The organism is Bizionia hallyeonensis, from assembly GCF_042657385.1.
Lineage (GTDB): Bacteria > Bacteroidota > Bacteroidia > Flavobacteriales > Flavobacteriaceae > Algorimicrobium > Algorimicrobium hallyeonense.
The window spans coordinates 1-57166 of the sequence record NZ_JBHSLA010000007.1 but is presented as its reverse complement, the minus strand read 5'-3'; the positions used below and the strand labels follow the sequence as shown (position 1 = coordinate 57166).

The following is a 57166-nucleotide window of genomic DNA, read 5'->3' as shown; positions in this document are numbered from 1 at the left end:
AGACCTGTTTCATTATCAATCGCTAGTATTACATTCTCTTTCAGATATTGGTAAGTTTCATCTTTAGCCCAGCTTAAACGGATACCCATGTTATCATCAGTATAATTAGTTACATCAAACTTTATGATGTTATTACCATTTATTAAACCTTGACCATTTCTAGTGTTGGTTAATTTAAATGTATACTCTTCAGTTCCCTCTACATCTAAATCTAGAACAGAGTTAATCTGGAATGTATAGGATGATGCATACGCAGGTACTTGAACTAAATAACCTTGGCTACCAAAACCGTCATCTGCTGTTGTAGCTGAATTTGGATCAGTTGGATCATTACCAACCGTATAATCTGAATTATCTCCTCCAGAAATCATTTCTAATTTAAAATCTAAAGTTTCTTTGAAAGGTTTGTCAACTGTTAAAGTAACAGTTACACTTTCTCCTTCTGTAATTGCACTTTCAGATACATTATCAATAGTTACTAGCGATTTTGGCGTAAACGTGTATTCCGTGTCATCATCATTACACGACGTAAAGCTAGCTAAAACTAAAGCTGAAAGCATTAAGTGTTTTATATATTTCATTTTGTTCTAATTTATTTGTTAGTTAATGCTTATTGTGGAGTCAAAATTACTGTCCAACCTGAATAAACTGCTTCAATTCCAAATTGCTCAAATATTAATCGACCATTACCGTCTACATAGCCAGGAACACCTTGAATAATTTCGTTAGAGTATGGCCAGTCTGTAAATACTAATTGACCAGCACATGCATAAAAGAAAGATGTATAACCTGAAGTAGGCCATCCAAACATAGAACTTAATTGGTAATCACCACCACCTAAACTCGTAATAGTAAATGTACCAGATGTATTACCGCTAGCGGTATAAGTTCCTGATAAATCCGTTCTACACAATTGTAACTTAACAATAGTTGTTGTTAGTTGTTCACCAATTACAACGTCACCACTAGTAGTGATTGTTTTTAAGTTTAATACATAGAATGAAATTCGACTAGCATCTAACGCATTGTTATATACTTTTGTGTCAATTAAATCGAATGTAGAATTAGCAGGAATGGTTGATTCTAACGTCGTATCTACTAAATCAAAATGAACACCTTCTTGCGCTTCTACGGCGAAGTCATAGATAGTAGCTGTACCAGCTTCTAGTTCTAATCTTTGGTCTTTAGTTAAGTTAAAAGTACTAGCATATTCGCTTGCACTTAAATTTAAATCTTGAATATCACCAATTTCATAAGTAACTGTGATTTCACTATCAGACGCTAACCCATTGTTTCCACCTAATAAGTGTACAGGTACACCAAAATCAAACACCTCATCAGCTACTTGTACAAAATTCCCTAATGTAACATCGCTTTTAAACCCAATGATTCTTGATGCATCTTCATTTTGTGTTGTGTTCTCTACTTCATCGTCTACTAAACACGAGAAGCAAATTACAGAAGCAAAAACCGCTGTAAAATAAATTTTTAAATTTTTCATAATTTCTATTTTTTTTTAATTATTGTGCCCAAAATGGTCCAGTTGCGAATACATCAGCACTTGTTTGGTCTGGTACATTTGCAGAGTTTGAAATATACTCATCAGATGGGTACATCAAACGCATTGGTCTGGTTGAAGATTGAGCGGTTAAAGCTAAAGGAATATCATCTGGGAAACCAGTTCTTGTGAACTCGATATAAGATTCAATAGCATTTATACCATTAGTAGCAATCCATTTTTGTCTCATGATAGCTTCAAACTTATCACTATCAGTTCCTACCCAACCTACTCCTGGTTGGCTTGGTGTGTAACCTGATCTGTCAGCTCCTAACAATTGGAAAGATGCATCAATTGCAGCTTCAAAACTAGCTTGAGGGTCACCTGGAATTAATCCGAATAATTGTGCTTCAGATTGCATTAATAAACTTTCAGCAGCAGTCATTACGTATCCGTCTTGTGCTGAATCAATAATTAATCCTGGTCCTAAAGGCGATAGTCCAGCTGGTGAGTTATCACTATCAGCACCTTGCTCATGACCAACAACTCCACCACTTCCATCATCAGCTTCATCATATAAAAAGTTTACACGATCATCTGCACTGTTAATTAAAAAAGTAACAGCATATTGAGACGCTCTAATAAAGTTATAATTCTGCGTTGGAGTAGTTTCGTTATTAGAGTAACCGTTAGCGCCATAAAATGGATTTTGCTGAGCAGTACTCTCTGAAGAGTATCCAGGGTTGATTGTTGCATCATTGTTTAAGAACGGAGCAGTTTGTAATTCTGGTAACTTGCTAGCTATAAAAGCGGCAGATTCAGAATCACCATTCATAGTAGCATCCGTTCTTTGACGTAATAATAAACGTAATTTTAAGGAGTTACCAAAAGCAACCCAGCTAGACATAGATCCGTTAAAGATAACATCTTCACTACCTACAGGAATCGTATTTAAACCTGCATTTGCAATTAAATCAATAGCCTCATCAACTTGGTTGTATAATTCCTCATAAACTGCACGATCATTATCATAGGCAGGTGTTAAGTTTTCTATTCCTTTGTGTGCTTCAGAATAAGGTACATCACCATATAAATCAACTACATATTGCATATAGAAAGACTTCATGATTTTTGAAATTGCCTTATGATGGTCATAATCATCACTTTGATAGTCTATTATAGCTTGGAAATTGTAAGTACCTCTGTATAATCCTGTAAAGATCGTGTTATAGAAGTTGTTATCTATTGCAAGCGTGAATTCTTCAGAGAAACCACCTGTAAACGAGTTTACGTTAGCTCCCCAGTTGTTCATCATGACATTTCCTAAACGATTCATCGTAATAGCTTGTGTTCTATAAGTGTTACTCATAGCACCTGCTAAAATTAAATCTGGTGTCACATCTTCGGCAGACGGTGAATTTGGATTTTTGTTTACATCCAAATAATCGCTGCACGATACAGTAATCGCGAAGATTACTAATAATAAAAATTTATATTTCGTTCTCATGTTTATTTATTAAAAAGTTAAATTAAGAGTCATACCATATGTTCTGGTAATAGGATATTGACCAGTTACACTTAAACCTTGATCGTTACCAGAACTTCTTCCGATTTCTGGATCCGCATAACCTCTGTTTTCAGCAGGTAATACAGTGAAAGGGTTTCTTGCATTAACACCTAGTCTTAAACTTGATAATCCTACGTTTTTCAACATTTCTTTGGAAAATGCATAACTTAATGATAATTCTCTTACTTTGAATGCTGTTGCATCTAATACAAAGTTTTCACTTACACTTCTGTATTCATTAGAAAAGTAATCTAAGTAGTTAGCATATGTAGTACCACCTGTAATTACATTTGTGTTTGCTTCGTATACTGGGTTAGCTGCAGTACCTGTGTTAATTGCAGAGTTAGGGAAAATAAATCCTCTACGTCCACCATCAGCAGATTCTACTAAGTGACCTGACCAAGATAACCAATCTTTAGTACCAGCCCAAAATTGGTGACCAGTTCTATAATCCATTACAGCAGCAAGTCTGATTCCTTTATAGTTTACAGCAGTATTTAAACCTACTACGTAATCTGGGTTGGACTTACCTAAAACTTGGAAACTACCAGTTTTTAATGGGTTACCTGTAGAAGGATCAATTAATACACGTCCTTGAGGATCTCTTTGGTAAGCTGTACCTTTAATTAAAGGGAACTCTTCTCCAGCTGTTGCAAAAATACCTATATCGGCAAATGAGGCTAAAGCTACTTCGTCAGAGTTGTCAGAAATCTTATCAATAACTGTTTCATCTGTTGCAAAGTTAACATCTAAATCCCAACGGAAATCTTTAGTTCTAATAGGTGTTAATCCTAAATCAATTTCAAAACCTTTTGTAGTAGAAGCTGCTACGTTAACAGTAGTATTAGCTAAACCAGAAGCAGCAGATGTTGTAATACCTGTTACTAAATCCGTGTTTTTAGTTTCATAGATAGAAAAGTCTAAACGAACTCTATCACCTTTAAAGAAAGCTAAATTAAGGTTTAACTCATAAGATTCTATAAACTCATTTACTAATAATGGGTCAGCAATTGTTTGATCTAATACGAAAGAGTTTAATCCTCCAAACGGATAACCAGTTGCTTGGTTTAAAGTAGAATTAATTTGGTAAGGTCCAACGCGGTCGTTACCTACTTTAGCCCAGTTTCCAGAAATTTTAGCATAATTTAATATACCACCTTTCTTTAATCCAGGGAAAGCATTAGTTGCTACAAAAGATAAACCAACAGAAGGGTAGAAGAACGAGTTACGATCGTCTGCTAATCTTGAAGTCCAGTCATTACGTCCAGTTACCGATAAATATAAGAAATCCTTATAACCTAAATCTACACTTCCTAGTAAAGAGAAACGACGGTCTCTCTGAATAGTGTTAAATGTATTTGGTCTTCCTGTAATGTTATCAATGTTGTAATATCCTGGAATTGTTAGGTTACTACCATTTACTTGTGTAGCAGAAAACATATTATCTTGAATATTATTACCTACTAAAGCTGTTAATGAAATATCATCAGTTAACATATAGTCAAAGTTTACAAAAATATCATTATAGATATTTGTTTCTTCACTATTACTTTGTCCAAATTGTGAAACTGTAGAATGATCTCCACCACCAATACCAATAGTATCAATGTATTCATTTGTATAATTTCTTGTATAACTCTTGAAGTTACGAACACTACTGTTCATTACAACGTTGATGTTATCATTTACATCATACTTAATGTTTGCAACACCATTCATTCTAGTAGTATTACTTGAATTTCTAATGTTATCTCTCATCCAATATGGATTTCTGTAGTAAGATGTCCAGTGTCCTTCGTTACCAGAGTTCTCAAATAACTCAACAGGAACGTTAGACGCTGTTTGTAATAATTCCGTAAATAAGTTTGGCGTTGTAGTTTTAACAGAAGACGTATTATACGTTACGTTACCACCAACATTCCATTTACCTAATTGTTTGTTACCTTTAAATAAAACGGTTGTTCTGTTTAATTCATCACCTTCAACAACGAATTCAGTTTGTTGGTTGTTTACGGATAGTAAAACATTCCCTGTTTTATCACCTGCAGAAAGTGTAACACCATTTTGTAAAATAGTACCAGTTTTAAAGAATTCTTTAATATTGTCACTATCACCAGAGTAAGGCGCCATAATGTAAGAACCATCAGCTTGAGGTAAACCTACTGGCTGCATAGTACCATCAAATTCTGGACCCCAACCTCCGTTTTCGTAAGATGTATGAACACCATTCCAACCTTGACCGTATTTAGTCTGACGTTCTGGAACAAATGCTACATCCTCAAAGGAGATAGAAGAATTTACAGAAACTTCAATTTTTTCGCTAGAAGATCCGCTTTTTGTAGTAACTATGATAACACCGTTAGAACCTTGAGAACCATATAATGCACTACCACCAGCACCTTTAATTACGTTGGTAGAAGCAATGATTTCAGGAGCTAAATTAGCAAGTGTGTTTGCACTAGAAATAACACCATCAATAACAATCAACGCTTGGTTGTTACCTGTTAATGAACGGTTACCCCTTAATACAATTCTAGTTGTTTGATCAACACCGTTATTCGTTGTGTTAATTTTTAAACCAGACACCTTACCAGTTAAACTCTGTACTGCGTTTGGATTAGCAGCTTGTGTTAATTCTTCTGCATCAACCACTTTCGTAGCTGCAGTTAACTCACCTGCTGTTCTCTCAACACCTAAAGCGGTAATAATTACCTCTTCAAGAGCTTCACTATCAACCTCCATTGCAAAGCTAATGTTATTAGCCGAGCCAACAGTCATTTCTTTTGTTGTGTAGCCAATAAAGGAATACGATAGCACGTCTCCTGAGCTCGCATTGATGGAATAATTACCATCAAAATCTGATTGAGTTCCAGTTGTAGTACCTTTTACAATAATATTAACTCCGGGAAGAGGTAATCCGTTTTCATCGGAAATCGTTCCTGAAATTGTTTTTTCTTGCGCAAACGTAAGTTGCACAACAAACGCTAGAAATAGCGTTAAAATTCCACTAAACTTTGTTTTCATTTTGTATTTTATTTGAATTAGTCTAGGCCAAAAATCATAATAAAAAGTTAATTAAACAATAAATAAGGGTTAAAATTTCAAAATATTTTCAAAAACTACGCTTTTTAACACCTATTATTCCTAAAAAAGTGCGGATAAACTTAAATGTATTTTGGAATTGGATAGTTTGAAACTTTGGTTTTCGCTTTTACCGTTAGCATAATTGAAGCGTAAAAGTCCGGCTTTGGTGTTTAAACCGAAACCAAAACCGAAACTATATAGTTTTTCTTTTTGATCTATTATTTTATTTTCAAAATAGGCTAAATCTATTATAGAGTGTATATATAAATCACTGCTTAATGAATACCGATACTCGGTAGCTAGTATGCCGTACAATGTGGCGCTTAAGCTGTTTTCTTCAAAACCTCTAATGGAATTTATACCGCCAAACCTGCTTAATTCATTCTCTAAATAACTGTCTGAAAACAAACCAAAACTAGTTGTCCTTAAATAAACATTGTTTTTTGAGTTTAAATTGAAGATTTTAAAGGCGTCCACGCGGTATTGATATTGCTGATCTTTTTGTTGTGAAATGGTCCGATTACCAATGCCGGTTTCCAAGTAGATTTGTGCATTTCTTTTAAATATTGAAAGGTCGGGAATCCGATTTATAAATGTGTAGCCAATTGTGTAGAAAGTTGTTTCGTAATCTTTAATAAATGGATTTAAATTGGTACTGCTTAAAAGGTTGTTTGATTTGGTGGATTTAATGCCAACGGAAAATTGATTTTTGGAATTTAATTGGTAATTAATTCGTGCGCTTTGGTCGGCCGTTGTAAACGAAGAGTCTTTTTTGAAAATAGTAAGCTCTAATTCTGTGCCAATAGGCGAATTAAATAAATAGGGTAGTTTTACATTTACGTTAAACGATTTTTGTTCACTCTCATCGCTTCTATATGCTAATGATAAACTTTCTCCAAAATTCAAATTATTGGTGAGTTCAAGATTTAGGTAGCCTGTTAATTCTAGTTTGCTCGTCTCTTCATTGGTTCCAAATCCTAGAAAACCATCAAAGGTGTTGCTTTTTGTTTTTTCAATGTAGACATATAATATGGTAGAGTCTTTACTGAATAAAATTTCAGGCTCTCTTAATTGATTGGCAAATGGTAATTCCTGAAGTAAGTTTGTTTGTTTTTTTATTTCCGATAAGTTTAAAGGTTTGCCTGTTCGTAATTTTAAAAAATATTTTAAGTATGACTTCGGAAACTTGTCATATCCCTTAACAACTATTTTATTAACAAAGCGCATTTCATTATCTCCAGACAGAACTAAATCTGCTTTTAATCTGTTAACCCCTGATTTTTTTATGTTATCCAGTTTAAGCGTATTAAAAGGTAGGCCTTGGTCTGATATTTTTTTATTGATAAATTGAAGTGTTTGTTCAATTTCTTTAAAACGGATTGTAAAATACAATTTACTACTATGAACACGTAACTGTTTTAATGTGCCTGGCGGAAGGTTCTTGGAATTAAAATAGACATCTATATTTTTGTAAGGTTGGCCTAATGAAACGGAAGTTTCAAACATAGAATCATTTTTTTTGGTAATACCATGCCATTTGGAATCAATATATCCCAATTTGCTTAATTGATATTTAAGCGTATCTATTTCGCGGTTTAATGAATTGTAATCCGCGTGTTTTTTTTGATAGCCTATGGAGTCTATGACAGAGGTGTTTTCTGTTAATTCGTTTTGAATTTTTAGATACAAATTTTGTCCCATTAAATCAGAAGTTGATCCAAAGAGTGTAATAAGGAATAAAAAAAGAAATCTATGCACGCTTTTTATGAAAGTCTTTAAAATGTAAAACTAACGCAAAAAGATTCGTTTTGATATAATTTGGTGTGTGATTTTTAATTAGAATTGAAAATTAATGAATTAACGTTTGAAAAATTAAATTTTATTTCTACCTTTGCAGCCCTCAAATGAGAGGTTAAACATAAATTATATAGAAATATATGCCAACAATTTCACAATTAGTACGTAAAGGAAGAACCAAAATAACCAAGAAGAGTAAATCGGTTGCTTTAGATTCGTGTCCACAAAGACGTGGAGTATGTACGCGTGTTTACACTACTACACCTAAGAAACCAAATTCTGCAATGCGTAAAGTTGCAAGGGTAAGGTTAACAAATGGTAAAGAAGTAAATGCCTACATCCCAGGAGAAGGACACAACCTACAAGAACACTCGATAGTATTGGTTAGAGGTGGAAGGGTAAAAGATTTACCAGGAGTTAGATATCACATTGTACGTGGTGCCTTAGACACAGCAGGTGTTGCAGGTAGAACGCAACGTAGATCTAAGTATGGTGCAAAACGCCCTAAAAAGTAATTAAAAAACTTTAAGAAGAAGACATGAGAAAAAGAGCAGCAAAAAAGAGACCGCTTTTACCAGATCCACGTTTTAACGATCAGTTAGTAACTAGATTCGTAAACATGATGATGTGGGATGGTAAGAAGTCAGTAGCTTTTAAAGTGTTTTACGATGCAATTGATATCGTAGAAGAAAAGAAAACAGATGATGAGAAAACTGCACTAGAAATGTGGAAAGATGCTTTATCTAATGTGATGCCTCACGTAGAAGTACGTAGTCGTCGTGTTGGTGGTGCTACATTCCAAATTCCTATGCAAATCCGTCCAGACCGTAAAGTTTCTACTGCAATGAAATGGCTAATTAGCTATTCGCGTAAGAGAAATGAAAAATCAATGGCGCAGCGTTTAGCTTCAGAAATTTTAGCAGCAGCTAAAGAAGAAGGAGCAGCGGTTAAAAAGCGTGTTGATACACATAAAATGGCCGAAGCAAATAAAGCATTCTCACACTTTAGATTTTAAGAAATGGCAAGAGATTTAAGATTAACAAGAAATATAGGAATTGCTGCTCATATTGATGCTGGTAAAACAACAACAACAGAGCGTATTCTTTTTTATACGGGAGTATCACACAAAATTGGAGAAGTACACGATGGTGCTTCTACAATGGACTGGATGGAGCAAGAAGCGGAAAGAGGTATTACAATTACGTCTGCAGCTACAACTTGCGAATGGGTATTTCCTAAAGAGAATGGAGAGCCTACAGCTGAAGCTCAAGGTTACCATTTTAATATTATTGACACTCCTGGTCACGTAGATTTTACTGTTGAAGTAAATCGTTCATTACGTGTATTAGATGGTTTAGTATTCTTATTTAGTGCGGTTGATGGTGTTGAGCCTCAATCTGAAACTAACTGGAGACTTGCAGATAACTATAAAGTGCCTCGTATTGGTTTCGTTAATAAAATGGACCGTCAGGGATCTAACTTTTTAGGTGTTTGTCAGCAAGTAAAAGACATGTTAAAATCTAACGCAGTGCCAATCGTTTTAAACATTGGTGAAGAAGGAGATTTTAAAGGTATTGTAGATTTAGTTAAGAATAGAGCCATTGTTTGGCACGATGACAATTTTGGATCTACATTTGATGTTGTTCCAATTCCTGAAGATATGAAAGACGAAGTACGTAAATATCGTGCTTTGTTAATCGAGGAGGTTGCAAGTTATGATGAGAACTTATTAGAGAAATTCATGGAGGATGAAGACTCTATTACAGAGGACGAAGTGCACGCTGCACTGAGAGCTGCTGTAATGGATATGGCTATCATTCCTATGGTTTGTGGTTCTTCGTTTAAAAATAAAGGGGTTCAGTTTTTATTAGATGCTGTATGTCGTTATTTACCATCTCCAATGGATAGAGAAAGTGTTATAGGTACAAACCCTGAAACAGACAAAGAAGAAAGACGTAAGCCTAGTGTTAAAGAACCTTTTTCAGCTTTAGCATTTAAAATTGCAACAGATCCATTCGTAGGTCGTTTAGCATTCTTCCGTGCCTATTCAGGACGTTTAGATGCTGGTTCTTATATCTTGAACAACCGTTCAGGTAAAAAAGAACGTATTTCACGAATCTACCAAATGCACGCCAATAAGCAAAATGCTATCGATTTTATTGAAGCAGGTGATATTGGAGCGGCAGTAGGATTTAAAGATATTAAGACTGGTGATACCATGTCTGATGAGAAACATCCAATTGTTTTAGAATCTATGGACTTCCCAGATCCAGTAATTGGTATTGCTGTGGAGCCAAAAACGAAAGCAGATGTTGATAAAATGGGTATGGCTTTAGCTAAATTAGCTGAAGAGGATCCAACATTTACAGCTAGAACAGACGAGAATTCAGGGCAAACTATTATATCAGGAATGGGTGAGCTTCACTTAGATATTATTGTAGATCGTTTACGTCGTGAGTTTAAAGTAGAGGTGAATCAAGGTGAGCCTCAAGTAGAATATAAAGAAGCTATTACAGCTGCAGCAGACCATAGAGAAGTTTATAAAAAACAATCTGGTGGTCGTGGTAAATTTGCTGATATCGTATTTACGGTGGAACCAGCAGATGAAGGTGTCGTAGGTCTTCAGTTTGAATCTATTATTAAAGGTGGTAACGTTCCTAAAGAATTTATCCCTTCTATTGAAAAAGGATTCAAAATGGCTATGGTAAATGGTCCTTTAGCTGGATATGAAATCGATTCTATGAAAGTGACATTGAAGGATGGATCTTACCATGATGTGGATTCGGATCAATTATCATTCGAATTAGCAGCTAAATTAGGATTTAAAAATTGTGCAAAAGCGGCTAAAGCTGTTATAATGGAACCAATCATGAAATTGGAGGTGATTACACCAGAAGAAAACATGGGTGATATTGTAGGAGATTTAAACCGTCGTCGTGGACAAATGAGTGATATGGGTGATAGAGCAGGTGCAAAAACTATTAAAGCCACTGTTCCTTTATCTGAAATGTTTGGATATGTTACCACATTAAGAACATTGTCATCAGGACGTGCAACATCAACAATGGAATTTTCACACTATGCTGAAACACCTTCTAATATTTCAGAAGAGGTTATAAAAGCTGCTAAAGGTATTGAATCGTAAATCTTAAGAAAATGAGTCAAAAAATTAGAATAAAATTAAAGTCTTACGATCACAATTTAGTAGACAAGTCTGCTGAAAAGATTGTAAAAACAGTAAAAAGTACAGGTGCAGTTGTAACGGGACCAATTCCATTACCAACACACAAGAAAATTTTCACTGTATTGCGTTCTCCACACGTTAACAAGAAGTCTAGAGAACAATTTCAATTAAGCTCTTACAAGCGTTTACTTGATATTTACTCGTCTTCTTCAAAAACAATTGATGCTCTAATGAAGCTAGAGTTACCAAGTGGTGTAGAAGTAGAGATCAAAGTTTAGTTATAAGCTTACATGTCCTTAACGATTGGTTAGGGAAAAACGGAAAAATACAATTCAAGGCTGAAACGTATTTTTCAGCCTTGAATATTTTACGGGTGAGTCGCGAATCATCCATAAACAAACAAGCAGGACAAATCGCGAGTTGTCCATAATATAATAAAGAAAAATTATGTCTGGGTTAATTGGAAAAAAAATCGGTATGACCAGCATCTTCGATGAAAATGGAAAAAACATTCCATGTACAGTAATCGAAGCTGGACCATGTATCGTTACCCAAGTCAGAACTGAAGAAGTTGACGGTTATAGTGCTGTACAACTTGGTTTCGATGACGCGACAGAAAAAAGCGCTACTAAAGCGGACCTAGGTCACGCTAAAAAAGCAGGAACTTCTGTAAAACGCAAGATCGTTGAATTTAAAGGTTTTGATAAGGAGTACAAATTAGGTGATGCAATAACAGTTGAGCATTTTGCTGAAGGAGAGTTCGTAGATATTTCTGGGACATCTAAAGGTAAAGGATTTCAAGGTGTTGTTAAACGTCATGGTTTTGCTGGTGTGGGTCAAGCTACTCACGGTCAACACAACCGTTTAAGAGCTCCTGGTTCTATTGGTGCGGCTTCATATCCTGCAAGAGTATTTAAAGGAATGAAGATGGCAGGAAGAATGGGAACTGATCAAGTAAAAGTTGAAAATTTAAGAGTTTTAAAAGTAGTTGCTGAAAAGAACCTACTAGTTGTTAAAGGATGTGTTCCTGGACATAAAAACGCTTATGTAATTATTAGAAAATAATGAAAGTAGCAGTTTTAGATTTAAACGGAAAAGACACAGGAAGACAAGTTGACTTGTCTAAAGATGTGTTTGCTATTGAGCCTAATAATCATGCGGTTTATTTGGATGTTAAACAATATTTAGCAAACCAAAGACAAGGGACTCATAAAGCAAAAGAACGTGCAGAAATTTCTGGTAGTACACGTAAAATAAAGAAACAAAAAGGAACAGGTACAGCGCGTGCTGGTAGTATAAAATCTGGTCTTTTTAAAGGTGGTGGACGTATGTTCGGACCTAGACCTAGAAACTATAGCTTTAAGTTAAACAAAAATGTGAAACGATTAGCTCGTAAATCTGCTTTATCAATTAAAGCAAACGAGAAATCAATCGTAGTTTTAGAGGACTTTAATTTTGAGTCTCCAAAAACAAAAAACTTCACAGCAGTTTTAAAAGCTTTAGACCTAGTCAATAAAAAATCTCTCTTTGTGTTGGGTGCTTCAAATAATAATGTATATTTGTCGTCACGCAATTTAAAAGGTTCTGAAGTTATAACTAGCTCGGAAATAAGTACTTACAAGATTTTAAATGCAAATCAAGTAGTGCTTTTAGAGAGTTCTTTAGAAGGAATTGTAACGAATTTAAGTAAATAAGAAACAGATGAACATCTTAATTAAACCTATAATCACAGAAAAAGCGACTGCTAATAGCGAGTTAAGAAACTGCTATACTTTCGCGGTGAATACCAAGGCGAACAAGGTAGAAATCAAAAAAGCGGTGGAAGCTGCTTATGGCGTTTCTGTTGAAAAAGTTCGTACTATTAATGTCCGTCCAGATAGAAGTACTAAGTTTACAAAAACTGGTATTCAACATGGTAAAACAAATGCTGTTAAAAAGGCAATTGTACAACTGGCGGAAGGTGAAATGATTGATTTATACAGTAACATGTAATTAAAGACAACAAAAAATGTCAGTAAGAAAATTAAAACCAATCACACCAGGACAGCGATTTAGAGTAGTAAATGGTTACGACGCCATTACTACTGATAAGCCGGAGAAAAGTTTATTAGCTCCGAAAAAAAGGTCTGGTGGTAGAAACAGTCGCGGAAAAATGACTATGCGCTACATAGGTGGTGGTCATAAGAAAAGGTATCGTATTATCGATTTTAAACGTAACAAAACTGGAATTCCAGCTGAAGTTAAGTCTATCGAGTATGATCCAAACAGAACAGCGTTTATTGCGTTGTTAAACTATCAAGATGGAGAGAAAGCGTATATCATTGCTCAAAATGGTTTACAAGTAGGTCAGACTATTGTTTCCGGAGACAGCAATGTAGCTCCAGAAGTTGGTAATGCTATGCCACTATCTCAAATTCCATTAGGAACTATTATTTCTTGTGTAGAATTACGTCCAGGTCAAGGAGCTGTTATGGCTAGAAGTGCTGGAACATTTGCACAGTTAATGGCTAGAGGTGATAAATTTGCATCTATAAAATTACCATCAGGTGAAACACGTTTAGTGTTAATTACTTGTATGGCTACAATAGGTGTTGTATCTAATTCAGATCATCAATTGTTAGTATCAGGTAAAGCTGGTAGATCAAGATGGTTAGGAAGAAGACCTCGTACAAGACCAGTAGTGATGAACCCAGTCGATCACCCAATGGGTGGTGGTGAAGGTAAATCTTCAGGTGGTCATCCACGTTCTAGAAATGGTATACCTGCTAAAGGTTATAGAACCCGTTCTAAAACAAAAGCGAGTAATAAATATATTGTAGAACGTAGAAAGAAATAAGACATGTCAAGATCATTAAAAAAAGGACCTTACGTTCATTATAAATTAGAGAAGAAAGTGGCTTCCAATGTGGAGGGTAACAAAAAAACGGTAATCAAAACGTGGTCTAGAGCCTCAATGATTACACCAGATTTTGTTGGTCAAACAATTGCAGTACATAACGGACGTCAGTTTGTTCCTGTTTATGTAACTGAAAACATGGTAGGGCACAAATTAGGAGAATTTTCACCAACACGATCTTTTAGAGGTCATGCAGGTGCTAAAAATAAAGGTAAAAAGTAGTAAGCTATGGGAAGTCGTAAAAAACAAATGGCAGACGCTATTAAGGAAGCAAAAAAGGAAATCGCTTTTGCAAAACTTAATAACTGTCCTACATCACCGAGAAAAATGCGTTTAGTAGCCGATTTAGTAAGAGGTGAACGCGTAGAAAAAGCGCTTAATATTTTAAAATTTAGCTCAAAAGAAGCATCAGGTCGTTTAGAGACTTTGTTATTGTCTGCCATTGCAAACTGGCAAGCGAAGAACGAAGATGCAAGTATTGAAGATGCTGAATTATTTGTTAAGGAGATCCGTGTAGATGGTGGCTCAATGTTAAAGAGATTGCGTCCAGCACCACAAGGTCGTGCACACAGAATTAGAAAACGTTCAAACCACGTAACAATCGTAGTTGGAGCTAACAATAACACACAAGCTTAAATAGATATGGGACAAAAAACAAATCCAATCGGAAATCGTTTAGGAATTATCAGAGGATGGGAATCTAACTGGTACGGAGGAAACGATTATGGTGATAAACTTGCCGAAGACGATAAGATCAGAAAGTACGTTCATGCACGTCTATCTAAAGCTAGTGTTTCACGAGTAATTATTGAGCGTACGCTTAAACTTGTAACCGTTACTATCACAACGGCTCGTCCTGGGATCATTATTGGTAAAGGCGGTCAAGAGGTAGACAAGTTAAAGGAAGAGCTTAAAAAGATTACTGGTAAAGAAGTTCAAATAAATATATTTGAAATTAAAAGACCGGAACTTGATGCGTTTTTAGTTGCATCTAGTGTGGCTCGTCAAATTGAAAATCGTATCTCATACAGACGTGCGATTAAGATGGCCATTGCTGCAACTATGAGAATGAATGCTGAAGGAATCAAAATTCAAATTAGTGGACGTTTAAACGGAGCTGAAATGGCACGTAGCGAACACTACAAAGAAGGACGTATTCCTTTATCAACCTTTAGAGCCGATATTGACTATGCTTTAGTTGAAGCACACACTACTTATGGTAGATTAGGTGTTAAAGTATGGATCATGAAAGGTGAAGTATATGGTAAAAGAGAACTTTCTCCGCTTGTTGGATTATCTAAAAAGCAAGGAAAAGGTGGACGTGGTGGAAACAGAGATTCAAAACCTCGTCGTAGAAAGTAATCGTTTAAAGAAAAGAAAGAATGTTACAGCCTAAAAGAACAAAATTTCGTAAGCAACAAAAAGGACGTATGAAAGGTAATGCCGGAAGAGGGCATTTACTATCTAGCGGAACCTTTGGTATAAAATCAATGGACACAAGCTTTGTTACAGCACGTCAAATTGAAGCAGCACGTATTGCCGCTACACGTTTCATGAAGAGAGAAGGATCTATCTGGATTAAAATTTTTCCAGACAAGCCTATTACAAAGAAACCTCTTGAAGTACGTATGGGTAAAGGTAAAGGTGCCGTGGAATATTGGGTAGCAGTAGTTAAGCCAGGTCGCGTACTTTTTGAAGTAGGTGGTGTACCACTAGACGTTGCAAAGGAAGCATTACGATTGGCAGCACAGAAATTGCCAGTTAAAACTAAATTTATAATCGCTAGAGATTACGAAGCATAATTTATTTGATACTATGAAACAATCAGAAATTAAAGAATTATCTGTAGCCGAGTTACAAGAGAAACTTGGTGAGACAACAAAGAGTTATTCAGAAATGAAAATGGCTCATGCAATTTCGCCTCTAGAAAATCCAATTCAGTTGCGTTCTGCAAGAAGAACCGTAGCAAGAATTGCGACAGAATTAACCAAAAGAGAATTACAATAATTCTGCAGAAAGATGGAAACAAGAAATTTAAGAAAAGAACGTGTAGGAATTGTTACTAGTAATAAGATGCAGAAATCTATTGTGGTAGCTGAAGTTAAGAAAGTAAAACATCCTATGTATGGAAAATTCGTGTTGAAAACAAAGAAATATGTTGCACACGATGAAACGAACGATTGTAACGTTGGAGATACTGTAAAGATCATGGAAACACGACCTATGAGTAAATCTAAATGTTGGAGATTAGTTGAAATAATTGAAAGAGCGAAGTAATTATGTTACAGACTGAATCAAGATTAAAAGTAGCTGATAACACCGGAGCGAAAGAGGTTTTAACCATTCGTGTACTAGGTGGTACTAAAAGAAGATACGCTTCTGTAGGAGACAAAATAGTTGTTTCCGTTAAAGATGCAACACCTAATGGAAGCATTAAAAAAGGTGCTGTTTCTACTGCAGTTGTCGTACGTACTAAGAAAGAAGTAAGAAGACCAGACGGATCTTATATTAGATTTGATGATAACGCATGTGTTTTATTAAACCCAACGGGTGAAATGAGAGGAACACGTGTATTTGGTCCTGTTGCTAGAGAACTTCGTGATAAACAATTCATGAAAATTGTATCATTAGCACCTGAAGTGCTTTAATGAAAAATAAAATGACAAAGCTTAAAATTAAATCAGGAGATACCGTAAAAGTTAATGCTGGAGACCATAAAGGATCTGAAGGTAAAGTACTAAAGGTATTAATAGATAAGAACAAGGCGATTGTTGAGGGTGTGAACATGGTGAAAAAACATATGAAACCAAGTGCACAAAGTCCTCAAGGAGGAATCGTTGAAAAAGAAGCAGCTATTCATATTTCTAACTTGTCTTTATTAACCGCTAAAGGTGAAGAGACACGTGTAGGATATAGAATGGAAGGCGACAAAAAAGTGAGATTTTCTAAAAAATCAAATGAAGTAATATAGTTATGGGATATACACCGAGACTTAAAGAAGAGTACAACAGCAGAATAATTGCAGCTCTTAAGGATGAATTTGGTTATAACAATGTTATGCAAGTGCCTAAACTACAAAAGATAGTATTATCTAAAGGTGTAGGTGCAGCAGTTGCAGACAAAAAGTTAATTGACCACGCAGTGGAAGAATTAACGACTATAACAGGACAACGTGCAATAGCAACCATCTCAAAAAAGGATGTTGCATCATTTAAATTACGTAAAGGAATGCCAATTGGTGCTAAAGTAACTTTACGTGGTGAGAAAATGTACGAATTTTTAGATCGTTTAGTAACTTCAGCTTTACCACGAGTAAGAGATTTTAATGGTGTTAAAGCAACCGGTTTTGACGGTAGAGGAAACTACAATTTAGGAATTACAGAACAAATTATCTTTCCAGAAATTGACATTGATAAAGTGAATAAAATTTCAGGTATGGATATTACTTTTGTAACCAATGCGGATACTGATAAAGAAGCAAAATCACTATTAACCGAATTAGGATTACCTTTTCAAAAAAATTAAGATATGGCTAAAGAATCAATGAAAGCCCGTGAGGTAAAGAGAGCAAAAACAGTAGCTAAATATGCTGAAAAGCGCAAAGCTTTAAAAGAAGCTGGCGATTATGAAGCACTACAAAGGTTACCAAAAAATGCCTCGCCTGTGCGTCAACATAACCGTTGTAAGCTTACAGGAAGACCTAAAGGTTATATGAGAACATTTGGTATTTCTCGTGTAATGTTTAGAGAAATGGCTAACCAAGGTTTAATACCTGGTGTTAGAAAAGCAAGTTGGTAAAAAATATTAATTGGTTTCAGGTTTAATCCTAAAAAAGATTGAAAACCGTTACCGCAAATTTATAATTATGACTACAGATCCAATCGCGGATTATTTAACACGAATTAGAAATGCTGTGAGTGCAAACCACAGAGTAGTAGAAATACCTGCTTCTAATTTAAAGAAAGAAATCACTAAAATATTATTCGATCAAGGATATATTTTAAGTTACAAGTTTGAAGATTCAGCTGTACAAGGAACTATTAAAATAGCCCTTAAATACAACAAGGAAACGAAAGAACCTGTAATTAAGAAGATTCAAAGAATAAGTAAACCAGGTTTACGTAAGTACGCAAGTTCAAAAGAGCTTCCTAGAATTCTTAATGGTCTTGGTATTGCTATTGTTTCTACATCACATGGTGTAATGACAGGCAAACAAGCACAAAGAGATAATGTAGGAGGTGAAGTACTTTGTTACGTTTACTAATTAAAAAAGACTATAGAACATGTCAAGAATAGGTAATAACCCAGTAGTAATTCCAGCAGGAGTTACAGTTGAAATCAACAATAACGTGGTTACAGTTAAAGGAAAATTAGGTGAATTATCACAAGAATTTTCTGATGTAACAATTAAAGTTGAAGAAGGAAATGTTATAGTTGAGCGTTCTTCTGATAAGAAAAACGAAAAAGCAAAACATGGTCTTTATAGATCACTTATCAATAATATGGTTGAAGGTGTATCTAATGGATGGACAAAAAATTTAGAGTTAGTAGGTGTTGGATATAGAGCAAGTAATCAAGGTCAGAAACTTGATTTAGCTTTAGGTTTTTCTCATAACATAGTATTAGACATTGCTCCAGAAGTAAGTGTTGAAACTATTTCAGATAAAGGTAAAAATCCAATCATTAAATTAACTTCTCATGATAAACAACTTGTTGGTCAAGTAGCTGCTAAAATTCGCGGCTTTAGACCACCTGAGCCTTATAAAGGAAAAGGTGTGAAGTTTGTTGGCGAAGAATTAAGAAGAAAAGCAGGTAAATCAGCTTAATAAGTAAGTTATGGCATTAACAAAGAACGAAAGACGATTAAGAATAAAAAGCAGAGTTCGTAAGGTAGTTTCTGGTACAGAAGCTAGACCAAGATTATCTGTTTTCAGAAGCAATAAAGAAATTTATGCACAAGTTGTAGATGACGTGACTGGTAAAACTATCAGTGCAGCATCTTCAAGAGATAAGGACATTAGTTCTGCAAAAGGTACAAAAGCAGAGGTTGCTACATTAGTAGGAAAATCTGTTGCTGAAAAAGCCCTTAAAGCGGGTGTAGATACTATTTCTTTTGATAGAGGTGGATATTTATATCATGGAAGAGTAAAATCATTAGCAGAAGGTGCTAGAGAAGCAGGACTTAAATTTTAAGAAATTATGTATCAAAAATACAAAAGCGCAGAGCTAGTAAAACCAAGTGGATTAGATCTTAAAGATCGTTTAGTTGGAGTACAGAGAGTTACAAAAGTAACTAAAGGTGGTAGAGCATTCGGATTTTCAGCAATTGTTGTTGTTGGAAATGAAGCAGGTGTCGTTGGTCAAGGATTAGGTAAATCTAAAGATGTGGCTAGTGCAATTGCAAAAGCAATTGAAGATGCTAAGAAAAATTTAGTGCGTATCCCTATTGTAAAAGGAACGTTACCACACGAACAAAAAGGTAAATATGGTGGAGCAAGAGTAAACATTATTCCTGCGGCTCCTGGTACAGGAGTTATTGCTGGTGGAGCTGTGAGAACAGTTTTGGAAGCAGTAGGAGTTCATGATGTATTATCAAAATCTCAAGGTTCATCTAACCCACATAACGTTGTAAAAGCAACTTTTGATGCATTATTGCAATTAAGAGACGCTAAAACAATTGCTCGTGATAGAGGTATTTCTCTTGAAAAAGTATTTAAAGGATAAGAACGATGGCAAAGATAAAAGTAACAAAAGTTAAAAGCGCAATCAATCGTACATTAAGACAAAAAAGAACTTTAGAAGCTCTTGGTCTTAAAAAAATTGGTCAAGTTGTAGAGCACGAAGCCTCACCAAATATCCTTGGTATGGTAGCTAAAGTTTCACATTTAGTTTCTGTTGAAGAAACAAAATAAAATACTGAAAAATGGATTTAAGTAATTTAAAACCTGCAGAAGGTTCAGTTAAAAGTCAAGGTAAAAGAATAGGTAGAGGACAAGGTTCTGGAAAAGGTGGTACGGCAACTCGTGGTCACAAAGGAGCAAAATCTCGTTCTGGTTATTCTAAGAAAATAGGTTTTGAAGGTGGTCAAATGCCACTTCAAAGACGTGTTCCTAAGTTTGGCTTTACGAATATCAATCGGATAGAGCATCAAGGTGTAAACCTGGATACGCTTCAACAATTGGTTGACGATAAGAAAATTAAAGATACAGTAGATTTTGAAACTCTAATGACTCTTGGTCTAATTAACAAGAATGATCTTGTTAAGATTATGGGACGTGGAGAATTAAAAGCAAAATTAAAAGTATCTGCACATAAGTTTACCGCTTCAGCAAAAGCTGCTATAGAAGCTGCAGGAGGTGAAGTAGTAACTTTATAATCTAATTTAAGCGCATGAAATTTATTGAGACATTAAAAAATGTTTGGAAAATAGAAGAATTAAGAAACAGAATTATTGTTACTTTAGGTCTTTTATTAGTTTATCGTTTTGGTGCACAGGTTGTATTACCTGGTATTGATGCGGCGCAATTAGAAGGTTTACAAGGTAGTACTGAAGACGGTTTATTAGGTTTATTAAATGCTTTTACAGGAGGTGCGTTTGCAAATGCTTCTGTTTTTGCATTGGGTATTATGCCTTATATCTCGGCTTCTATTGTAGTTCAGTTAATGGGAATTGCTATTCCGTATTTGCAAAAATTACAAAAAGAAGGTGCTAGTGGACAAAAGAAAATTAATCAAATAACACGATGGTTAACCATTGCTATTTGTTTGGTTCAAGCTCCAGGATATTTAGCAAGTTTACCAGCTTTAGGAATTCCACCAACGGCATTCTTATTAGGTCAAGGCGGTTTGTTTTATTTCTCATCTGTTATCATTTTAGTAACTGGTTGTATCTTCGCGATGTGGTTAGGTGAAAAAATTACGGATAAAGGAATTGGTAATGGTATTTCATTATTAATTATGGTGGGTATTATTGCTACATTACCTAAAAACTTTTTGCTAAACGCATCTTCAAGATTAGAATCAAACAGTGTTATGCTAATTCTTTTTGAATTGGTAATCTGGTTGCTAATTATTTTGGCTTCAATCATGCTGGTCATGGGAGTTAGAAAAATTGCGGTGCAATACGCAAGAAGAACGGCCTCTGGTGGTTATGAGAAAAACGTATTTGGATCTAGACAGTATATTCCTTTAAAGCTTAATGCTTCAGGAGTTATGCCAATTATATTTGCACAAGCTATTATGTTCGTACCAAGTTTAATTGGTGGATCATCCTTCTTGAAAGATACGGCAACTGGACAATGGATGGCAACTAACTTTGCAGACATATTTGGTTTCTGGTATAATTTAGTATTTGCATTATTAATTATAGTATTTACATATTTTTATACGGCAATTACAGTACCTACCAATAAAATGGCAGATGACTTAAAGCGTAGTGGTGGTTTTATTCCAGGCATCCGTCCAGGAACAGAAACATCTGAATATTTAGATAAAGTTATGTCGCAAATAACCTTACCTGGCTCTATCTTTTTAGCACTTATTGCTGTGTTCCCGGCGATTATCGTTAAACTTATGAGTGTACAATCTGGATGGGCATTGTTTTTCGGTGGAACCTCACTTTTAATTATGGTGGGTGTGGCTATTGATACAATGCAACAAGTAAATTCATACTTGTTAAACAGACATTATGATGGCTTGATGAAAACAGGTAAAAATAGAAAAGCAGTAGCTCAATAATTATACCATGGCAAAACAGGCAGCAATTGAACAAGACGGAACAATTATAGAAGCATTATCAAATGCTATGTTTCGTGTTGAATTAGAAAACGGTCACATTGTGACAGCACATATTTCTGGTAAAATGCGTATGCATTACATTAAGTTGTTACCAGGGGATAAAGTGAAATTAGAAATGAGTCCTTACGATTTAACGAAGGCTCGAATAACTTATAGATACTAATAAAAAGGAACAGATGAAAGTAAGAGCATCAGTTAAAAAGAGAAGTGCAGACTGTAAAATCGTCCGCAGAAAGGGTAGACTTTACGTGATTAACAAAAAGAATCCTAGATTCAAACAAAGACAAGGATAATTATGGCAAGAATTGCAGGTGTAGACATACCAAAAAACAAAAGAGGTGTTATCTCGCTTACGTATATCTATGGAATAGGTAGAAGTAGAGCAAAAGAAATTTTAGCACAAGCTAAAGTTGAAGAAAGTACTAAAGTTCAAGATTGGACGGACGACGAAATTGGAAACATTCGTGAATCTGTTGGATCGTTCACTATTGAAGGTGAATTACGTTCTGAAACACAATTAAACATTAAGCGATTAATGGATATTGGATGTTACAGAGGTATTCGTCATAGATCTGGACTTCCATTACGTGGTCAACGTACTAAGAACAACTCTAGAACTAGAAAAGGTAGAAGAAAAACTGTTGCTAACAAAAAAATGGCAACTAAATAATAAATAGACATTAGTCATTAGAGTTTAGCCGTTAGATGAATCTGTTTGAAATAGCAATGTTTAGGATTCTAACAACTAAAAACTAACAACTAGAAACTATAATCATATGGCAAAGTCAAGTACAAAAAAACGTAAAGTAATAGTAGACGCTGTTGGTGAAGCACACATAACGGCTTCATTTAACAATATCATTGTTTCCCTTACCAACAAAAAAGGCGATGTAATTTCATGGTCATCAGCAGGTAAAATGGGATTCCGTGGATCTAAAAAAAACACACCTTATGCAGCGCAATTAGCTGCTGAAGATGCTGCAGCTGTAGCAACAGAAGCGGGCTTAAAGAAAGTGAAAGTGTATGTTAAAGGTCCAGGTAATGGTAGAGAATCTGCTATCCGATCTATCCACAATGCAGGTATTGAAGTAACAGAAATTATTGATGTTACACCATTACCACATAATGGATGTCGTCCTCCAAAAAGAAGACGTGTATAATTTATATATAACTTAAATTTGACATCAACTATATTTTTATAGTTGATGTCAATATTTATATGTAAATTTGCAAACTGAAAAAATAAATTATAAACAAGTATCAACGAGAGATTAACGGTTATCGAAGGATAAGATTAAGACCTTAATTCATAATCACTCTCATAACAAATTTTTAAAATGGCAAGATATACTGGTCCTAAAACTAAAATAGCTCGTAAATTTGGCGAAGCTATTTACGGAGAAGATAAATCTTTTGAAAAAAGAAACTACCCTCCAGGTCAACATGGTGCAAACAAGCGTCGTGGTAAGAAATCTGAATATGCAATCCAATTAATGGAGAAGCAAAAAGCTAAATATACCTACGGTATTTTAGAAAAACAATTCAGAAATATGTTTAAAAAAGCAACAGCTGCTCCTGGAATTACAGGGGAGGTGTTGTTACAATTATGTGAGTCACGTTTAGATAACGTTGTTTTTAGAATGGGAATTTCTCCTTCTAGAAGTGGTGCTAGACAATTAGTTTCTCACAGACATATTACTGTAAATGGTAATTTAGTAAACATTCCATCTTACCAACTTAAAGCTGGAGATGTTGTTGCCGTTAGAGAAAAATCAAAATCACTTGAAGCTATTACTAACTCTTTAGCGAATTCAAGTAACGTTTACGAATGGATTACTTGGAATAACTCTACATCAGAAGGTACCTATGTATCTGTTCCTGCTAGACTTCAAATTCCTGAAAATATCAACGAGCAATTCATCGTAGAACTTTATTCTAAATAATAACCTAATATATTGCTATTTAGCCAAAGGATTTATTAGTCTTCTTCATACTTTTAAATCGCGCAACTAAATAACAATTAAAACGAAGACAAATATGGCAGTATTTAATTTCCAGAAACCCGATAAAGTAATCATGATTGACTCTACTGATTTCGAAGGTAAATTCGAGTTCAGACCTTTAGAGCCAGGATATGGTTTAACAGTAGGAAACGCTTTAAGAAGAGTATTATTATCTTCTTTAGAAGGATTTGCAATTACATCCGTTAGAATTGAAGGTGTAGACCATGAATTCTCAACAATTGCTGGTGTGGTTGAAGATGTTACAGAAATCATTTTAAACTTAAAGCAAGTACGTTTTAAGAGACAAATTGAAGATGTAGATAACGAATCTGTTTCTATTTCTATTTCTGGTCAAGATCAAATTAAAGCTGGAGATTTTCAAAAATTTATTTCAGGATTCCAAGTATTAAATTCAGAATTAGTAATCTGTAATTTAGATCCTAAAGTAAATATCAATATGGAAATCACCATAGAAAAAGGTAGAGGTTATGTTCCTGCTGAAGAAAATAAAAAAGCTTCTGCGCCAATAGGTACTATTTTTACTGACTCTATTTACACACCAATCAAAAATGTTAAATATAGCATTGAAAATTTCCGTGTAGAGCAAAAAACAGATTACGAAAAATTAGTTTTCGAAATCATTACTGATGGTTCAATTAGCCCACAAGATGCGTTAACTGAAGCTGCTAAAACACTTATTCACCACTTCATGTTATTCTCCGATGAGCGTATTACATTAGAAGCTGATGAAATTGCACAGACTGAAACATATGATGAGGAATCACTTCATATGAGACAATTATTGAAAACCAAATTGGTTGATATGGACTTGTCAGTACGTGCATTAAACTGTTTAAAAGCTGCTGAAGTTGATACTTTAGGCGACTTGGTATCATTCAACAAAAACGATTTAATGAAGTTCCGTAACTTCGGTAAAAAATCTTTAACAGAGCTAGAAGAGCTTGTAAACGTTAAAGGACTTAATTTCGGAATGGACTTATCAAAATACAAATTAGATAAAGATTAATTAATCATATTTTGCTCCTCGATGTCGAGTTTAGTAGCAAGATGATAAAACAAATGTCATGAGACACGGAAAAAAAGTAAACCACTTAAGCAGAAAAACTGCACACAGAAAGTCAATGTTAGCTAATATGGCTTGTTCATTAATTGAACATAAGCGTATTAACACAACAGTTGCTAAAGCAAAAGCCTTAAAGCAATTTGTTGAGCCAATGATTACAAAATCTAAAGAAGATACGACTCACAACAGACGTATTGTTATGGCTAGATTGAGACAAAAAGAGGCAGTTACTGAATTATTCAGAGATGTAGCACCAAAAATTGCTGATCGTCCAGGTGGTTATACACGTATTATCAAATTAGGTAATCGTTTAGGAGATAACGCTGATATGGCTATGATAGAGTTAGTTGATTATAACGAAATCTACAATGCTGATAAAGCAACTAAGAAAACAACACGTAGAAGTAGAAGAGGTGGTTCTAAACCAGCAGCTGCACCTGCTACAGAAACAAAAGCTTCAAACGAAGAAGAGGAATAAACGTTAATTTATGTTAACGCAGTGCGCTAATAGGATAAATTGTAAAAATTTATCCTATTTTTGTTTCTATTAATAAAAAAAATATTTATGAAAAACTGTTTTTTACTAGCTGTTATAGCACTTTCAACATTAATGTCATTCGCGCAAGGATCGAATGGTGGGTTATCAAATTTACAAGGAACTCAAAGTAATACTCTAGGTCAATCCATGGAAGCCTTAAATTCAAGAGGTTCATGGCTTCCGAATGTAAATAGATATTCTGTAGATGGTACACCTTTGGCGTTTGAAGAAGGCAATAATAAATTAATTTTAGTAGCTAAAGATGGTACGAAATTTAATATTCCAAACGGTAATTATAATGCTCAAAGTGATCAGTTTGTTTCTGTATTAAATAAGGATTCTATTTATGTAATGAATACGTTAACTATTGATTTTGCGCTTTTAAATAACAAAAAAATGAAACGCTTTAGTGGCGAAAAAGAAAGAGCTCGTTATTATGAAGTATTAGCTTCTCACGACAGTATTTATATTCTAAAAAAGAGGGTTGCTAAAATTAAGCCAGGTGGAGTAAACAAAATGACTCAAGCCCGTACATCAAATGACAGATATTACTTGGTTGAAGATTTATATATCAAGAATGGCGAGGAATTAGAAGAACTTAAACTAAAGAAAAAGCTAATCTCTGAATTGTTTCCAGATAAGCAAACACAGATAAAAAGTTTTATAAAAGAAAACAAATTAAATATCAAAGAGGAAACCGATTTCTTAAAGATTTTTAATTATTATTCTACATTGTAGAAATTATATTACTTATAGAAAAGGGATACCCATTATGGATTATCCCTTTTTTTATGCCCTATTTTCTTATTTACTAGTTATATATTCATACTATGCTTGTCTAACTTAATTTTTATACCTACCTTAATGTAATAAAATTTTAATCCATAATCTATCATGAAAACACATTTAATCATCTTTTTGTTAAGTATTTGCGCAGTCGGTTTTTCACAAGAAGGTAATTACCAAATAGGTCCACCAATTCAATTATTGCCTAATCAGAAATTACCAGCCCAAGACTTTTTTGGATCTGAATCCTTTTTAAACGATGCTTTAAATGCAAATCAAAGTGATCCAAACTCTCCCAACTATGTAGAGGGTTCACCACTCGGCTTTGAAGGCGAGGATAATGAACTCGTTATCCATACTATGGATGATAAATATTACAAATTTAATAATGGTAACTATAACGGAATGAGTGATAAATTGGTTATCAAACTAGAAGAAGGTAAATTCTATGAATTTAATGACAAGGATATTGATTTTGCGTTAATCAATAATATAAAAGTGCTAAAGCTCAAAGATGAAGGTGATAAAATGAAATACTTTTTTGTATTAGATCAGAGCAATGACTTTACGATTCTAAAACGCATCAATGCTAAAATTATAGCTGGATCGGTTAGTAAAATGACCAAAGAGAAAATAAGTAACGATAAGTATTTTGTTTACACGGATTTCTATTTACTTCAAAATGATAAACTGGATGAGATTAAACTCAACAATAAAACATTTAAAACCCTTTTCAAAGAAAATGAAAAGCAGTTAAAAGATTTTGTAAATGAGAATGATTTATCTATTAAAAATGAAGAAGATTTCTTGAAAATGTTACGTTATAATAAAACACTTTAAAGTTTTTTGAAACTTTAGGTTTTAAAAAAGGATAAACATTTTAGTTTATCCTTTTTTTTATGCAATTTTGCAAAACCTTTTTTTAGATATGAAATATAACAAAAGAGAAAAAGCCATCGTTCTTTTATCCGACGGAACCATTTTCCACGGAAAATCAATTGGAATTAAAGGAACTGCTTTTGGCGAAGTGTGTTTCAATACAGGAACAACCGGTTATCAAGAAATTTTTACAGATCCATCTTATTTTGGACAGTTAATGGTTGCCACCAATGCGCATATTGGTAACTATGGAACCCATGCAGATGAAATGGAATCTGAATCCGTTAAAATATCGGGACTTATTTGTAAAAATTTTAGCTACAATTATTCAAGACCTTCCGCAGAAGGAAGTTTAGAACAATTTTTTGAAAAACATAATGTATTAGCTATTTCAGATGTGGACACACGTGCACTTGTTAGCTATATAAGAGATAATGGTGCTATGAATGCTCTTATTTCTACAGATGTTGAAAATATTGAGGCTTTAAAAAAACAATTGGCAGATGTTCCAAATATGGATGGCCTTGAGTTAGCGTCTAAAGTATCTACCAAAGAACCCTATTTTTATGGTGATGAAAATGCAACGTATAGAATAGCCGCTTTAGATATTGGGATAAAAAAGAATATCTTAAGAAATCTAGCCAAACGAGATGCTTATATAAAAGTATTTCCTTTCAATGCTAAATTTGAAGATTTAGAAGCCTTTCAACCACATGGCTATTTCCTATCCAATGGTCCTGGTGATCCTGAACCACTTGTGGATGCACAAACTTTAGCTAAAGAAATTATAAAGCGTAATTTACCATTATTTGGTATTTGTTTAGGGCATCAAGTTATTGCATTGGCTAGTGGAATTTCAACCTATAAAATGCATAATGGTCATCGTGGAATAAATCATCCAGTTAAAAATATAATTACCACAAAAGGTGAAATCACATCGCAAAATCATGGTTTTGCAATTAATAGAGAAGAAACAGAACAGCATCCAGACATTGAAATTACCCATGTACATTTAAATGATAATACGGTTGCCGGTATTAAAATGAAAACTAAAAATTGTTTTTCAGTTCAGTATCATCCAGAAGCTAGTCCTGGACCGCATGATGCCTCCTATCTATTCGACCAATTTATTGAAAACATCAAAAACGCATAATCCTAAAACCTCAAGGAACTATCTAATTCTTTGAGGTTTATTTATTATAAATATAATAGTATAAATTGGCAGTTTCCGTGTATCAAAGAAAACCATAAATGTAAACTGCTAAATAGTAAACTTAAAATTAATCTTATGAGCATAATTATAGACATTCACGCCAGACAAATTTTAGATTCACGTGGTAATCCAACTATAGAAGTAGATGTTACTACAGAAAACGGTTTTTTAGGGCGCGCAGCTGTCCCTTCCGGTGCTTCCACTGGCGAACATGAAGCGGTTGAATTACGCGATGGTGGAACGGCTTACATGGGAAAAGGTGTGACTAAAGCTATTAAAAATGTCAATACCATTATTGCGCAAGAATTACTAGGTACATCTGTATTTGAACAAAATACGATAGACCAAGTCATGATGGAATTAGATGGTACACCAAATAAATCAAAATTGGGAGCCAATGCTATTTTGGGTGTTTCTCTGGCTGCCGCAAAAGCCGCTGCCAATGAGTTGGGTTTACCATTATACCGTTATGTAGGTGGTGTATCAGCCAATACACTTCCCGTACCAATGATGAATATCATTAATGGCGGTTCTCATAGTGATGCTCCTATTGCATTCCAAGAATTTATGGTTATGCCCGTTAAAGCAAAAAATTTCAGTCATGCCATGCAAATGGGAACCGAAATTTTCCATCACCTTAAAAAGGTGTTGCATGATCGTGGATTAAGTACAGCCGTTGGTGATGAAGGTGGTTTTGCTCCTAATTTGGAAGGCGGAACCGAGGATGCTTTGGATACCATTAAAAAAGCAGTAGATAACGCAGGTTATAAACTAGGCGATGATGTAATGATTGCTTTGGATTGTGCTGCTGCCGAATTTTATGTGAACGGAAATTACGATTACACAAAATTTGAAGGCACCAAAGGTCAAGTGAGAACCAGCAAAGAACAAGCTGATTATATCGCAGAATTATGTCGTAAATATCCGATTATCTCTGTAGAAGATGCTATGGATGAAAACGATTGGGACGGTTGGAAATATTTAACCGAATTAATTGGTGATAACGTACAATTAGTGGGCGATGATTTGTTTGTAACTAATGTGGAGCGTTTATCTAAAGGAATTGATTCCCAAACCGCAAATTCCATTCTAATTAAAGTCAACCAAATTGGGACGCTAACAGAAACCATTGCAGCCGTAAATATGGCACATAATGCTGGCTATACATCTGTTATGTCTCACCGTTCAGGTGAAACAGAAGATTATACCATTGCGGATTTAGCAGTAGCTTTAAATTGTGGACAAATTAAAACAGGTTCGGCATCTCGTAGTGATCGTATGGCAAAATACAACCAATTATTACGTATAGAAGAAGAATTGGGCGATACGGCTTACTTTCCAAAAGACAAAGCCTTTAAAGTTAAAAGGTAGAGGTCAATAAACTTTATAAAACATAATATTTTAAATAGCGATTGTTAAAAGCCTAATAATCGCTATTTTTTGCATCAGTTTTGCCAATATCTTTATTGATAAAACCTTGTTAATTGACTTTAAAAATAGGGAGATATTTCGTATTTTCGTATTCCCGAAAGAATTCAAATAAACATCATAATAATTAAATAGATATATGGCAAACACAGCTACTTTAGAAATTAATGGCGAGAAGCACGAATTTCCTTTAATTAAAGGAACAGAAAATGAAGTTGGAATCGATATTAAAAATTTAAGAAGTGCAACCAATGGCGTTGTAACTTTAGATCCAGGCTATAAAAATACAGGTTCTTGCGAAAGCGCAATTACGTTTTTAGATGGTGAAAAAGGAATTTTAAGGTACCGTGGTTATTCTATTGAAGAGCTAGCTGAAAAAGCTGATTTTTTAGAGGTTGCTTACTTATTAATTTTTGGTGAATTACCAACGCAAGCCCAGTTAGATAAATTCCATACGGATATCAAAGCACAGTCTGTTGTAGATGAAGATGTTCGCAAAATAGTGGATGCATTTCCAAAATCAGCACATCCAATGGGTGTTATTGCATCGTTAACTAGTGCGTTAACGGCTTTCAACCCATCTTCTGTAAATGTGAATTCCGAAGAGGATATGTACAAAGCTATTGTAAAAATATTGGGTAAATTCCCGGTATTAGTAGCCTGGACGTTTAGAAAGAAAAATGGCTTGCCATTAGACTATGGCGACAAAAATTTAGGCTATGTTGAAAACATCTTAAAAATGATGTTTAAGCAACCTAATGAAGAATATAAATTTAATCCTGTTGTAATTAATGCGTTGGATAAGTTATTGATTCTTCATGCCGATCATGAGCAAAACTGTTCCACTTCAACCGTAAGAATTGCAGGTTCATCTCATGTTGGATTATTTGCATCTCTTTCTACGGGTATTTCGGCACTTTGGGGACCTCTTCATGGTGGTGCTAATCAAGCTGTATTGGAAATGCTTGAAGCTATTAATGCCGATGGTGGAGACACAGCAAAATACATGGCGAAAGCTAAAGATAAAGAAGATCCATTCAGATTAATGGGCTTCGGACATCGTGTTTATAAGAATTTCGATCCACGAGCTAAAATCATTAAAAAAGCAGCAGACGAAATTTTAAGCGATTTAGGGGTTGAAGATCCAATTTTAAATATTGCAAAAGCATTGGAGCAAGAAGCGCTACAAGATCCGTATTTTGTAGATCGTAAATTATATCCAAATGTCGATTTCTACTCGGGAATTATTTATAGAGCCATGGGTATTCCAACCGATATGTTTACAGTAATGTTTGCTTTAGGTCGTTTACCAGGATGGATTTCGCAATGGAAAGAAATGCGTTTGAATAATGAGCCAATTGGTCGTCCACGTCAGATTTATGTAGGCGAAACCTTAAGGCCATTTAAGACTATTGATAAAAGATAATATTTTATATACCATACAAAAGCTTCATTTTTATTAATGAAGCTTTTTTATATTTATGCTATGCTAAAATTAAACGTTAAAAACGAAACATCTAGATTACGTGCCGTTGTATTAGGTACAGCCATTAGTAATGGTCCAACACCAACAGAAGATGAAGCTTATGATCCAAAATCATTGGAGCACATAAAAGCAGGAACCTACCCTATAGAAGCGGATATGGTTAAAGAAATGCAAGCCGTGGCTGATGTTTTTGAGAAGTATAATGTTAAAGTTTACAGACCAGAACTAATAGAAGACTGCAATCAGATTTTTACACGCGATATAGCCTTTGTTATTGATGATGTATTTGTAAAAGCTAATATACTACCTAATCGTGAAGAGGAGTTGGAAGCTGTTCAATATATTATTGATCAGATAGACCCGAAAAAAGTAGTTCGCCCGCCTGAAGATGTTCATATTGAAGGTGGTGATGTCATGCTTTGGAATGATTATATTTTTGTTGGAACCTATAAGGGGAGTGATTATAAAAACTATATCACGGCCAGAACCAATATGGCTGGGGTTCAATATATAAAAGATTTGTTTCCGAATAAAATTGTTAAGGAATTCGATTTGGTGAAATCTAAAATAGAACCTCGTGATAACGCACTTCATTTGGATTGCTGCTTTCAACCGGTTGGAAAAAATAACGGCATTATTTATAAAAGTGGTTTCCGTGAGGAAAGCGATTATATGTATTTGGTAGATTTATTTGGAAAAGAAAACCTATTTCATATTACGCGAGATGAAATGTATAATATGAATAGTAATGTATTTTCTATTTCAGAAGACGTTGTGATCTCCGAAAAGAATTTTACCCGCTTAAATACATGGTTACGCAGCAATGGTATAACCGTTGAAGAAGTTCCTTATGCCGAAATAGCAAAGCAGGAAGGCTTGTTGCGCTGCAGTACGATGCCTTTAATTCGTGATTAATGTATGCTTAGTTAAGAATAATTTTTTTGGTTGTTTTTTGAGAACCATTTTCAATTACGGCTAAATATAAACCACGAGCTAGATTTGATAAATCTACAACGTTATTACTGGTATGAAATTGGGTCGCAAAAACGCTTTTTCCAATCATATTATAGATTGTTAGAGTCGTATTTTTGCCTAAAGCATTTGTTAGTTGAATATTTAAATTTCCAGATGTTGGGTTTGGGAATACGCTAATATCACCATTTATATTATGTGATTCAATACTTAATGGATTGGTAGAAACTGCAAATTCTAAAGCCGCGCCAAGCGCACCTTTTGTAACTTGAAACAGATAATTAGGATCCATATTTGCTAGTAAATCATTGGCTGTATGTGAATACGGCGTTTCATTTTTTTCATATAAACCCGTTATTATTTCGCCGTTGTTTTCAAAAGGTACATAATCGGAACCATAGGCATAAGAAATTTCCGTATTTAAAGTCGAGTAGAGTTCCATGCAGGTAGCTAAAGTTTGCGTTACAGCAGATGAAGCCGCATTGTTTCCTGACGGATTACTTCGGTCTTCTTCGCAAACAATTGTCGAATTACTAGCGCCATTTGTACCACCAACTTGATCTATATTTAAAACTAATTTAATATCTAAATTTTCAGGGTTAACCGTATTGTTAACGTAATAATTACTGCCTAATAGACCTAGTTCTTCGCCACTGAAGTGAATAAATTTTATAGAATATTCGGTATCTACATTGGCAAAAAGTCGCGCCATTTCTAATAATAAAACAGTTCCGGAGCCATTATCATTAGTTCCAGGACCATTAATAGTATCGTAATGTGCATCAATTATAACATAAGTATTGGGATATAAACTTCCTGTTTTAGTAACAATTACATTATAAGTGGTATTTCCTGAAACGGAAAATGCTTGTTCCTCAATAGCGGTATAACCTAAATTTTGATAACGATCTACGAGCCAATTTTTAGTGTTGTTTAATTGGGTAGAGCCTAATTCTTTAATACCAAAACCTTCAAAGGTTGTTAAATCTGCTAAAATGTTTGCGGCCGAAACGTTGTTTACAACACTGCCATAAAACGAATTATAGCCCTGTGCTGATGTATTTTTTGGGTAAACGAAAAGTAATAATAAGGTAAATGTTAGGTAAGATAATTTCATAATTGGGGTTTAAAATGCTAAAATAGTTCAAATTTTAACAAAGAAGGAAAAATGAAGCATTTACTTTACTCGGCATGTTATCTGAACACTTGCCGTGGTTCCCACCCGGAAGGTTCCAAAATCTTCACCAATATTATAATCAAAACGGTTAATTTCAAGAGCACCTTTAAAGGTGTTGTTTATAAAGGTAAAAGGAATTGTTACTTGTTTGGTAACACCATGAATGGTTAGTGCGCCTGTAGTGGCGTAGCCCGAATCCGTTTTTATAACGGAAGTAGACTTATAACAGATAGTTGGATAGGTGTCTACTTCAAAAAAATCAGCAGAGCGTAAATGGGTGTCGCGTTTGTTGTTGTCTGTATTTATTGTTTTGGCATCTATACAAATATCAAAATTGGCATTATTTATATCCGATTCATCAAAATTAAAATTGCCTTGCATGCCTGTAAAGGTTCCATCTACATTAAATATAGCACCTGCTGAAATTTTAAACTCTACTACTGATGCATTGGTGTTAATAGTTTGGGCATGCATTAAATAATTTGCTGCCAAAACAAAGAGCAGGGTTAATAATGAGGTTTTCATTTTAAATGAATTTATTTCAACAAAATATACAAATTTTAATTTAATGTTAAAATAGCTTTATGAAAAATAGTTTAATAAAAGTTTGTAAAGCCTTTCTTTAGTAAATGGTTTTGTAATATAATTATTCATGCCACTGTCCATTGCTTTTTGAATGGCTGTAGAAGTTACATTTGCTGAAAGACCAATAATAATTATTTCGTTGTCCTCTTTTCTAATAATTTCGGTAGCTTCATAACCATCCATTTGTGGCATGTGTATGTCCATAAATATTAAATTGTAATTTTTAGACCGAAATTGTTCTATAGCAATTTGCCCATTAGTTGCGGAATCTACATGGATATCAATATCTTCGAGTAGTTTTTTTAAAACAATGACATTAACTGTATTATCATCAACCACCAAAACTTTAAGGTTGGGTAATTTTAAATTTTCAAACGTTTCAATTATTTGTAAAGTATTATGTTGACTAATATTTAACATGGCGGTAAATATGAACTCACTGCCTTTATCAAGCTCACTTTTAACGGTTATAGAGCCATCCAAAAGGTCGGCAAAATCTTTACTAATTGCTAACCCTAGACCACTTCCTTCATGTTGCTTTTTAAGACTACTATCAATTTGTGTAAATCGTTCGAATATGGTTGCTAATTTACTTTTAGAAATTCCAATTCCGGAATCCTTAATGCTAATCCTTAATCTTAATTTTTGTGCAATTCGTTCTTCTTTATAAAGTACAGTAATACCGCCTTTTAAAGTGAATTTCAATGCATTTTTTAATAGGTTTGTTATGATTTGAGAATACTTACTCATATCACTCACCACATACAGTCCATCAGACTTGGTTAAGTCTAAATTCAAATAAAGACCTTTTTCTTTGAAGAGATACTCATACGTCTCAACGAGTTCTTTTAACTTTAAAGATGGACAAAATAATTGTTCTTCAATAGTAACTGTTCCTGATTCTATTTTATGGATTTCTAATATGTCGTTTACAATTGTTAAAAGGTTGTTAGATGACCTGTCCATTAAGTGAACATATTCCTTGTCCTCCTGTTGTATATTACCTTCTTTTAAAACTTGGATAAACCCTAAAATGGCATGAAGTGGTGTGCGGATTTCATGACTCATATTAGATAAAAAGTCTGTTTTTGCTTTTGAAGCTTGGTCTGCTTTTTGTTTTTCTTGTTTTAACCGCGTGTTTACATTTGCTAATTTGGTGTTAATTTTTAAAGCACGAGCAGTGGCTTTTAAAGATTTGATGTAAAAGTAAATTAGCATGCTTATTAGCAAAGATAGTATTATCCCAAAAAGTAATGTATAATTAATGAAAGCGCGCTTATTGGTTAAAAACAATAAATCGTTGGTTGGGTAAAGTTTTACATTCCACAATTGTTTGTCTAAATAGTCAATAGTTAACTCACTTTTGTAACTAAAACTAGCATCCTTAACTACTTTTTTTTCAGCGTTAAATTCATAAAATAATGTACCCTCATTATCTCTTACTTCAATACAATAATCTTTTAGTTTAGTAGAGAATTTATTAAAACTTTCAGTAAAATCCATTCCTGCAGTAACAGTGCCTTGAAATTTGTTTTCATAATAGGTGGGAATATCAATAAGGAAGGCATGGCCTCCTTGCGTCATTTTGGACCATGGAGTAATGTTTATACTGCTATCAATACTATGCATTATCCATTCTTTTTTTCTATAACTAATTTTAGAAATATCAAGCTTTAATGCAGCTTCATTTCCTTTTAAAGGATTAATTTTTCGAATTACCATGGCACTATCAATCCATTCAACAAACTTGATTGAATTGGATTGTTCAAGTAAAATATTTACATCACTATCCCAAAACTGATGATAATCTCCATTTGAAAACTCTAATCTTTTCTTTATATTTTCAAGTCTTATAATTTCTCCCTTTATAGTTGTATTAAACTCTTGAGTACTTATATCTCCAGCTTGGCGTAGTTGTTGTTTTGTCCAGATATGGTAGTCTTCAATGGATTTATGCCATAACGTAAAAACCAATGTGGTTATTGCTAGAAATGTAATAACAGGGAATAATAACGTGTTTTGTATTATGGTGTTAAATAAAGAGGATAGTAGGCGCTTCATAACAATTTAATTGGGGGATTAATTGTTTTCTTAAACTCGGTTGGGCATTAAAAATAAGATAATATTTAAAACAAAAAGAACTGTTTTTCACAGTTCTTTTTATCTTCGATAGTTGAATTATTCAATTTCAACAAATAAACCATCATCCGTTTTTTTAACTTTAGCGACTTTATTTTTGGTTAAGTCTTTGATGGCTTTATCCCATTTTTTATTACTTAATCCAGATGCTTCTTTTAACGAGTTCAAAGCTATGCGTTCTGATTTTTTTAGAATTTCTAAAACGGCTTTGGCATCTTCGCTAATGGCCACTTGCTTTTTCTCCGGCCGCATTTGTGGGAAGAATAAAACTTCCTGAATGGACTGGTTGTTGGTTAGGAACATAATGAGACGGTCCATACCAATTCCCATACCTGATGTTGGTGGCATACCGTATTCTAAAGCACGTAAAAAGTCGTAATCAATAAATTCGGTAGCTTCATCATCACCTTTAGCGGCTAATTTTAATTGGTGTTCAAAACGTTCGCGCTGATCTATTGGGTCATTTAATTCTGAATAGGCATTGGCAATTTCTTTACCGCAAACCATGAGTTCAAAACGTTCGGTTAATTCTGGATTGTCTCTATGCTCTTTACATAACGGGCTCATTTCCTTTGGATAATCGGTAATAAAAGTTGGTTGGATGTAATTTCCTTCGCACTTTTCACCAAAAATTTCATCAATCAGTTTGCCTTTACCCATGGTTTTATCTACAGAAATCCCCATGCCTTTGGCGGCTTCAAAAATTTCAGCTTCGCTTTTTCCTGTAATATCAAATCCGGTAAAATGTGCTATGGATTCCGCCATAGTAACACGTGCATATGGTGCTTTAAAATCTATGCTGTGTTCGCCAAAAGTAGCTTTAGATGTTCCGTTTACAGCAATTGCACAATGCTCCAATAACTGCTCACAAAAATCCATCATCCAATTGTAATCTTTATAGGAAACATAAATTTCCATAGCCGTAAATTCCGGATTATGGGTTCTGTCCATACCTTCGTTACGGAAGTTTTTAGAAAACTCATAAACACCATCAAAACCACCAACTATTAGGCGTTTTAGGTATAATTCGTTGGCAATTCGCATATACAAAGGTATATCCAAACTGTTGTGGTGTGTTATAAATGGTCGGGCTGCTGCACCGCCAGGAATAGGTTGTAAAATGGGCGTTTCCACTTCAAAGTAGCCAGCGTCGTTAAAAAAATTACGCATAGCTGTATACAGTTTGGTGCGTTTAATGAAAATTTCTTTTACATGCGGATTCACCACCAAATCAGCATAGCGTTGTCTGTAACGTTGCTCTGGATCTGTAAAGGCATCATGAATTTTACCTTCAGCATCTTCACGGGGTTGTGGTAAGGGTTTTAGCGTTTTACTTAATAAGGTGAAGTCTTTAACCATAACGGTTTTTTCGCCTACTTGGGTTGTAAAAAGTTCACCTTCAATACCTATAAAATCGCCAATATCCAGAAGCTTTTTATATATGGTGTTGTATTTTGTTTTATCTTCTCCTGTGCAAATTTCATCGCGATTAAAATATACTTGAATACGACCCGCACTATCTTGAAGTTCTGCAAAACTAGCATTTCCTTGAATACGTCGCGACATTAATCGGCCAGCAAGTACTACCTTTTTACCTTCAGAAAAATTCTGTTTCACCTGTTTTGATGTTTCTTTTACAGGATATAAATCTGCGGGATATGGGTTAATACCTAACTCACGTAATTTGGCAAGCTTCTCTCTTCTTACGATTTCCACTTCTGATAACTGCGACATATTTTTAAAATGATTATTTTTTATGAAGCCACAAAGATAATTACTATTCATTAGGATTTCAATATATTGTTCTGAAAATCGCCTGTAACGTTTTGGCACTTTTTGAGTCCTATAGATACATCCATTATTAAATTACATTTGTTATGAGTTTTTGGCGCGTGCTACTTTCTATTTTATGTCCTCCTTTAGCGGTTTTAGATAAAGGTTGCGGGTCTATTTTAATTGTTTTTATCCTTTGGATTTGCGGTTGGGTTCCAGGCGTAATTGCTGCTTTGGTAATTTTGAACAACCCGAAGAATTAGTGTTCAGTGTTGTGAGTATTAGCGTTGTTTGCTGTTAAGTTGTTTGTTCTGGCAGAGACGCGATTTTCAAAGATGTAAAGTTGATAGCTTCAAACCAATAGGATATAGTGTTTTTGTAATTTTTCACTAATCACTAATCACTAATCACTAATCACTAATCACTAATCCCTTTTTGTATTTAAAACTTTATCGTAATTTTGCCATCTATGAATAAGACTATTAATCTTCAAGAATTAGGACGACGCGATTACAAAGACATTTGGGAATATCAAGAGGCTCTTTTTAAGAATGTGGTTGATACTAAAATTAAGAATAGGCGCGAGGATGCGAATCTAGAAACGCCTAATTATTTCTTACTTGTAGAACATCCGCATGTGTACACGCTTGGGAAAAGTGGCGATATGTCCAACCTATTAATTTCTGAAAAACAATTAGTAGAAAAAGGCGCTAAATTCTATAAAGTGAATCGTGGTGGCGATATTACCTATCATGGACCGGGACAAATAGTGGGTTATCCAATTTTAGATTTAGAAAATTTCTTTACCGATATTCATAAATACTTACGCCTTTTAGAGGAAATGATTATTCTTACTTTAGAGGAATACGGCTTGAAAGCGGAACGTAGTTCTGGTGAAACAGGGGTTTGGCTAGATGTTGGGACACCATTTGCTAGAAAAATATGTGCTATGGGCGTTCGCGCGAGTCGTTGGGTTACCATGCATGGATTTGCCTTGAATGTCAATGCCGATTTGGGATATTTTGATCATATGATTCCGTGTGGTATTAAAGGCAAAGCGGTTACCTCATTAAACCTTGAATTAGGAAAACAGGCCATAGATGAAACCGAAGTAAAAGCGAAATTATTAACGCATTTTTCAGCACTTTTTGAATCGTCATTTATTGCAGAATCCGTTTCTGTTAAATAGTCTGGAATTGAAATTACTTCTGATTCCGATATTCCTTTAATTTTATAAACGGGCTGGTTGCGCGATTCTTAAAACCATGAATTCCCGAACTGACAATTAAAACACCGGCAGCAATAATAGCCGTTATATAAATTGTTTCTTGATTCGGTTTATTGGCAAAAGCAATGGCAATCAAAGCCCAAGCACCAACTAAAGCAAATTCGCGCATATTGCGTTGCCAAGTGACCAGTAAATTAATAATGGTTGCAATACCAATCATACTAATAGTCCAGGTAACGGGTGCAACTCCAAAACCGTCCCATTCAGTTTTCACTAAATAGGATGAAACGTTTGCAATACTAGCAACCGTAACCCAACCGCTATAAAATACAAATGGCCACCAAACAAATGCGATAATTGAAATGGGCGCATCCCATAATTCCATGTTATTATTAATAACAATTTTAAGAAGTGCTATTAATAATAAGAATATAAAAACACAGGATAATCCGGTGTAACCATAAAGCCAAGCAAAAACCCATGCACTATTTGCTACACACGATATAACAAACCACCAACCTGTTTTTAAAATGAAATCGTCATTGCGGACTTTTACAAATAAACTTCTACCTTGGTAAACAATAAACCCAAGAAGGAGTAAGTATATAAATCCCCAAATGGAAAATGCATAACCAGCAGGTGTGAATAGCGAGTTTAGTTCTTTGGAAACCTCTCCAATGGTGGTATTATTGATTTTTCCAGTATTAGACAGATAATTAATAATTATAGTAGAAACTAAAGCGATACCATTACTAATTTGAAGCGTTTTTTTCATGAGCTTTTAATGGTTTAAAAGATGCATAAAATTAGTCAGTAATCAGCAATGATATTAATGCATTTACTGAAAATTTGCGTGCATTTAATGAAAGGTCGGTTTTTAAGTTTACAATTCAAAACCATGATGTTATATTTCTCGTAGGTATGGGTATGAGGTTAAAATTGGTGGCGTTCGGCGTTTTTTTTATGGTAACAGGTTCTATGTTTTCTCAAAAATAGAACACTTTAAATCGTTTCGCGATATAGACAGCGAGCGCTATTTCCGCTTTAATTATGATAACGATTACTTTGCCGCAACCGATGAAAACTATACACAAGGCTACAATTTGGAGTTGGTAATGCCAAGTTTGAAAAAGAATCCTATAAATAATCTGTTTTTTAAAACAAAGGAATCCAATTTAAAATATGGATTGGCCATTGAGCATATTGGTTTTACACCTAATGATTATGCCAGTCCGGAAATTCAATATGGCGACAGACCGTTTGCAGCTGCTATTATGTTGAAAACATTTATATTGGCAACAAATACGGAAGAAAAATTTCGTTTAACGCAATCTTATAGTTTTGGTATTATAGGACCAGGTGCGTTTGGAAAAGAAATGCAAGTAGGTATCCATAAAGCCACAGGAAATAAAATTCCTCAAGGGTGGAAACATCAAATTAAAAACGATGTAGTTATAAATTATAGTGTGGATTATGAGCAGCAATTAGCAATTATTAAAAATATGTTTTCGCTACAAGCGCAAACAGGAGTAGAAATTGGGACGTTATTTACAAATGCCTCTTTTGGGTTTAATGCGACTTTAGGAATAATTAACACCCCATTTTTAACTTCTGAAAAAAGAAACGGTTTCCAAGTTTGTGCTTATGCTGAAACCGTAGGAAATGTGATAGGTTATGACGCCACCTTACAAGGTGGTTTATTTAATAGAAAAAGTGTTTATACCATAAGTTCCAATGATATTGAACGTTTTACGGCAACCTTTAATTATGGTTTTGTGGTACAGACTAAAACCTTATATTTTGAATATGCTAGATCGGCCATTACCCGCGAATTTGAATCTGGATCATCAGCAAAATATGGTGGTATAAAAATTGGGTTTACGTTTTAATCAACTTTTATTATAATCACCAATCACTAATCATTTTACCCTTCAACATTAAAGAATACTTTGTAGTAATGCATTTTCTTGTTCTCATCATAACCGCGTTCCAGATATTCACTGGAAGCGTCAGGAGCATCAATATCTAATTTTATTTGAATGTTGGTGTCCAGTTTTATTTCGGTTTTAATCTTTTTCTTTTCCTTGTTAACAACGAGTTCGGCTACATCAAACTGGTTGCGAATCACGAGATTTTTTTCGCTTTCAAAAGTTTTCTTATAATCGTCAAACAAGGATTTGTGTTTGTCTTCTTCAAATAATTCATCCTTGAAGGTTTCTACATTTACAATTTCATGCTCCTTAAAGAAATCAATAGTCTTAGCCAAAAATGTATTTTGCTCTTGGTTTCCATAGGATATTTTTAAAATGTCTTCAGAAAAATCTTTACATAACTCAATATATTGTTGGGTATGGCTATTGGCATCATCGGCATATTTTATATTTAAAAAGTGATTGGTCCAATAGTGTGCGTCGTAATTATTATTGTCTGCACTAAAAATTATTCGACCTTCGGTATCACTTTGGTTTAAAATTAAACAGCCTTTATCTACTTTTTTACTGCTGATACCTTTTTGTACGAGGACATCATAACTATTGTTTTCCAAATAGGTTTGAAAGAAATTCACCTTGTTCTCAATTTTAAAAATCCCAATAGCATTGGTGGTCATTTCGTTAAACTCAATACCTTCAAAAAGCACAACTAGCACATCGCCAGTTTTAATTTGTGCAGAGTTAGATTGCTCAAATAAATGCTTTACAATATGTTGTGAGGTCTCAATAAAGTTATCGTCTTCCGTAAAAATCTGATTGCTGTAGGTGTTTATTTCATTAAGCGAAATATCGGCATGATGATTAAAACGGTAGGATTGTACCACTGATGCAAATGGACGTAATAAAAACGGCAACATCAACTCATAACTAGCTTCATCAAAAATGACTTCTTTTTCAGAAAAAGCATTTTTAGTATTGTTGTGTTTATTACCCACTTTATGAATAATACATTTGGAAATGGAAGCATTTTTACGAGATATCATAGTCTTAAAATTGAGACTACAATACTAATCATTTCATGGCAAAAAGGCATAAAAAAAACCGAAGCTTTTCGGCTTCGGATTTTAGGGTTTGTTAGTTAAATTAATAGCCCTACGAAATTGGTATATAACGTATTTATATAAGGTTTATTAATTCCTAATAAAGAAGTCCTATATAATAACGTAAGCAAAGAATCTAGTTATTCCATTACATAAACTCTTTTATAATAAGATTATTATTATAATTATTAAAACAACCAGAGTCAATGTAAGCATCTGTTGCGGTTCCGTTAACAGAATTCACCCAAACGCTTATGGTATGAGCCCCTTCTGCTAAATCAGGAAAAACACCATGAATAACAGCCGGTAAATTGTTACTGTCTGGTTTTAACATTACTGTAGCCTTTCCTAAAGTCGTAGCATTGTCATCGACTCGAAGTTGATATACAACAGCGGTCGTCCCTCCGTCAAATGTGACACTAAAATTAGTTTGGTAATCAATTTCTACAAAGCTAGAATTTTCTAATTTTGTGAAATCACCTAAATCTGTAATTTTTTGGTAATCAGAATTAACGTTGGGTACACTTTGACAACCTGTAGGAGTAAAAGATGTTATGTTAATAAAGGCATCTTGTCCTTGAGGACCTTGTTCGCCTTGAGGGCCTGGGGGACCATCTTTTCCATCTTCTGGTGAACAGCTAAAACTAAAGGCGACTAAAAAAGCCAAAAGTACATATTTAAACTTTGACATGTTTACTTGAATTGTTTTTGACATTGTTTTCATGATTTTAAAATTAATTGATTATTATCTATTTAGTGTCTAAAAAAGTAATAGGTTAACATATTTGCGGATAAAAAAAATCCGAAGCTTTTAACTTCGGATTTTAATACATGTTAGGAAAAATTTATAGTTCTAAATCAAAATGATTCACGACTTCTTCGTAAGTTATTTTTGAGTAATCTAAACTATTTTTGGCATCTGTACTCGGAATTAAAACATATCTAAAACGGGCTGTATTTGAAAATTCCCAAGTAGGAGCTGGTCCTTCCCGACGATAGCGAATGTTAATATTAGTCGTTTCAGTATAAAATGTAAACACATGATCTGTGGTTCCCCCACTTATAGTAATTGGTAAAAGTGCTGTATTTCCAACCGGCCAAACTTCAGGAACAAAGTTGGTGAATTTGGCATATACCAATATAACACCGCCATCAATTACGTCGTTTGTTAATTCAGGTACATTAACATTAAATTCTGCATATTTTGTGTATCCGTTGGTAATAAAGGTTTGACCATCTGGTCCAAACCAATCGGATGCAATTACATTAGCATTCCCATCTTGCCCATCTTGTCCATCTGTTCCGTTTGTGCCATTTGTTCCAGCAATTCCCGTTGGGCCAGGAGCACCATCATTTCCATCCTCTGGAGAACAGCTAAAGCTAAAGGCCACTAAAAATGCCATAAGCACATATTTATACTTTGACATGTTTGATTGAATTGTTTTTGAAATTGTTTTCATAATCTTAAAATTTATTGATTGTTATCTATTTAATGTCTAAATAAGCAATAGGTTAACGTATTTGAGGATAAAAAAAACCGAAGTTTTTAACTTCGGTTTTTAGGATTTGTTTGGAAGGTTTATTCCTCTAATCCAAAATGACTCATAACTTCTTCATAAGTCATTTTAGAAAAATCAGTATTTTTCATTTTACCCGTATTATTAGAAGGAACAATAATATACCTATATTCAGCCACACCTGGCCCACCAAAAGTATCTGGGTCTCCCGATCCACTTACATTTTTCATTTTAATAGTAAGGGTGTTTGGGTTAATTTCAAAACTTAATTGTTGCTCACCTCCAGTAATATTTCCTGAGTAAGGCAACATGGAAGCTGGTGTATTTGAAATCACAAATCTATTATAAACTAGAACCATGCCGTCATCAACAATGTCTTGAGTTATTGTAGAAACTGATAGGGGATAATATCTATATTCAATACCAAATTCACTCGTTAATGCTGACCAGTTTGATTCATCATATTCTACCCAACCAGAGCTGATAACATTAGCATTGCCATCCTGACCATTTGCACCAGCAGGTCCAGCAGGTCCAACTGCACCATCGTTTCCATCTTCTGGAGAACAGCTAAAACTAAAGGCCACTAAAAAAGCCATAAGAAAATAGTTATACTTTGACATGTTTGTTTGAATTGTTTTTGAAATTGTTTTCATAATTTTAAAATTTATTGATTTTTAATTGTTTCCTATTTCATGTCGTTTATATTGAAAGGTTAACATGAGAATAAAAAAAAAACCGAAGCATTTTACTTCGGTTTTTTTAGAATTGCTAAAAAGAATTATTGGTTTAATTTAAAATGATTCATAGCTTCTTGGTATGACATATTTGTTAAATCTGTAGCATTTTTATTCATTGCATTACCTGGTACCAGTACATAACGGAATGTTAGATTTGGTTCCGTTTCTAAATCTATTACGTTTGACTGATTCGCAAAAATAATTAAAGAATTTTCAACACCTTCATCAGGTAAATTTGCCAAAGCAAAATTAAAAACATCCTCAAATGGTAATGGATGGATAATATAATCATTTCCTAGTGTTTGTTTCAAATAAACCATAGCCATTCCACCGTTATCTACAAACTCTTGGTAGTTAGGAATGTCTATGGACATATAACCATAGTCATTGGCTCCATTTGTATAATCAAATTGAATTGAAAACCAATCAGAGGAGACTACATTTGCATTGCCGTCTTCTCCAGCTGGTCCAGGAGCACCATCGTTTCCGTCTTCTGGTGAACAAGAATAACTAAAGGCTACTAAAAAAGCGAGTAATACAAATTTTGTTTTAGACATCATTGTTTGAATTGTTTGTGTTTTCATGTTTTTAAATTTTATTGATTTTTTATTTATTGCCTTATTCATGTTTTAAATTTTAAAAGGTTAACATAATGGTGAGAAAAAAAATAATGTTTATGGAAATTTCCAACCCGAATGAAAGAAACGTTTTAATGTATTATCATGTTATGAGGTTTTAAAACAAAAAAAGCCAAAGGCTAACGACTGATGTCATATAAACTTTTGGCTTTTTTACTTGAAGACTAATTCAAATAAAATAAAATGTTCTGTTTTTAGAGTTGAAAGAGGATTCCAGCATTTATTATAATCTGTTCATAATCGCTTACCACATATTTAGGTTCTAAATACACACTCAATTTTTCTGAAAATTGCCATCTGCCACCTGCACCAATGTTTACACCGAATGCGCTATCGCTAACTTCATACGTGTTATAATAATAACTGTAATAAGAAGCGCCTGTTTTATAATTGGAGTAGTTGGCACCAAGAAGTGGATAAATTTTAAGTTTGTTTTCAATCAGGTGAAAAAAGTAATGGGCATTTAAGTCCACGGCTAATGTGTTTTGATTAAAACCATATAGGCTATTCCCAAAGAAATAAGTCGCACCTGGCGAAACTGCAATGTCGTCTGTAATATTAAATTCAGCTTTTACCGTAATACCTGGGCCTGAAATTTTTTCATTATAGCCCAAACCACCACCAATGGCAATTTGTGCTTGTATTTTTGCAGTTGTAAATAGTAGCATCATTCCGGCTAAAATAAACGTGTAATTTCTAAATGATTTTTGGTTCATGTGTTTCATGTTTTAAATTGTTAGATTTTAATATTGTTTGCTTATTAATGTCTTTTAAAATGAAAGGTTAACATTTGGACATGGCAAAACAGAATTTTTATTTCTATTTAAAACTCCATAATGCGCCAGATTTTTCCAGTCCTCCCAGCTGTTCCCGCTCTAGACCCTCCAAAAACCCATAAATCATTATTGAAAACCAAAGAGGCGTGGCTATTAATTTCCTCTAAAGGATTACTGTCTGTATATACAGACCAATTTTCCATATCGGTGGAGTAGTAAATGGTATTGGTATGTTCTGAACTTGCGGTATGACCCCCAATTACATATGCCATATTGTTGAAAACGGTAACGGTATGTCTCTTAATAGCAGGTAATGTTGTACTTGTTTGCGTAACTAATGACCAACTATCACCATTGGAACTTCTCCAAATCTCATTGGTTAATTCGGATGTCGTTTTATCGCCTCCAATGACGTACATAGCATTGTTTTTTACTATGGCTTTATAGCGTTTTAGTCCCGGAAATGCATTGGCGGTTTCTTCAACCCAGTCCATTACATTAGTACTAGACCAAACTTTGGTATTGCCTGTACTATAGTTTATGCCAACCACATACATTTTTCCATTTAATACTAAAGTGCTATGTCCTGATACTGGGCCAAAAGGTGCAAATTCCATGAGTCTAGACCATGTAATTCCATCATCTGTTACCCATATATCACTTAATACATTGTGATCATTATCGGTGCCACCAATTACATACATTTTCCCATTAAAAACACTCAAAGTATGTTCGTGTCTGCCCGTAGCTGTTAAGGTGCCGTTAGTATCCGTAGAAGCCCAATTGATTCCGTTACTGCTATTCCATAATTCATCAGTAGAATCGCCTTCAGCAACATAATCATTAGATCCACCAAAAGACCAAACCTTACCTTTAAAGACCGCCATGGCATTGTTCGCAAAATCGCCCATTTGATCTTGATTGGTTGTGAGGTCAAATTCTAAATTTATGGTAGATACTGGTGTAGGTCCATCAATAGGTTCGTCATCTGCGCTACAATTGAATATTAAAAGCGTCACCATAAAGGTTTGAAATAGATGTTTTGTTATACGTTTCATAATATGTGTTTTAAAATTGTAATATTTTATGAACTTTGAGATTAAAGGTTAACATGAAAATGCTTTCAGTTTGAAAAATAATTCAGATTTGTAAGATTTGTAAGAATTGTAAGAGACTTTTCTTAAAATAAGTTAAATTAGCAGAAGTGTGTTAACCTTTTTAATTCTAGGATATTAAATGGAAAGCGTTCAAGAGAACATAACGATTGAAGATTTAAAACAAGGCTCGGATTTGTTGTTCAAACAGATTTATGAAGACAACAGGGATAAGTTTCTGAATTTTGCTAGAAAGTATAATTTGCCGCAAGACGATACAATTGATGTCTATCAAGATGCATATATTATTTTCTATAATAATGTAATGGAAGGTAAGGTTGAAAAATTTACAAGTTCCATATCAACCTATTTATTTAGCATAGGGAAGTATTTAATTTTTGATAAAATGAAGAAAAATAATAAGACTATAAATCCAGATTTCGATTTGTCGCTTATTAGAGAACGCGATGCACTCGTTGATGCTTCGTTTGATTTAGATCCAGACGATTTGACCGCGGAACAAATATTATTGAAGAAATATTTTGGAACACTTGGAAAAAAATGTCAAGAATTATTAACCTTATTTTATTACAGAGGTTATTCCATTAAAGATATTATAGCAACCAGCGAATACACCAGTGAGAATGTTGTGAAGAGCGCCAAATCTCGCTGTATGAAAACCCTTAAAGAACGTATTAATAGCAATAGCAATGACTAATCAAGATTTATTATATCACTACTTTTCTAACAGCTTAACGGCTGAACAGGACGTGATTTTTCAGAAACTCCTAGAAACAGACCCTGAATTTAGGGCAGAATTTGAATATGAAAAAAACTTAAAAAAGGCCATTAAAAGTCATAAGTCGGACCTATTAAAAATAAAATTACAAGGTTTTGAACGCGATATTAAAGCTAAAAAAACGGCGCCATTTAATTACAAGTATTTAGCTGTGGCTGCTTCCCTTGTTTTATTGCTGGGCTGGTTTGGCTACAACTCCTTTTTTGGAACAAATTATTCCAATTTATACAACACAAATTTCAGTGAATATCCCAATACCGTTTACACCATTACGAGAGGCGATGATGAAAACACATTAGAACGTGAAGCTTTTGTAGCCTACGAAACCAAAAATTATGAAACGGCTATTGAGAAATTTAATGCGCTTTCCGAAACAACAGCACATAACTATATTCCATTTTATAAAGCACAAGCCCATTTAGGATTGGAAAATATTGACGATGCCAAAACACTATTCACGGAAATTGTGGAAGCTGATAACTCGGGATTTGTAGCCGAATCTACTTGGTATTTGGCACTTATAGCCATAAAGAATAAAAACAAAGCAGAAGCTAAAATTTACCTAGAAAACCTGATTGCAAATTACAATTATAATCAAGCTAAAGCAAAGGCTTTGTTAGAAGAACTCAACTAGATTTCCGGCGATTCACAATAAAAAAGAGCAGTATTAAGAAGCTTAAAGTTCCAAGCGCATACCACAACCAATTGTTGGCGGTTTCAATAGCTTGCATATTTCCAGAAATTAAAAAACCTGACCAATAGTAAGGGTGCGCCAATGCATTTTGGCTATTCTCATGTATAAATGCCGATTGTGCTTTTTGTAAGGCCACATTTTTTTCATGGCCTTTTGATAGATTTTTATAGAAAGCACCCATGATTTTTGAGGACGATCCATCATTAATTTTCCATAAGGTACTGGCAATACTTTTTGCCCCACTAAAATAAAAACCACGCGCTAAACTGATAAAACCTTCTCCGCGTTTTAAATCGCCAATACCACTTTCGCAGGCGCTTAAGGTTACTAAACTGGTATTGCTATTTAAATTATATAAATCACTTACATATAATAAATTGCTCTTGCCATCTGGTTGAAATGCCAAATAGGAATACTCGGGATTTTCATCATCTAAAATGGCATGGGTTGCAAAATGTAATAAGCCAAAATCAGCACTTTCGGTATTGAAATTTTGCAAGGTAGCATGACTATCTGTAAGTGTTTTTCCTTTGAAATAGTTTAAAATATCTGCAGCTTCATTTTTATTATTGGGTAGGGCTAATAGGTTATTAGCATCTTGACCATTAAAACTAGGAGCAAAGGCTAAGACCTTATTGTTTATAGATGCATTTTCGGAAAGCTGTTTTAACAAGGTTGCTGAATTTACATAACTAATTACACGGTTTTCAACCAGATATTCTGTTGAACCCGTTACAGATAAACTAGAAAATGGCAAGTAATTTAATAAGCCATCGGCAATTATAATGATATTTTTTTCTGAAACGTTCTCAATATTTGGTGCCAAAAATTGGGAATACAATTGAAATGATTTTTTATTAAGTGCTTCCAAATCTGATTTCGGGTTATTTAACATATTATAAACCGAAATAATAGCATCATCTAATACCGCATCTCGTTTTAGTTGCTGTATAGCTTTGCTGTTTTTAGTTATGGTAATACTATAAATAGCATCGTTTCCGTAGAAATAGGAAATTAACGCCGTGTTAGGTTTCAAGAATTTCTGTAATGCTGGTAAGCTGATAACTTCAGAATTGTACTTTAAATCGTAATAGGTTTTATAATTGGTTTCAATTTTGGTTATCAGTTCATGATAGGTGTTTTGTGTATCAAATAATTCAGCTTCCAAATCGGTGTTTTTGGACGTATTCAATTGCTTTTCCAAATAAGTGATTCGCGATTTTAAAATCTGTTCTTCTTCAATAATCCTTTCGGGAATGTTAGCAAATTTCGTGGCTTTGGTGCTTAAAAGAGCTTCCATTAAAAGAACGGATTTGCTTTTTTCCGAATAATAAAATGCGGTATCAATTAAATGGTCTTGCTGGGTGGCTTGGTATAGCTTGAAGTTGGCTTCCAAAGCGGATTCAAAAACAGGAAAGGCATCTTCTATTAAAAAGAGTTTATCTGAATTGTTTTTGAAGGTTGGTTTTAAAGCGTTAAGAATGGTTATGGCTTGTTGTGAAGATTCTAAACTTAAATTATACAATTCCAGACTATTTAAAGCTTGCGTTTTGTGTTTTAAAAGTTGAAGATACTTGGTCTGATTTATGGTTGCCTTATTTTTTTTTAAGTTTTGGTCTGCTAATTGATAGTGAGTCAAAGCTTTTTTAGGCTGATCAAACTGCATGTGCATCAAGCCCATTTCTTGGTAGGCTTGTGCTAATTTGTTATTTTCAATGGATTGTGGGTTTGCTTTTAAAATATCTATTACGGTTTGCAAAGCCACTTCGGCTTCTGCATAATTCCCTTCTGCTTCACTAATATGGGCACTAGAAGTATAATACCGATCCAAAAGCGGATGGTCTTCGGATATATAAGGCTTCATTTTTTCTAAATAAAACGCAGCACTATCCGTTTGTTTAAGTTTTAAATGGTTATCAATAATGCGTTGATAAGATGTAATAATCCGATTGCTGTTTTTTGTTACGTCAATATAATAATGCAAAACCTTTAGAATACTTGCATTGGCTTTTTCAAATAGCCCTTCTTTCTGATAAATATCAGCCAACAGTATTTGAATGTTGTTGGAAAAGCTCATGTCAAATCCCGATTTTTGATTTATAGTCCGTAAGGTTTTTTCATAAAAATCCTTGGCTAATTGATATTTGCCTTCATTGACGTACAGTTTGCCAACAAAAGTGGTAGCAGACAAATAAAGCTTTAAAATTTCAGGGTCTTGGAAGTAATTTTGATTTTCTTCACAAGTCCTTATAACCTCATTAAAATAATTTAAAGCAGACTTATAGTTATTCAAATCATATTCATATAGTCCTTTGGTATATGTTATAGAAGAGCTGTAATAGTTTTTCAAATAGATGGTATCCAATTCTTTTTTGTTATTGAATTGAATTGAATCTAGCTGTTGGATGTTTTTTTTGATGATGTATAAATCATTATGGAAATTGGCGGCCCATGATTCTCGTATCAAAGCTTCTAATTGATACTCGATAATATGATACTTATTTGCGGTTTGCTTTACACGATTGAAATAAAAGTATGCGGAATCTTTATGGCTGTAATAGTATTGATATGCTTTACCAAAATCTTCATTTAAACTGTTGCCTATCTCATCAATCAAAAAGTCTTCTTGAGCATTACCATAAAAGGTGGTTAAAACTAAAAAAATAAGGGGGTAATAATATCGCATAAAAAAAGCTTTAAGTAAAGTTACAAAAAGCTTTTTTATAATGTTATGTAATTGACGTTAATAGAAGTTAGCATTTAAGCTATAGGATGTAGTATCACCGTTAATATCCTCTCTTTCTATAATAAGAATTACTTGACCTGTAAAATTGTTCAATGACGCAGGTTGAATAGATACCACACCATTATAGTTTTCAGCAGGATTAAAACTGTTAAACACAACGGTTTCAACCTCCTCTTCCGTACTAAAATCTAATATTCTGATATTTAAGTTTACTATGTCCGGCGTTATGGTGATGAAGCTGAAACTCCCAGCTAAAGGAACACAGCCAATACAGGGTGACGGTGGGTTTGGAGGGTTTGGTGGTCTTCTTGGAACGCGAGGTGGTAAAACATATTCGGCTTCTATTCCCATTTGGATAGCCAAATTAGTGTTTAATGTGCCTAACTGTTGTTCCGCTTCTTCCAGTTGTAGTTCAATTTCTGGCGTACCTTGATTATTGTCAATGTAAAATTGAAATTCCGCTATAGCGTTCTCTGTATTTGTTATCTCGCGTTCTAAATATAAAGTATATAAATCGCCTTCGTATAAATTGTTTTCGGTAGTCAGAACAATCTGATTATCGTTACCGTTATTTAGGTTATCATCATCATCACAACTAAATACCGTAACCAATACGAGTATGAAGGATGCTAACACAAAAAAATTTTTTCTCATAATTTAAAAATTGTAGTCATTTAGCTATATTAATAAAGCCCATGTTATAAAGTTAACATATTTAATGATATAATATTGTGGAAATCAATTTTTTTTGTTTCAAATAGCTGATTATAATTAGTTTATCTGATAAATTAAAATGGTGTTACTGTCGCCTTTGGTTACAAACTCTAGGTTTCTACCTTTATCCATATTTGCCATATCTATTTGAGATGTACCATAAACAGGAAAGTTAGAAAGCAATTTAGCATTACTATCAAATAGAAATACTTTTTGCGTTTGCTTATCGGTTACCGACACGTAAATTTTATCGTTGAGGTAAAAAATGTTTGGTTTGCTATAATTGCCGTAATCCAATTCGTAAGTATTGCTTTTTATAGTCAGTCGGTTTTCTGATAAGGTGACAAGTGTTTTACTGGTGGTTTCTAAATAGTGCTGATCGGTTAAGCCTAAATCTTGAGCTGCCGTATTTCCTTTGGTATCAATAGTAACCAACTTACCATTTGTTGTAGTAGTTGCAAAATTACCTTTATATAAATATACGGCCTCATCAGAAAATGTATAAGTCGCTTTTGGTGTAACGCGTGTTTTTCCAACACGATCCAAAATGTATAGCTTGTTTGCTGTTTTAAACAATAAATAGTCTTTTCTACCAATTCTAATATGCTGTGGTTGGTGGATAAGATTGTCTGCGGCTTTTTCAAAATTGAAACCTTTAACTGTTTTGCCTTTGTCATCCAACATTAAAACGTTTTTGCCTTGTGTAACCATGAGGCGGTATTTTCTATTGCCATCATAATCAAACACAGAAAGCGGTTGTGTAATAGCATCGTTGAATTTTAAAGGAAATGGTTTTACATCCTTTCCATTTCTATCTAAAACATAAACCCGATTTGCAGTGGCAAAAGCTAATTGCAATCGGCCGTTTTTATACATGTCTATTTGTTCAATTTTGCCTAAAATGGCGCCTTGAAGCTGTTTTTTCCAAAGAATTTTTCCACTACTGGAAATCAGATACAAGTTGTTTTTAATATCCTGGACGGCAATTTCCTTTTCATTAGTAACATGGTTGGTAACCAATTGCGGACTATTTAATATATCAGCATCAATTTTTACAGCTGCCATTTCCGTAACGGCATTTTCTACTGCCCGCGTTTTTCCTTTTTGAATAACAGCATTTACATGGGCAAAATTAGTATCATATATAAATTGTAAACCTGTTGCATTAAATGCGTTTAACTTTAAATTTAAACTATCGTTAAGGTTTCTGTTAATAATAGTTTCTAGTTTATCAGGATTTACGACGCTTAATATAGAAGCTTCATCGCTAAACTGGTCCTTAAGACTTTTATACGCACTTTGAGAACTATAGGTCGTTTGATTTTTATAACTCGCTATAATGGTATGAAGAAACTCAATATCGTTAGAAAACACAATAAAATTATCTACGATACAGTATTTGTTGGCATCCTTAAAATTGATGAAAGGCGAAAATGTTTTAAAGAAAAATTCAGGCTCACTAAAATTGAAAATTTCAATATCACGATAGGTTTCAATCATATCTTGATCGTTCAACAGGGCATCTTTAGTAATATAAACATCTAAAGAGTTTAATACAATGGCGCGATTGTTACCTTCATAAATTACACCGGTTTCAATTACATTATCCAGTAGCGTGGAGGTGTGGCTAGCGGTAGAGTCTGCCGTTCTATACGCGTTTAGGTTTGTATTAAAAATGGCATAATCATTAAATGTCATACTCAAAAAGCCATCACTACTGGAAGGCGTAATAGTTGCTAATTTGTTTTCTTGAGCTTTGGTGTTTTTGAAAACATCAATGAGTTTTTTAGAAGAATCGGCAGATTTTACAACACCATTTAATTTCATGGCATTCTGATCTATATCCACATCTACAAACAAATAATCCGTTAAAGTTAACGTGCTCATATTTTTATTTATAAAAAAACTATTAATATGGCGATCTTTCTTCTTATTAATAAAAAGGGAAAGTTGATTTTCGCTGTGAGATGAATTGATAAGCGCTTTTATAGTTGGATGAATTTTATCATCTTCCAAGGATGCTATCAATAACGCTTTAGTTGAAGCTCCTATAAAAACACTATCTTTTGTGATGCTGAATAGCGCCTGATTACCTACTTGACTTTTGGTGATGGTATGTTTAGCATACTTTAAAGTTTCAATGCTATGGTTTGGTAAAGAGTCTATCAAGAAAAGATCCGGTTTTATTTTCGTGATGATGGAAAAATCTAAACTATCATTCGTATTAAATAATGAGACGTATAAATCGTCTTCTGTTTTTAAATAGTGTAGAAGCGATAATTTTTCTGAAAGGTTTTTGTAGTTTTTCGTGGTTTCTAAAGTTTGCAAAAAAGCATTGTTGCTCATATTGCTTTTTAAACTTCCTACATTTTTAACCTTAACAATAACAGCTGCGTCATTATTGAGGTAATCCATTAATTGTGACTTCTTTTTAGAGGAGTTACATCCTAAAAAAAGTAGGCTCAAAGTACATAAAAACCAAATGTTTTTCATTGATGAGGGAATTTATACAAACCTACATAAATAATTTAAAGGTTTAAAATGAATATAGTGGGAAGTTATAATTTCATTTTCAGCTGTTCAGGTAACAATCTAAAGGATTTTCGGTGGTATTTGCTTGGGCCATATTTTTTAATAGCCTCCCGATGTTCTTTAGTTGGATAGCCTTTGTTTTGTTTCCAATTATACATGGGGAATTCTTCGTGAATGCTTTCCATATATACATCTCTATATGTTTTAGCTAAAATAGAAGCGGCCGCAATACTCAAAAATTTTGAGTCTCCCTTTACAATGGTTTCGTGAGGAATGTCTTGAAATGGTTTAAACCTATTACCATCCACAATTATAAACTTCGGACGTATATTAAGACTTTCAATGGATTGGTGCATGGCTAAAATAGATGCATTCAATATATTAATGCTGTCAATTTCCGTTGGATAAATATGTGCAAAACTAAAAGCTAATGCATCGTGTTCTATAATAGGTTTCAAAATATTTCGTTTCTTTTCAGAAAGCAACTTGGAATCATTTAAAATGAGGTTTTCAAAATGTTCAGGAAGAATAACAGCAGCGGCAGTAACAGGACCGGCTAAACAGCCTCTTCCAGCTTCGTCTGTGCCACATTCGTACTTAAAATTTGAATATTGTAATTTTAGCATGTAAATAATTCTTAATATAATGACGTTATTATAAATTGTATATACATTTGCAAGGTCGAAAAAATAATTATGAGGAAAATAATTTTAGTCATTTTTTTAGTGTTTTGTGGGAATTTAGCGGTTGGTCAAATCGAGCAAATCAATAAAGATGGAAGTGTTCAGAGAAACACACCATATAACGATACACTTTACGGGGGGTCTACAAAAAGCACCAGTATTAAAGATATTAAAAATCTTGAAGCTAAAATTGAACAGTACCTTATTATATCCGAAAGTAATGATACGACGTATGTTGATACCACATTAACAATCCAAAAAGAATATAAGTTTAATTATTTAAGAAGAGATAATTTTGAATTACTGCCGTTCTCAAACGTTGGTCAAACATACAATGCTTTAAGTTACGTTTATAAAAAGGATGCTTTAATGCCCTTATTTGGTGCAAGAGCACGCCACTTTAATTATATGGAAATTGAAGACATTAATTATTATGAGGTGCCAACACCATTTACGGAGCTTTATTATAAAACAGCCTTTAAGCAAGGTCAGCAGCTAGATGCGTTTTTTACCGTAAATACATCCAAACAGTTAAATTTTTCCGTAGCCTATAAAGGGTTGAGGTCTTTAGGGAAATACCAACATATATTAACTAGTACGGGGAACTTTAGATTTACCACAAGTTATAAAACTAAAAACAATCGGTATTTTGCAAACGCGCACATTGTCATGCAAGATTTAATGAATCAGGAAAATGGAGGTGTACGCGATGATAATATCCCGTTTTTTGAATCCGGTAATCCGGAATTTTTAGATCGTGGCGTTCTGGCCGTAAATTTTGAAGATGCTGAAAATATATTAAAAGGCAAGCGCTTTCACTTAGACCATAACTACTATTTAATTAAACCCAAAGACTCAATTTCCAGAAATGAACTGCGTGTTACTAATATTATTTCTTTTGAAGATAAGTATTATGAATATAACCAAGATCGAGAGACGGCGTATTTTGGAGAGTCCTTTCAAGCAAGTGGCTTAAGAGACCGGGTTACTTTAGAAAATTTTAATACAGAGTTCGGGGTAAATTATAAGAACAATATAATAGGTGATGTTAAATTTAGCTTGGGTTATACCAATTATAATTATGGGTATGATAAAGTTGCTTTTATTAATAATCAATATATAACGAACAGATTAAAAGGTGATATTGTTTCTGTAGGCGGACAGTATGATAAAATTATAAGTGGATTTAAACTTCATGCAGAAGCAGGTTTTAATGTTGTTGGAGATTTTGATGGAAATTATTTTTTAGCCAATGCCTCCTATAAATTAAATGATAAATTTTCATTCGGCGCGCAGGTAAATCACAATTCCCGAGCACCTAATTATAATTATCAGCTATATCAAAGTGTTTACGAAAATTATAATTGGCAAAGTAATTTTAATAATACCGAAACGCAACAACTTGGTTTTAATGTGAATTCAAAGTTGTTAGGAACAATTTCAGCGGACTTTAATACCATAAACGACTATACCTATTTTATGAAAGATGGTATAGATGATTTGGTTAAACCATTTCAAACAGATCAATCTATTAGTTACGTTAAAGTAAAATGGGAAAAAGGATTTAACTTCTTTCGCAAGTTTACCTTATATAATACCATCATGTATCAGAATGTCCAGGATGATGGTATGGTATTCAATGTGCCTGAACTAACCACGCGAAACACCTTAATGTATTCCAGTAGGTTTTTTAAGAACGCCTTGTTTCTACAAACAGGAATAACCTTTAGTTACTTCTCCAGTTATAAGATGGATGGTTACGATCCATTGTTAGCGGAGTTTTATGTTCAGAACAATCAAGACTATGGTAGTTTTCCACGATTTGATTTTTTTGTGAATGCAAAAATTAGTCAAATACGAATCTATTTAAAAGCAGAACACTTTAATTCTGCATGGACGGGTTATGATTTTTATTCGGCACCAAATTATCCATATCGGGATTTTGCAGTTCGTTTTGGCGTTGTCTGGAACTTCTTCCTATAAATACGTAATAATTACAATATAATATTACCCGATATATACGTTGATTTGGATTTGTAACTGGACAAAAAAGAACACCTGATTTAAACAAATCCTGCGCCAACGGCA

The 57166-nt window shown here is 34.0% G+C and carries 65 protein-coding genes (1 of these 65 cut by a window edge); 44 read left to right on the top strand and 21 right to left on the bottom strand.

Going from position 1 to position 57166, the window contains the following annotated elements:
• From ACFPH8_RS14420 to ACFPH8_RS14400, 5 genes are all read right to left on the bottom strand, one after another.
• On the bottom strand, nucleotides 1–581 hold the 5' portion of the coding sequence (locus ACFPH8_RS14420) for a hypothetical protein (RefSeq protein ID WP_376862051.1). 442 nt of this gene lie to the left of the window's left edge; only the first 581 of its 1023 coding nucleotides appear in the window; its start codon is at nucleotides 579–581; its stop codon lies beyond the left edge, outside the window.
• Between the two features lie 29 nt (nucleotides 582–610).
• Nucleotides 611–1501 carry a hypothetical protein gene (locus ACFPH8_RS14415; RefSeq protein ID WP_376862048.1) on the bottom strand — a complete coding sequence of 297 codons (891 nt, stop codon included), beginning with the start codon at nucleotides 1499–1501 and terminating at the stop codon, nucleotides 611–613.
• A 19-nt stretch (nucleotides 1502–1520) separates the two neighbouring features.
• Nucleotides 1521–3005, bottom strand: a complete 1485-nt coding sequence (locus ACFPH8_RS14410; RefSeq protein WP_376862046.1) for a SusD/RagB family nutrient-binding outer membrane lipoprotein — start codon at nucleotides 3003–3005, stop codon at nucleotides 1521–1523.
• 9 nt (nucleotides 3006–3014) lie between these two features.
• The gene (locus ACFPH8_RS14405) at nucleotides 3015–6089 is read right to left on the bottom strand and encodes a SusC/RagA family TonB-linked outer membrane protein (RefSeq protein ID WP_376862044.1); all 3075 of its coding nucleotides are present in this window, start codon (nucleotides 6087–6089) and stop codon (nucleotides 3015–3017) included.
• Between the two features lie 120 nt (nucleotides 6090–6209).
• A complete protein-coding gene (locus ACFPH8_RS14400; protein WP_376862041.1) occupies nucleotides 6210–7850 on the bottom strand; it encodes a BamA/TamA family outer membrane protein in 1641 nt (546 codons plus the stop codon).
• A 236-nt stretch (nucleotides 7851–8086) separates the two neighbouring features.
• Between ACFPH8_RS14400 and rpsL the strand changes: the two genes are divergently transcribed.
• The 38 genes from rpsL (at nucleotide 8087) to ACFPH8_RS14210 (ending at nucleotide 32155) form a co-directional block, all read left to right on the top strand.
• Nucleotides 8087–8461, top strand: a complete 375-nt coding sequence (gene rpsL / locus ACFPH8_RS14395) for a 30S ribosomal protein S12 (protein WP_014782632.1) — start codon at nucleotides 8087–8089, stop codon at nucleotides 8459–8461.
• Nucleotides 8462–8484: 23 nt separating this feature from the next.
• On the top strand, nucleotides 8485–8961 hold the full coding sequence (rpsG, locus tag ACFPH8_RS14390) for a 30S ribosomal protein S7 (RefSeq protein ID WP_066252497.1): 477 nt from the start codon (nucleotides 8485–8487) through the stop codon (nucleotides 8959–8961).
• 3 nt (nucleotides 8962–8964) lie between these two features.
• Entirely contained in the window at nucleotides 8965–11091 is a 2127-nt protein-coding gene (gene fusA, locus ACFPH8_RS14385; RefSeq protein WP_376862036.1) for an elongation factor G, read from the top strand.
• 11 nt (nucleotides 11092–11102) lie between these two features.
• Entirely contained in the window at nucleotides 11103–11408 is a 306-nt protein-coding gene (gene rpsJ / locus ACFPH8_RS14380) for a 30S ribosomal protein S10 (protein WP_010181931.1), read from the top strand.
• A 169-nt stretch (nucleotides 11409–11577) separates the two neighbouring features.
• Nucleotides 11578–12195, top strand: a complete 618-nt coding sequence (gene rplC / locus ACFPH8_RS14375; protein ID WP_066252500.1) for a 50S ribosomal protein L3 — start codon at nucleotides 11578–11580, stop codon at nucleotides 12193–12195.
• A complete protein-coding gene (gene rplD / locus ACFPH8_RS14370) occupies nucleotides 12195–12824 on the top strand; it encodes a 50S ribosomal protein L4 (protein ID WP_248398042.1) in 630 nt (209 codons plus the stop codon). The genes rplC and rplD overlap by 1 nt, the downstream gene beginning before the upstream one ends.
• 7 nt (nucleotides 12825–12831) lie before the next feature.
• Nucleotides 12832–13122 (top strand): 50S ribosomal protein L23, encoded by a 291-nt coding sequence (rplW, locus tag ACFPH8_RS14365; RefSeq protein ID WP_066252504.1) that lies wholly within the window; start codon nucleotides 12832–12834, stop codon nucleotides 13120–13122.
• A 16-nt stretch (nucleotides 13123–13138) separates the two neighbouring features.
• Nucleotides 13139–13966, top strand: a complete 828-nt coding sequence (gene rplB / locus ACFPH8_RS14360; RefSeq protein ID WP_248398045.1) for a 50S ribosomal protein L2 — start codon at nucleotides 13139–13141, stop codon at nucleotides 13964–13966.
• A 3-nt stretch (nucleotides 13967–13969) separates the two neighbouring features.
• Nucleotides 13970–14248 carry a 30S ribosomal protein S19 gene (gene rpsS, locus ACFPH8_RS14355; RefSeq protein ID WP_092209853.1) on the top strand — a complete coding sequence of 93 codons (279 nt, stop codon included), beginning with the start codon at nucleotides 13970–13972 and terminating at the stop codon, nucleotides 14246–14248.
• 6 nt (nucleotides 14249–14254) lie between these two features.
• Nucleotides 14255–14662, top strand: coding sequence for a 50S ribosomal protein L22 (gene rplV / locus ACFPH8_RS14350; protein WP_376862025.1), 408 nt, complete (start codon nucleotides 14255–14257; stop codon nucleotides 14660–14662).
• A 6-nt stretch (nucleotides 14663–14668) separates the two neighbouring features.
• Nucleotides 14669–15388, top strand: a complete 720-nt coding sequence (rpsC, locus tag ACFPH8_RS14345) for a 30S ribosomal protein S3 (RefSeq protein ID WP_066252512.1) — start codon at nucleotides 14669–14671, stop codon at nucleotides 15386–15388.
• A gap of 20 nt (nucleotides 15389–15408) precedes the next feature.
• Complete coding sequence (gene rplP / locus ACFPH8_RS14340; RefSeq protein WP_066252514.1) at nucleotides 15409–15828, top strand: 50S ribosomal protein L16; 420 nt, start codon at nucleotides 15409–15411, stop codon at nucleotides 15826–15828.
• Nucleotides 15829–15841: 13 nt separating this feature from the next.
• Nucleotides 15842–16033 carry a 50S ribosomal protein L29 gene (gene rpmC, locus ACFPH8_RS14335; RefSeq protein ID WP_066252517.1) on the top strand — a complete coding sequence of 64 codons (192 nt, stop codon included), beginning with the start codon at nucleotides 15842–15844 and terminating at the stop codon, nucleotides 16031–16033.
• 12 nt (nucleotides 16034–16045) lie between these two features.
• Nucleotides 16046–16303, top strand: a complete 258-nt coding sequence (gene rpsQ, locus ACFPH8_RS14330; protein WP_248398050.1) for a 30S ribosomal protein S17 — start codon at nucleotides 16046–16048, stop codon at nucleotides 16301–16303.
• 2 nt (nucleotides 16304–16305) lie between these two features.
• Nucleotides 16306–16674 (top strand): 50S ribosomal protein L14, encoded by a 369-nt coding sequence (gene rplN, locus ACFPH8_RS14325; protein WP_066252521.1) that lies wholly within the window; start codon nucleotides 16306–16308, stop codon nucleotides 16672–16674.
• A gap of 11 nt (nucleotides 16675–16685) precedes the next feature.
• Nucleotides 16686–16997, top strand: a complete 312-nt coding sequence (gene rplX, locus ACFPH8_RS14320; protein ID WP_066252580.1) for a 50S ribosomal protein L24 — start codon at nucleotides 16686–16688, stop codon at nucleotides 16995–16997.
• Between the two features lie 2 nt (nucleotides 16998–16999).
• Complete coding sequence (rplE, locus tag ACFPH8_RS14315) at nucleotides 17000–17551, top strand: 50S ribosomal protein L5 (protein WP_248398052.1); 552 nt, start codon at nucleotides 17000–17002, stop codon at nucleotides 17549–17551.
• Nucleotides 17552–17554: 3 nt separating this feature from the next.
• Nucleotides 17555–17824: a 30S ribosomal protein S14 gene (rpsN, locus tag ACFPH8_RS14310; RefSeq protein ID WP_248398054.1), complete on the top strand. Its 270-nt coding sequence runs from the start codon at nucleotides 17555–17557 to the stop codon at nucleotides 17822–17824.
• A gap of 67 nt (nucleotides 17825–17891) precedes the next feature.
• A complete protein-coding gene (rpsH, locus tag ACFPH8_RS14305) occupies nucleotides 17892–18290 on the top strand; it encodes a 30S ribosomal protein S8 (RefSeq protein ID WP_066252528.1) in 399 nt (132 codons plus the stop codon).
• Between the two features lie 19 nt (nucleotides 18291–18309).
• Nucleotides 18310–18852, top strand: coding sequence for a 50S ribosomal protein L6 (gene rplF, locus ACFPH8_RS14300; RefSeq protein WP_248398056.1), 543 nt, complete (start codon nucleotides 18310–18312; stop codon nucleotides 18850–18852).
• Nucleotides 18853–18862: 10 nt separating this feature from the next.
• Nucleotides 18863–19219, top strand: coding sequence for a 50S ribosomal protein L18 (gene rplR, locus ACFPH8_RS14295; RefSeq protein ID WP_248398059.1), 357 nt, complete (start codon nucleotides 18863–18865; stop codon nucleotides 19217–19219).
• 6 nt (nucleotides 19220–19225) lie between these two features.
• Nucleotides 19226–19750, top strand: coding sequence for a 30S ribosomal protein S5 (gene rpsE / locus ACFPH8_RS14290; protein WP_248398061.1), 525 nt, complete (start codon nucleotides 19226–19228; stop codon nucleotides 19748–19750).
• Between the two features lie 5 nt (nucleotides 19751–19755).
• Nucleotides 19756–19938 carry a 50S ribosomal protein L30 gene (rpmD, locus tag ACFPH8_RS14285; protein ID WP_066252537.1) on the top strand — a complete coding sequence of 61 codons (183 nt, stop codon included), beginning with the start codon at nucleotides 19756–19758 and terminating at the stop codon, nucleotides 19936–19938.
• Between the two features lie 11 nt (nucleotides 19939–19949).
• Nucleotides 19950–20402 (top strand): 50S ribosomal protein L15, encoded by a 453-nt coding sequence (gene rplO, locus ACFPH8_RS14280; protein WP_248398063.1) that lies wholly within the window; start codon nucleotides 19950–19952, stop codon nucleotides 20400–20402.
• Nucleotides 20403–20416: 14 nt separating this feature from the next.
• Nucleotides 20417–21763, top strand: coding sequence for a preprotein translocase subunit SecY (gene secY, locus ACFPH8_RS14275; protein ID WP_376862016.1), 1347 nt, complete (start codon nucleotides 20417–20419; stop codon nucleotides 21761–21763).
• Nucleotides 21764–21770: 7 nt separating this feature from the next.
• Entirely contained in the window at nucleotides 21771–21986 is a 216-nt protein-coding gene (infA, locus tag ACFPH8_RS14270) for a translation initiation factor IF-1 (RefSeq protein WP_007094967.1), read from the top strand.
• Between the two features lie 13 nt (nucleotides 21987–21999).
• The gene (gene ykgO / locus ACFPH8_RS14265; protein ID WP_013305171.1) at nucleotides 22000–22116 is read left to right on the top strand and encodes a type B 50S ribosomal protein L36; all 117 of its coding nucleotides are present in this window, start codon (nucleotides 22000–22002) and stop codon (nucleotides 22114–22116) included.
• A gap of 2 nt (nucleotides 22117–22118) precedes the next feature.
• On the top strand, nucleotides 22119–22493 hold the full coding sequence (rpsM, locus tag ACFPH8_RS14260; RefSeq protein ID WP_066252542.1) for a 30S ribosomal protein S13: 375 nt from the start codon (nucleotides 22119–22121) through the stop codon (nucleotides 22491–22493).
• A 106-nt stretch (nucleotides 22494–22599) separates the two neighbouring features.
• Complete coding sequence (rpsK, locus tag ACFPH8_RS14255) at nucleotides 22600–22983, top strand: 30S ribosomal protein S11 (RefSeq protein WP_066252543.1); 384 nt, start codon at nucleotides 22600–22602, stop codon at nucleotides 22981–22983.
• A gap of 177 nt (nucleotides 22984–23160) precedes the next feature.
• Nucleotides 23161–23766, top strand: a complete 606-nt coding sequence (rpsD, locus tag ACFPH8_RS14250) for a 30S ribosomal protein S4 (protein ID WP_376862003.1) — start codon at nucleotides 23161–23163, stop codon at nucleotides 23764–23766.
• 94 nt (nucleotides 23767–23860) lie between these two features.
• Nucleotides 23861–24853, top strand: coding sequence for a DNA-directed RNA polymerase subunit alpha (locus tag ACFPH8_RS14245; RefSeq protein WP_092209896.1), 993 nt, complete (start codon nucleotides 23861–23863; stop codon nucleotides 24851–24853).
• 58 nt (nucleotides 24854–24911) lie between these two features.
• Complete coding sequence (rplQ, locus tag ACFPH8_RS14240; protein ID WP_376862000.1) at nucleotides 24912–25388, top strand: 50S ribosomal protein L17; 477 nt, start codon at nucleotides 24912–24914, stop codon at nucleotides 25386–25388.
• Nucleotides 25389–25475: 87 nt separating this feature from the next.
• Nucleotides 25476–26186 carry a hypothetical protein gene (locus ACFPH8_RS14235; protein WP_376861997.1) on the top strand — a complete coding sequence of 237 codons (711 nt, stop codon included), beginning with the start codon at nucleotides 25476–25478 and terminating at the stop codon, nucleotides 26184–26186.
• A 156-nt stretch (nucleotides 26187–26342) separates the two neighbouring features.
• Nucleotides 26343–27074 (top strand): hypothetical protein, encoded by a 732-nt coding sequence (locus tag ACFPH8_RS14230; protein WP_376861994.1) that lies wholly within the window; start codon nucleotides 26343–26345, stop codon nucleotides 27072–27074.
• Between the two features lie 88 nt (nucleotides 27075–27162).
• On the top strand, nucleotides 27163–28266 hold the full coding sequence (carA, locus tag ACFPH8_RS14225) for a glutamine-hydrolyzing carbamoyl-phosphate synthase small subunit (protein ID WP_376861991.1): 1104 nt from the start codon (nucleotides 27163–27165) through the stop codon (nucleotides 28264–28266).
• A gap of 135 nt (nucleotides 28267–28401) precedes the next feature.
• Nucleotides 28402–29697 carry a phosphopyruvate hydratase gene (gene eno / locus ACFPH8_RS14220; protein WP_376861988.1) on the top strand — a complete coding sequence of 432 codons (1296 nt, stop codon included), beginning with the start codon at nucleotides 28402–28404 and terminating at the stop codon, nucleotides 29695–29697.
• 196 nt (nucleotides 29698–29893) lie between these two features.
• Complete coding sequence (locus tag ACFPH8_RS14215; RefSeq protein WP_248398075.1) at nucleotides 29894–31180, top strand: citrate synthase; 1287 nt, start codon at nucleotides 29894–29896, stop codon at nucleotides 31178–31180.
• A gap of 60 nt (nucleotides 31181–31240) precedes the next feature.
• Complete coding sequence (locus ACFPH8_RS14210) at nucleotides 31241–32155, top strand: dimethylarginine dimethylaminohydrolase family protein (protein ID WP_376861985.1); 915 nt, start codon at nucleotides 31241–31243, stop codon at nucleotides 32153–32155.
• 7 nt (nucleotides 32156–32162) lie between these two features.
• Here the strand turns inward: ACFPH8_RS14210 and ACFPH8_RS14205 are convergent, their stop codons facing one another.
• The 4 genes from ACFPH8_RS14205 to lysS all read right to left on the bottom strand — a co-directional run bounded on the left by ACFPH8_RS14205 (nucleotide 32163) and on the right by lysS (nucleotide 37847).
• Complete coding sequence (locus ACFPH8_RS14205; RefSeq protein ID WP_376861983.1) at nucleotides 32163–33329, bottom strand: M28 family peptidase; 1167 nt, start codon at nucleotides 33327–33329, stop codon at nucleotides 32163–32165.
• 60 nt (nucleotides 33330–33389) lie between these two features.
• Nucleotides 33390–33914, bottom strand: coding sequence for a YceI family protein (locus ACFPH8_RS14200; protein WP_376861980.1), 525 nt, complete (start codon nucleotides 33912–33914; stop codon nucleotides 33390–33392).
• Nucleotides 33915–33971: 57 nt separating this feature from the next.
• Nucleotides 33972–36035, bottom strand: coding sequence for a response regulator (locus ACFPH8_RS14195; protein WP_376861978.1), 2064 nt, complete (start codon nucleotides 36033–36035; stop codon nucleotides 33972–33974).
• Nucleotides 36036–36152: 117 nt separating this feature from the next.
• On the bottom strand, nucleotides 36153–37847 hold the full coding sequence (gene lysS / locus ACFPH8_RS14190) for a lysine--tRNA ligase (RefSeq protein ID WP_376861975.1): 1695 nt from the start codon (nucleotides 37845–37847) through the stop codon (nucleotides 36153–36155).
• Nucleotides 37848–37990: 143 nt separating this feature from the next.
• Here lysS and ACFPH8_RS14185 point away from each other — a divergent pair, with 143 nt between their 5' ends.
• Nucleotides 37991–38149, top strand: coding sequence for a YqaE/Pmp3 family membrane protein (locus ACFPH8_RS14185; protein WP_082986016.1), 159 nt, complete (start codon nucleotides 37991–37993; stop codon nucleotides 38147–38149).
• Nucleotides 38150–38355: 206 nt separating this feature from the next.
• Complete coding sequence (lipB, locus tag ACFPH8_RS14180; RefSeq protein ID WP_376861972.1) at nucleotides 38356–39075, top strand: lipoyl(octanoyl) transferase LipB; 720 nt, start codon at nucleotides 38356–38358, stop codon at nucleotides 39073–39075.
• A 13-nt stretch (nucleotides 39076–39088) separates the two neighbouring features.
• Here lipB and ACFPH8_RS14175 read toward each other — a convergent pair whose 3' ends face one another.
• Nucleotides 39089–39889: a tryptophan-rich sensory protein gene (locus ACFPH8_RS14175; protein ID WP_376861970.1), complete on the bottom strand. Its 801-nt coding sequence runs from the start codon at nucleotides 39887–39889 to the stop codon at nucleotides 39089–39091.
• 163 nt (nucleotides 39890–40052) lie between these two features.
• Between ACFPH8_RS14175 and ACFPH8_RS14170 the strand changes: the two genes are divergently transcribed.
• Nucleotides 40053–41003 carry a lipid A deacylase LpxR family protein gene (locus ACFPH8_RS14170; RefSeq protein WP_376862140.1) on the top strand — a complete coding sequence of 317 codons (951 nt, stop codon included), beginning with the start codon at nucleotides 40053–40055 and terminating at the stop codon, nucleotides 41001–41003.
• A gap of 35 nt (nucleotides 41004–41038) precedes the next feature.
• Here the strand turns inward: ACFPH8_RS14170 and ACFPH8_RS14165 are convergent, their stop codons facing one another.
• The 7 genes from ACFPH8_RS14165 to ACFPH8_RS14135 all read right to left on the bottom strand — a co-directional run bounded on the left by ACFPH8_RS14165 (nucleotide 41039) and on the right by ACFPH8_RS14135 (nucleotide 46874).
• Complete coding sequence (locus ACFPH8_RS14165) at nucleotides 41039–42088, bottom strand: nucleoid-associated protein (RefSeq protein ID WP_376861968.1); 1050 nt, start codon at nucleotides 42086–42088, stop codon at nucleotides 41039–41041.
• A 205-nt stretch (nucleotides 42089–42293) separates the two neighbouring features.
• On the bottom strand, nucleotides 42294–42836 hold the full coding sequence (locus tag ACFPH8_RS14160) for a hypothetical protein (RefSeq protein WP_376861965.1): 543 nt from the start codon (nucleotides 42834–42836) through the stop codon (nucleotides 42294–42296).
• Nucleotides 42837–42990: 154 nt separating this feature from the next.
• The gene (locus ACFPH8_RS14155) at nucleotides 42991–43572 is read right to left on the bottom strand and encodes a hypothetical protein (RefSeq protein ID WP_376861962.1); all 582 of its coding nucleotides are present in this window, start codon (nucleotides 43570–43572) and stop codon (nucleotides 42991–42993) included.
• Nucleotides 43573–43724: 152 nt separating this feature from the next.
• Nucleotides 43725–44318, bottom strand: coding sequence for a hypothetical protein (locus ACFPH8_RS14150; protein ID WP_376861960.1), 594 nt, complete (start codon nucleotides 44316–44318; stop codon nucleotides 43725–43727).
• 125 nt (nucleotides 44319–44443) lie between these two features.
• Nucleotides 44444–44986: a hypothetical protein gene (locus tag ACFPH8_RS14145; RefSeq protein ID WP_376861957.1), complete on the bottom strand. Its 543-nt coding sequence runs from the start codon at nucleotides 44984–44986 to the stop codon at nucleotides 44444–44446.
• 248 nt (nucleotides 44987–45234) lie between these two features.
• Nucleotides 45235–45756, bottom strand: a complete 522-nt coding sequence (locus tag ACFPH8_RS14140; protein ID WP_248398127.1) for an outer membrane beta-barrel protein — start codon at nucleotides 45754–45756, stop codon at nucleotides 45235–45237.
• Between the two features lie 107 nt (nucleotides 45757–45863).
• The gene (locus tag ACFPH8_RS14135) at nucleotides 45864–46874 is read right to left on the bottom strand and encodes a Kelch repeat-containing protein (protein ID WP_376861954.1); all 1011 of its coding nucleotides are present in this window, start codon (nucleotides 46872–46874) and stop codon (nucleotides 45864–45866) included.
• Nucleotides 46875–47052: 178 nt separating this feature from the next.
• On the opposite strand from ACFPH8_RS14135, the gene ACFPH8_RS14130 reads away from it, so the two are divergent.
• Nucleotides 47053–47628 carry an RNA polymerase sigma factor gene (locus ACFPH8_RS14130; RefSeq protein ID WP_376861951.1) on the top strand — a complete coding sequence of 192 codons (576 nt, stop codon included), beginning with the start codon at nucleotides 47053–47055 and terminating at the stop codon, nucleotides 47626–47628.
• On the top strand, nucleotides 47621–48343 hold the full coding sequence (locus ACFPH8_RS14125) for a tetratricopeptide repeat protein (protein ID WP_376861949.1): 723 nt from the start codon (nucleotides 47621–47623) through the stop codon (nucleotides 48341–48343). Before ACFPH8_RS14130 ends, ACFPH8_RS14125 begins: the two co-directional genes overlap by 8 nt.
• Here the strand turns inward: ACFPH8_RS14125 and ACFPH8_RS14120 are convergent.
• The 4 genes from ACFPH8_RS14120 to ACFPH8_RS14105 all read right to left on the bottom strand — a co-directional run bounded on the left by ACFPH8_RS14120 (nucleotide 48336) and on the right by ACFPH8_RS14105 (nucleotide 55021).
• On the bottom strand, nucleotides 48336–51089 hold the full coding sequence (locus tag ACFPH8_RS14120; RefSeq protein ID WP_376861947.1) for a CHAT domain-containing protein: 2754 nt from the start codon (nucleotides 51087–51089) through the stop codon (nucleotides 48336–48338). The genes ACFPH8_RS14125 and ACFPH8_RS14120 overlap by 8 nt on opposite strands.
• A gap of 57 nt (nucleotides 51090–51146) precedes the next feature.
• Nucleotides 51147–51803, bottom strand: coding sequence for a hypothetical protein (locus ACFPH8_RS14115; RefSeq protein ID WP_376861945.1), 657 nt, complete (start codon nucleotides 51801–51803; stop codon nucleotides 51147–51149).
• A 117-nt stretch (nucleotides 51804–51920) separates the two neighbouring features.
• Nucleotides 51921–54356 carry a ribonuclease HII gene (locus ACFPH8_RS14110; protein ID WP_376861943.1) on the bottom strand — a complete coding sequence of 812 codons (2436 nt, stop codon included), beginning with the start codon at nucleotides 54354–54356 and terminating at the stop codon, nucleotides 51921–51923.
• A gap of 65 nt (nucleotides 54357–54421) precedes the next feature.
• The gene (locus ACFPH8_RS14105) at nucleotides 54422–55021 is read right to left on the bottom strand and encodes a ribonuclease HII (protein ID WP_248398139.1); all 600 of its coding nucleotides are present in this window, start codon (nucleotides 55019–55021) and stop codon (nucleotides 54422–54424) included.
• Nucleotides 55022–55090: 69 nt separating this feature from the next.
• Here ACFPH8_RS14105 and ACFPH8_RS14100 point away from each other — a divergent pair, with 69 nt between their 5' ends.
• On the top strand, nucleotides 55091–57061 hold the full coding sequence (locus tag ACFPH8_RS14100) for a putative porin (protein ID WP_376861941.1): 1971 nt from the start codon (nucleotides 55091–55093) through the stop codon (nucleotides 57059–57061).
• Nucleotides 57062–57166 lie beyond the last annotated feature (105 nt).

Coding starts and splice junctions, on each gene's coding strand:
- rplF (WP_248398056.1), top strand. CDS start 18,310: ATGTCAAGAATAGGTAATAACCCAGTAGTAATTCCAGCAGGAGTTACA.
- rplR (WP_248398059.1), top strand. CDS start 18,863: ATGGCATTAACAAAGAACGAAAGACGATTAAGAATAAAAAGCAGAGTT.
- rplP (WP_066252514.1), top strand. CDS start 15,409: ATGTTACAGCCTAAAAGAACAAAATTTCGTAAGCAACAAAAAGGACGT.
- ACFPH8_RS14230 (WP_376861994.1), top strand. CDS start 26,343: ATGAAAACACATTTAATCATCTTTTTGTTAAGTATTTGCGCAGTCGGT.
- rplO (WP_248398063.1), top strand. CDS start 19,950: ATGGATTTAAGTAATTTAAAACCTGCAGAAGGTTCAGTTAAAAGTCAA.
- ACFPH8_RS14235 (WP_376861997.1), top strand. CDS start 25,476: ATGAAAAACTGTTTTTTACTAGCTGTTATAGCACTTTCAACATTAATG.
- ACFPH8_RS14405 (WP_376862044.1), bottom strand. CDS start 6,089: ATGAAAACAAAGTTTAGTGGAATTTTAACGCTATTTCTAGCGTTTGTT.
- ACFPH8_RS14215 (WP_248398075.1), top strand. CDS start 29,894: ATGGCAAACACAGCTACTTTAGAAATTAATGGCGAGAAGCACGAATTT.
- ACFPH8_RS14400 (WP_376862041.1), bottom strand. CDS start 7,850: ATGGGACAAAATTTGTATCTAAAAATTCAAAACGAATTAACAGAAAAC.
- ACFPH8_RS14115 (WP_376861945.1), bottom strand. CDS start 51,803: ATGAGAAAAAATTTTTTTGTGTTAGCATCCTTCATACTCGTATTGGTT.
- rpsE (WP_248398061.1), top strand. CDS start 19,226: ATGTATCAAAAATACAAAAGCGCAGAGCTAGTAAAACCAAGTGGATTA.
- rplB (WP_248398045.1), top strand. CDS start 13,139: ATGTCAGTAAGAAAATTAAAACCAATCACACCAGGACAGCGATTTAGA.
- rpsS (WP_092209853.1), top strand. CDS start 13,970: ATGTCAAGATCATTAAAAAAAGGACCTTACGTTCATTATAAATTAGAG.
- ACFPH8_RS14120 (WP_376861947.1), bottom strand. CDS start 51,089: ATGCGATATTATTACCCCCTTATTTTTTTAGTTTTAACCACCTTTTAT.
- lysS (WP_376861975.1), bottom strand. CDS start 37,847: ATGTCGCAGTTATCAGAAGTGGAAATCGTAAGAAGAGAGAAGCTTGCC.
- ACFPH8_RS14185 (WP_082986016.1), top strand. CDS start 37,991: ATGAGTTTTTGGCGCGTGCTACTTTCTATTTTATGTCCTCCTTTAGCG.
- rplV (WP_376862025.1), top strand. CDS start 14,255: ATGGGAAGTCGTAAAAAACAAATGGCAGACGCTATTAAGGAAGCAAAA.
- rplD (WP_248398042.1), top strand. CDS start 12,195: ATGAAAGTAGCAGTTTTAGATTTAAACGGAAAAGACACAGGAAGACAA.
- rpsC (WP_066252512.1), top strand. CDS start 14,669: ATGGGACAAAAAACAAATCCAATCGGAAATCGTTTAGGAATTATCAGA.
- ACFPH8_RS14200 (WP_376861980.1), bottom strand. CDS start 33,914: ATGAAAACCTCATTATTAACCCTGCTCTTTGTTTTGGCAGCAAATTAT.
- rpsG (WP_066252497.1), top strand. CDS start 8,485: ATGAGAAAAAGAGCAGCAAAAAAGAGACCGCTTTTACCAGATCCACGT.
- fusA (WP_376862036.1), top strand. CDS start 8,965: ATGGCAAGAGATTTAAGATTAACAAGAAATATAGGAATTGCTGCTCAT.
- rpsK (WP_066252543.1), top strand. CDS start 22,600: ATGGCAAAGTCAAGTACAAAAAAACGTAAAGTAATAGTAGACGCTGTT.
- ACFPH8_RS14105 (WP_248398139.1), bottom strand. CDS start 55,021: ATGCTAAAATTACAATATTCAAATTTTAAGTACGAATGTGGCACAGAC.
- ACFPH8_RS14195 (WP_376861978.1), bottom strand. CDS start 36,035: ATGAAGCGCCTACTATCCTCTTTATTTAACACCATAATACAAAACACG.
- secY (WP_376862016.1), top strand. CDS start 20,417: ATGAAATTTATTGAGACATTAAAAAATGTTTGGAAAATAGAAGAATTA.
- rpsQ (WP_248398050.1), top strand. CDS start 16,046: ATGGAAACAAGAAATTTAAGAAAAGAACGTGTAGGAATTGTTACTAGT.
- rplC (WP_066252500.1), top strand. CDS start 11,578: ATGTCTGGGTTAATTGGAAAAAAAATCGGTATGACCAGCATCTTCGAT.
- ACFPH8_RS14150 (WP_376861960.1), bottom strand. CDS start 44,318: ATGAAAACAATTTCAAAAACAATTCAAACAAACATGTCAAAGTATAAC.
- ykgO (WP_013305171.1), top strand. CDS start 22,000: ATGAAAGTAAGAGCATCAGTTAAAAAGAGAAGTGCAGACTGTAAAATC.
- rpsJ (WP_010181931.1), top strand. CDS start 11,103: ATGAGTCAAAAAATTAGAATAAAATTAAAGTCTTACGATCACAATTTA.
- ACFPH8_RS14410 (WP_376862046.1), bottom strand. CDS start 3,005: ATGAGAACGAAATATAAATTTTTATTATTAGTAATCTTCGCGATTACT.
- ACFPH8_RS14140 (WP_248398127.1), bottom strand. CDS start 45,756: ATGAACCAAAAATCATTTAGAAATTACACGTTTATTTTAGCCGGAATG.
- ACFPH8_RS14160 (WP_376861965.1), bottom strand. CDS start 42,836: ATGTCAAAGTTTAAATATGTACTTTTGGCTTTTTTAGTCGCCTTTAGT.
- rpsL (WP_014782632.1), top strand. CDS start 8,087: ATGCCAACAATTTCACAATTAGTACGTAAAGGAAGAACCAAAATAACC.
- rplE (WP_248398052.1), top strand. CDS start 17,000: ATGGGATATACACCGAGACTTAAAGAAGAGTACAACAGCAGAATAATT.
- rplN (WP_066252521.1), top strand. CDS start 16,306: ATGTTACAGACTGAATCAAGATTAAAAGTAGCTGATAACACCGGAGCG.
- rpmC (WP_066252517.1), top strand. CDS start 15,842: ATGAAACAATCAGAAATTAAAGAATTATCTGTAGCCGAGTTACAAGAG.
- rpmD (WP_066252537.1), top strand. CDS start 19,756: ATGGCAAAGATAAAAGTAACAAAAGTTAAAAGCGCAATCAATCGTACA.
- ACFPH8_RS14110 (WP_376861943.1), bottom strand. CDS start 54,356: ATGAAAAACATTTGGTTTTTATGTACTTTGAGCCTACTTTTTTTAGGA.
- lipB (WP_376861972.1), top strand. CDS start 38,356: ATGAATAAGACTATTAATCTTCAAGAATTAGGACGACGCGATTACAAA.
- rplQ (WP_376862000.1), top strand. CDS start 24,912: ATGAGACACGGAAAAAAAGTAAACCACTTAAGCAGAAAAACTGCACAC.
- ACFPH8_RS14155 (WP_376861962.1), bottom strand. CDS start 43,572: ATGTCAAAGTATAAATATGTGCTTATGGCATTTTTAGTGGCCTTTAGC.
- ACFPH8_RS14415 (WP_376862048.1), bottom strand. CDS start 1,501: ATGAAAAATTTAAAAATTTATTTTACAGCGGTTTTTGCTTCTGTAATT.
- rplX (WP_066252580.1), top strand. CDS start 16,686: ATGACAAAGCTTAAAATTAAATCAGGAGATACCGTAAAAGTTAATGCT.
- ACFPH8_RS14145 (WP_376861957.1), bottom strand. CDS start 44,986: ATGAAAACACAAACAATTCAAACAATGATGTCTAAAACAAAATTTGTA.
- ACFPH8_RS14210 (WP_376861985.1), top strand. CDS start 31,241: ATGCTAAAATTAAACGTTAAAAACGAAACATCTAGATTACGTGCCGTT.
- ACFPH8_RS14175 (WP_376861970.1), bottom strand. CDS start 39,889: ATGAAAAAAACGCTTCAAATTAGTAATGGTATCGCTTTAGTTTCTACT.
- ACFPH8_RS14125 (WP_376861949.1), top strand. CDS start 47,621: ATGACTAATCAAGATTTATTATATCACTACTTTTCTAACAGCTTAACG.
- carA (WP_376861991.1), top strand. CDS start 27,163: ATGAAATATAACAAAAGAGAAAAAGCCATCGTTCTTTTATCCGACGGA.
- infA (WP_007094967.1), top strand. CDS start 21,771: ATGGCAAAACAGGCAGCAATTGAACAAGACGGAACAATTATAGAAGCA.
- rpsD (WP_376862003.1), top strand. CDS start 23,161: ATGGCAAGATATACTGGTCCTAAAACTAAAATAGCTCGTAAATTTGGC.
- ACFPH8_RS14100 (WP_376861941.1), top strand. CDS start 55,091: ATGAGGAAAATAATTTTAGTCATTTTTTTAGTGTTTTGTGGGAATTTA.
- rpsH (WP_066252528.1), top strand. CDS start 17,892: ATGACTACAGATCCAATCGCGGATTATTTAACACGAATTAGAAATGCT.
- eno (WP_376861988.1), top strand. CDS start 28,402: ATGAGCATAATTATAGACATTCACGCCAGACAAATTTTAGATTCACGT.
- rpsM (WP_066252542.1), top strand. CDS start 22,119: ATGGCAAGAATTGCAGGTGTAGACATACCAAAAAACAAAAGAGGTGTT.
- rplW (WP_066252504.1), top strand. CDS start 12,832: ATGAACATCTTAATTAAACCTATAATCACAGAAAAAGCGACTGCTAAT.
- ACFPH8_RS14130 (WP_376861951.1), top strand. CDS start 47,053: ATGGAAAGCGTTCAAGAGAACATAACGATTGAAGATTTAAAACAAGGC.
- rpsN (WP_248398054.1), top strand. CDS start 17,555: ATGGCTAAAGAATCAATGAAAGCCCGTGAGGTAAAGAGAGCAAAAACA.
- ACFPH8_RS14245 (WP_092209896.1), top strand. CDS start 23,861: ATGGCAGTATTTAATTTCCAGAAACCCGATAAAGTAATCATGATTGAC.
- ACFPH8_RS14135 (WP_376861954.1), bottom strand. CDS start 46,874: ATGAAACGTATAACAAAACATCTATTTCAAACCTTTATGGTGACGCTT.
- ACFPH8_RS14205 (WP_376861983.1), bottom strand. CDS start 33,329: ATGAAATTATCTTACCTAACATTTACCTTATTATTACTTTTCGTTTAC.
- ACFPH8_RS14165 (WP_376861968.1), bottom strand. CDS start 42,088: ATGATATCTCGTAAAAATGCTTCCATTTCCAAATGTATTATTCATAAA.